This is a genomic window from Aliidiomarina quisquiliarum (assembly GCF_023922585.1).
Classification (GTDB): Bacteria; Pseudomonadota; Gammaproteobacteria; order Enterobacterales; family Alteromonadaceae; genus Aliidiomarina; species Aliidiomarina quisquiliarum.
Window position 1 is genome coordinate 115,343 of sequence record NZ_JAMFTN010000017.1, and the last position, 55,931, is coordinate 171,273.

Sequence of the window (55,931 nt, forward strand, 5' to 3'; positions counted from 1 at the left end):
AAAACTTAGCCGCCGTATGTGAAGCAGCAGGCGGCGAGCTACAAGATATGGTAAAGCTGCAAATTTACTTAACAAATTTGGGCCAGTTTACTCTAGTGAATGAAGTAATGAGTAGTTTCTTTGCGGCACCTTACCCAGCCCGTGCCGCTATTGAAGTAAGCGCCTTGCCGAAGGGCGCGCAAATTGAAATAGACGGTGTTATGGAGCTACCTTCCACCAACTAAGTTGGGCTAACCTGTTCTTGCTCGTTCGTTTGAATAGGGCCGAGCAAGAACATGCTTGCCACCGCTACTGCGCCTAAAATAAAGCAATAGAAGGTATTCATACTTACCGCTAGTGGCGAAATTCCAAAGCTAGCGCCTATCATAAGTGCTTGCGCGCCGTAAGGTAAAATACCTTGCACCACACAGGCAAAAATATCTAAATAGCTGGCACTTTGCCTTGGTGCAACCCCACCTTCGGCAGCTAAACGTTTACTTACTTCACCAGAAATTAATATGGTAACGGTATTATTTGCTACCGCTAAGTTGGTAACTGCGGTAAGCCCGGCAATGCCTAGGGCAGCGGCGCGCTCTTTACGTTTACTTAAACGGCGGGTAATGCGTTCTACTTGGTTAGCCAAAAATGCTAGGCCGCCTTGCTGGCGAATAAGCGCCGAAAGCCCACCAATTAACAGCGACAGTAAAAATATTTCCTGCATGCTGGTAAAGCCAATATAAATGTCTTGGCTAAAAGCCACCCAAGCATAGTCAACGGCTACCATGCCAAATAAAGCGGCCAAAACAATGCCAAGAGTAAGCACCACAAAAACGTTAAGCCCTGTAACGGCTAGTACTATTATGGCGAAGTAAGGTAAGGCCAGCCATTGATTAGCTTCAGGAATGGCGATAGCCGTTGCGCTGGTGTTATAAAAGCTTAATAAACCAATAGTGAGGAGAGCGGCGGGCACGGCAATACGCAAGTTAGTGCGAAATTTGTCTTTCATGGAACAGCCCTGAGTGCGAGTTGCCGCAATAGTAGTGTCGGAAATAAAACTTAAGTTGTCGCCAAACATTGCACCGCTTACTAACACACCCGCCATAAGAGCTGGTGAAATGCCCGCCGCTTGGCTTAACCCTAAAGCCACAGGAGCAAGAGCAGCTAAGGTTCCCATTGAAGTTCCCATAGCGGTTGAAACCACACCAGCAATAAGGAAAATGCCCGGTAAAATAAAGCTGGCAGGAATAATGCTTAAGCCTAACGACACCATGGCATCGACGCCGCCTGTTGCTGCGGCCACGGTGGAAAAGGCCCCAGCTAACAAATAGATCATACACATGGTGATAATATTCGAATCGCCGACACCTTCCACAAAGGTTTGAATGCGCTCATTCAATTCTTGTTTGCTTAACAGTATTGCTAAAATAATAGCTGGCATAATCGCTACGGGGCTGGCCAGCTGGTAAAACGCCATTTCCACCCCTGTGAATTGGAAATAAACTCCAACTCCTAAAAATAAAGCTAAGAAAACTAAAAGCGGTATAAGCGCTTGTGCGTGTGGTTGAATGGTTTGCGACATAATACTTCCGTTTTTATTTAGACGTCCAGAAGTATAAGCGTCTTATGCCGGGGTGTGCAACCCTCAAATCAATTTCCTTTCCTACCCTGAAGGGTAGTAAACTTATTACAGTTGGTAATTAACGAGGAATAGCCATGAGCTTGGATGACCTGCATTTGCAGCTACGTAATTTACGCGAGGATGATTACCCGCAACTGAAAAGCTTAATGGACAAGGTGTATGCCGATATTGGCGGGGCTTGGGAAGAGCATACGATACGCAAATTAAGCCGAGAATTTCCGGAAGGGCAAATTTGCCTAGAAGACAATGGGGTTATTGTAGGGGTGGCTTTAACGGTACGTGTGGTATACGACCGCTTTAGTAACCCACACCAATACGACGATTTGTTAGGCAAGCGCGACACAATTTTAAATGAGACAGAAGGCGATGCCTTGTACGGCCTAGATGTGCTTATTCATCCAGATTACCGCGGTTATAGGCTTGGCAGGCGATTATATGACGCCCGTAAAGAACTATGTATTCAATTGAACTTAAAGGCTATTTTGGCCGGTGGGCGGATTGTTAACTACCATAAGTATGCCGACGAGATTTCGGCCAGTCAGTATTTAGAGCGAGTACGTCGGCGAGAAATTTACGATCCTATTTTAACCTTCCAGTTGGCCAATGACTTTACCGTACGCCGCTTGCTGCATAAGTACTTGCCAGAAGACGAGAAGTCGCGTGGTTACGCTACTTTATTAGAATGGAGTAACTTTTTGTACGAGCCGGCCGACACTATTATTAGCGCTCGATCGCGTAATGTACGGGTAGGTGTGGTGCAGTGGCAAATGCGGGCGGTGGAGTCGGTTGAAGAACTGCTTCAACAAGTTGAGTACTTTGTTGACGCTCTGTCGAGCTATAAAAGTGACTTTGCGCTGTTTCCTGAGTTTTTTAACGCACCGTTAATGGGGCTGACCGATAAAGGCCAGCAAATGGATGCTATTCGTTTTTTGGCGAGTTTTACTGAACGTTTTCGTCGAGAAATGTCGCAAATGGCAGTGAGCTATAACATAAATATTATTACGGGCTCGATGCCGATTATGGACGATGGCATTTTATACAACGTGGCCTATTTATGTCGCCGCGACGGCTCGGTAGAAGAGCAGCGTAAGTTGCATATAACCCCGCATGAAAAGCGCGACTGGGTGATAGAGGGTGGCGACCAAGTGCAAGTTTTTGAAACCGATGCGGGGCGTGTAGGTATTCTTATTTGCTATGACGTGGAATTTCCTGAGTTGGGCCGCTTAATGGCCGAAGAAGGCTTGGAAATTTTGTTTGTACCGTTTTGGACCGATACCCATAACGCCTATTTACGCGTACGCCATTGTGCCCAAGCCCGAGCCATTGAAAATGAATGTTATGTGGCTATTTGCGGTAGTGTAGGTAACTTGCCGGAAGTGCCTAGTTTAGATGTGCAATATGCCCAATCGAGCGTGTTTTCACCGTCAGACTTTGCCTTTCCTCACGACGCTATCATGTCGGAAACCACGCCAAATACGGAAATGTTAATGTTTTCCGACTTGAATCTCGATGAGTTGCGTTATTTACATAACGAGGGCTCGGTAACCAACTTAAAAGATCGTCGCACCGATTTATATAGTGTGGTGAAGAAGTGGCGCAGCTAGCGCCCTTCTTTTAACTTTTACCTACGCCAACGACCAAGGCTAATAACGAACGCACCTGTAGCCAAGTAAAGTGCAATGGCCTGTGCGGTTGCTTGGCTACTATCAAGGGCAAGGTTAGGGTTGCCGACCAGTTCAGCTAACATACTGGCAGCGTTGTTTAAGCTAACTAAGGTAGTAACGCTAAGTAATACCAATAACCACACAGCAATAGCCGTATTCACGCGGCTAGTAAGGGTAACAGCCCATAAAATAATAACCAAACCAGCAATGGCACCAAACCAAAAAGGTTGCCACCAAAATTGGCCCGCAGCAGCTGGGGCAGAAAGAAAAAATGCCTGTGCATTCCAAAACGTGGTGTTGTTAACGAGCTCAAAAACAAGAATGGAATTGATTAAGTTAAGCGTGTTTTGATCCGGATAAATAGACACGGTTGTGATTAATGCATGGATAAAGAGCATAAGTACTAAAGCAGTAATAGCACCAAAAGTAACGGTGAACCGCCATTTACGCCGATGATGAAATAACTTTCTCATTCTTATCTTGTCCTTGAAGTTATTTATGATGCTGCATAGTAACAAATAACGCTAAATGAATATGCTTCTACCACTATAAAGCTGCTATTTAGTTGTTGTGGAGTCTAGCAGTGCATGAGTGTAATTACTGGCAGAAATAAAGCACTGGCCAATATCTAAATGGTTTAAATTCATTTTTGTAGCCATTATGTCGAGCAGAGGCCAATTACCCGCTTCATAGGTTTCAACCATACGTAATAAACGCCCCGCATGACCTTCGCGCTTAAGCACGGCATTATTAATACGTTCACTCAGTGGAAGCTGTTCAAGTATTTCAAGCATAGGCACCTGTAGTAATACGTCTAACAACGACAGTAGGCCGGTCATAAAACAAGTGTTGTCGTGATTATCTCTTGCCGATAAGCGGCCAAGCTCTGCCATAAAGTGTGCTCGGGTAAGTGACTTAATAACAAGCTCTTCCGGCTGGTTGTGCGCAACATTGGCAAGTGCTACTAAAGCAATATACTTTTTAATTTCCTGCTCACCTACAAATACCACCGCATGATGTATATCGGTGATTTGGCTAGGCTTGTGGAAGGCGGCGCTATTAACAAACTTTAGTAACGAATAGGTAAGTGACAGGTCATTGCGAATAATGTCTGCGATAGACGTGAAGTTTATATTGGGCTGATGAATATTGGCCAGTAACTGCATAAAAAATAACTGCTGAGGGGCCAGTGACTTGCTTCTAATTATTTCAGGGCGCTCAAAAAAGTAGCCTTGAAAGAAATCGAAGCCCAGTGCTAGGCAGGCCTCATATTCTTCCTGGGTTTCTACCCGCTCGGCTAAAAGCGCCACGTTCTGACCTTTAAATGCCTGTAAGCGCTCGGGTAAAGTAACCAACGATTGCTGCTGAATATCTACTTTAATTAGTGACACATAGGGTAATAACAGTTGCCATTTTTCATCAAAGTCGTGGTCGTCGAGGGCTATTTTGTAACCCAGTTCATAAGACTTCTGACAGGCTTTAACTAAGCTTTCAGTAATTTCTACGGTTTCTAATACTTCAATATAAACATTTTCTTTTGGTAAAAAACTGGGGAATCTGTCGAGTAGAGTATTAGTGTGGAAGTTAATGAAAGCAATTTTTCCTAAGCAAACGGTACTAATATCGCCCATTAAATGTTGCTGTAACAATAATTTAGAGGTGGCTTCATCTGGATCAATATTCGGAAATACGTTTTCTTCACTATTTCTAAACAATAATTCATAGCCATGAACTTTAAGCTCGCGGTCGAGTATGGGTTGGCGAGCAATATATGAATAAGCCATAAGCAATATATAAATTCCGAGTGATTAGCTAAAGACAATAACGTAAGCACAAGTTTTCAGCAACTTGCGCATGTACAGGCAGCTAGCAAGCCTAAGGCAGGCTCGTTATACTGCATGCAACAACAGTATAATAGTAGAGCTATTATGAACGCTACACCGCTGCACGCCATTCCGTTAACAACACTCAAGGGTATTGGTCCGAAAATGGCCGAAAAGCTTGAGCGCTTAGGCTTGCGTACCATTCAAGACATGTTGTTTCATTTACCAGCGCGATACCAAGACCGCACTCAGCTGTCAGTTATTGCGCGTTTGCGCCCAGGCGACTACGCCACATTAGTGGCCGATTCCTTAGATGCTCGTGTGCACATGGGGCGCCGACGGTCTTTGTTAGTAAGGGTAACCGACCGCAGCGGCGTGCTAACGTTACGTTTCTTTCGTTTTTCTGCGGCGCAGCAGCAACAAATGGCCGCTGGTCAACGGTTGCAAATTTATGGTGAGGTGAGGCCAGGGCCAACCGGGCCGGAAATGATTCATCCTGAATGTCGTGTGCTTGAAGCTGGTGCCGAGCCCGACTTGCCTAATACCTTAACACCCATTTACCCTGCCACAGAAGGAGTGCACCAGCTCACTCTTAGTAAGCTGGCAGAGCAAGTAATGACGTACCTAAATGCCAAAAGTTTACCCGAGTTGTTGCCAGAATCGCTTCGTGGGGGCATGCCCGAATTGCATAAAGCGCTGCGTACCTTGCACTTCCCCTCGGTAGACATTGATATGGCAGCGTTATTAGCAGGTAGTCACCCAGCCCAGCAGCGTTTGGCGATGGAAGAATTATTAGCCCACCAAATAAGCATGTTGCAGGCGCGTAGCTTAGCGCAGCAAGTACAAGCTCCGGCTATTCATCCAAGCGAACGGTTAAAAAAACAATTGTTGGCGTTGTTACCGTTTGAACCAACCAATGCTCAGCGGCGTGTAGTAAATGAAATAGAAGCTGACTTAGTACAGTCAATGCCAATGTTACGATTAGTACAAGGCGACGTAGGCTCAGGTAAAACGCTAGTGGCAGCGTTGGCCGCCTTGGGTACAATTGAAGCAGGTTACCAAGTGGCATTAATGGCGCCAACCGAGCTACTAGCAGAACAGCATGCTCGCAGCTTTAGTATGTGGCTTGAACCCTTAGGTGTCACGGTTGGTTGGCTAACAGGGCGTTTAAAAGGCAAAGCCCGTACAGCAACGTTAGCCCAACTAGAAGCGGGTAACATTCAGTTCGTAGTGGGCACTCACGCACTGTTTCAAGAGCACGTACACTTTTCGAACTTAGCTTTAGTTATTATTGACGAACAACATCGGTTTGGTGTGCACCAGCGGCTTGCACTAAAAGAAAAAGGTGAGCAACAGGGGTTGCATCCGCATCAACTAGTTATGACAGCAACACCCATTCCTCGCACTTTGGCCATGACAGCCTATGCAGATTTAGCTACGTCGATTATTGATGAATTACCGCCAGGACGCACACCGGTAACAACGGTAGCTATTCCCGATACGCGCCGCGACGATGTTATTGCCCGTGTGCAACACACGGTAGAAACTGAACAACGGCAAGTGTATTGGGTGTGTACTCTTATTGATGAGTCGGATGTATTGCAATGCCAAGCGGCAGAAGACACCGCCGTATTACTACAAGAAGCCTTAACTAGTTTGCGGGTTGGGCTAGTGCATGGTCGCCAAAAGCCTGCGGAAAAAGAACAGGTAATGAATGCTTTTAAAGCAGGCGAAATAGACTTGTTGGTAGCTACTACGGTAATAGAAGTTGGGGTAGACGTGCCGAATGCGAGTTTAATGATTATTGAAAACCCAGAGCGACTGGGCTTGGCACAGTTACACCAACTGCGAGGCCGCGTAGGGCGTGGCTCAGTTGCTTCGCATTGTGTGCTTTTATATAAAAGCCCACTATCGCCGCAAGCCAGTGAACGTTTAGCCGTGCTACGAGAAAGTAGCGATGGCTTCGTGATTGCTGAACGCGACCTAGAACTACGAGGCCCCGGTGAATTATTAGGAGCAAGGCAAACGGGCTTGGTGCAAATGAAAGTTGCCGATTTAGTACGCGACGCCCACCTTATTCCAACCATTCAAAGCTTGGCTCAGCGTATTTACAGCGGCTTTCCCAACCATTCGCAAGCCCTAATGGAGCGTTGGTTGCCCGATGGCGAACGATACGCACAAGTTTAATCCTGCTGAAAGTTTGTTGTGGTGTTGGGCAAATGGCCGCCATGCAGTAAACTAGAGGCAACTTTCCTAGGGAATTGAGTTATTAGCTATGAAAAAGCAAGAGAATACCACCCATTTTGGTTTCAAAACGGTAAATTCCGCCGACAAAGAGCGTTTAGTTGCCAGCGTGTTCGATTCGGTGGCTGCTAAATATGATGTGATGAACGACGTAATGTCGATGGGTATACATCGCCTTTGGAAGCGCCAAACCATTGATAGTAGTGGTGTACGTACAGGGCATCGGGTGTTGGACTTGGCCGGCGGCACTGGTGACTTAACCGCAAGGTTTTCACGCTTGGTAGGGCCCACAGGCGAAGTGGTATTAGCAGATATTAATGCAGCAATGTTGAATGTAGGCCGCACTAAGCTGCAAGACATGGGTATTGTTGGCAATGTGTCGTATGTACAAGCGAATGCTGAAAAACTACCTTTTCCCGACGACTACTTTGACTGCATAACGATAGCCTTCGGGCTGCGTAACGTAACCGACAAAGACGCCGCATTGCGTTCCATGTTGCGGGTGCTAAAGCCCGGTGGGCGCTTGCTAGTGTTAGAATTCTCAAAGCCACAAGCTGCATGGTTAAGCAAAGCCTACGACCTATATTCCTTTCACTTATTGCCGCGTATGGGCGAGCTTATTGCCCGCGATAAAGACAGCTACCAGTACCTTGCCGAATCGATTCGTATGCATCCTGATCAAGAAACCCTAAAAGCCATGATGGCGACCGCTGGGTTTTCGCAAGTGGACTATCAGAATATGACCGGTGGCATAGTGGCATTACACCGAGGTTATAAATTTTAATGTTAGCGCATGTGGTACGAAGCACATTAGAGCCAGCCTTAAATAAAGCACTTGGGGCAGATACCAATACGGCGCAACGTTTGCGTAGTGTGCGTGGTACGTGTGTGGCAATTCGTTTGCGCGAGCTACCAGAACCTTTCATTATACGTTTTAGTGAAGAGCAAATATTCTTACTTGGCCCTAGCTACGACGCCATTGACGCCGAAGTAACTTTGTCGCTGCTGCAATTGCCCCAGCTAACTGATGCAGCCCAGGCAACCCAAGCCATTCAACAAGGTAAGCTGCTGGTAGTGGGCGACCCGCTTTTATTGCAGCGCGCTGCGGCCGTGTTTGTTGAGCTAGATATGGACTGGGAAGAGTTACTGGCGAGCTACTTAGGAGACATTCCGGCGTACTTAATTAGCCAGCGTATGCAAGCCGCTATGAAGCGTATTAAACAAGCGCAGCTTGGCCAACGTATGCAAGAAATACTAAGCGACGAAACAGGGTTATTGGCTACGCCAGTAGAATTTAAAGTACTACAAGAACAATGTACACAGGCCAACCAACGGCTTGTGCAATTAGAGCAAAGAATAGCTGCAATAACGCCATTAGAAACATTGGCTAAGGGTGAGTAGTTTGTGCGAATGATGCGGTTTTACAAAATAATAAGCGTGTTGTTGCGATATGGTATCGACGACATGGTACCAACCGATAAATGGCCATGGTGGGCGAAAACAGTACGTTATAGCCTATTTTGGCTGCGTAATAAGCACCCAGAAAAACAGCTTGGAGAACGCTTACGGCTAGCGTTAGAAACCTTAGGGCCGGTGTTTGTGAAGCTAGGGCAAATGTTGTCAACGCGGCGCGATTTATTGCCACCTGAAATGGTAGAAGAGCTTTCCAAACTACAAGACCAGGTGCCGCCATTCCCGGGCGAACAAGCTCAACAGGTTATTGAGCGTAGCTTAGGTTTTAAGCTTAATACGGTTTTTCATTCCTTTACCCAAACGCCACTGGCTTCGGCGTCGATTGCACAAGTGCACGCGGCAGAATTAAAAGACCCTCATAGCGGCGACATTAAGCAAGTAGTTATTAAAGTGATTCGGCCCGACATTTTAATTACTATTAATGCCGACCTTGGTTTAATGGAATCGATGGCGTTGCTTGCGGCGAAATTATTGCCCGACGGTCGCCGGCTAAAACCTGTTGAGGTTATTCGCGAATATAGCAAAACCTTAATGGACGAATTGAATCTTGCGCGTGAAGCGGCCAATGCTATTCAATTACGCCGAAACTTTTCCGATTCAGAGCTGCTTTATATTCCTGAAGTTTATAGCGACTACAGTCGACAAAACATTATGGTGATGGAGCGTATTTACGGCATACCTATTAGCGATGTAAATGCCTTAGAAAATGCTGGTATTAATTTACAGCTATTAGCCGAGCGGGGGGTTGAAGTGTTCTTTACCCAAGTATTCCGCGACAGTTTTTTCCATGCGGATATGCACCCAGGAAATATTTTTGTTGATCCAGATCGGCAGCAGTCGCCGCGCTACTTAGCCGTAGACTTTGGCATTGTGGGCACGCTAAACCGAGAAGATAAACGTTACTTAGCTGAAAATTTTATTGCCTTCTTCAATCGTGACTATCGCCGTGTAGCCGAATTGCATATCGATTCGGGCTGGGTACCTTCGCATATTAATGTTGAAGAATTCGAGTCAGATATTCGTACCGTGTGCGAACCTATTTTCGAGAAGCCATTAGCCGAAATTTCTTTTGCTCACGTGCTATTGAACTTGTTTGTTACTGCCCGACGTTTTGAAATGGAAGTACAGCCGCAATTGGTGCTGCTACAAAAAACGTTGTTGTACGTAGAAGGTTTAGGGCGCAATCTATATCCGCAACTCGACTTGTGGAAAACAGCAAAACCATTTTTAGAGCGCTGGATGCAAGAGCAAATGGGCTGGCGCGCCATGTGGCGTAGCCTGAATGAACAAGCGCCGCGCTGGGCGGAAAAGCTGCCGGAAGTGCCCATGTTACTGTACGATACTTTAAAAGGCTTAAAGCAACAGCAACGCCATGAGGCAAACTTTCGCCAACAGCAGTTGGCATTGCAAAAAAAGCTTGCTGGTGGCCGTTGGTGGGCCATGTTGGCAGGTAGTTTAACAGTAACCAGTGCTTTATTAGCGGGTTTTAAATTATCCGGCTGGCTGGTGGCTACAACGGTAACCGTAGCTGTAGTAGCTTGGTGGCAGGCGTGGCGAACAAGGCCTGGTCGTAACAATTAATTGAAGGGGTTTATTATGGGTGGCATTGGTATTTGGCAATTGTTAATTGTTTTACTAATTATAATATTATTGTTTGGTGGCAAAAAATTACGCACTTTAGGCTCTGACTTAGGCTCGGCCTTACGTGGTTTTAAGAAGGAAATGAGCGACGGTGAAACGCCTAGCGTGGAAAAAAAAGATGCTGATTTCACCGACACTAAAACAGAACAAAAAGACAAGACGAACACCTAATTATGTTTGATATTGGGTTCTGGGAGTTAGTAGTAATTAGCGTTATCGGGCTATTAGTGGTTGGGCCCGAACGCTTGCCTGGTGCTATTCGGTCGTTGCAACGCACCTTGGGCCAGTTGCGCTCCTTCGGCAATAAAATACAAGCAGAATTAAACCATGAGCTGCGCGTTAAAGAATTACATGAAAATTTAAAAAAAATAGAGTCGGCAGACATTGACGACTTAAGCCCCGAGCTTAAACGTTCTTTAGCCGAACTAGAGGCTGCTGCTGAGCAGGTACGCGAGCCCTATGCAGAAGATAAAAAGCGCAACAAGGAAGAACATGAGTGATAACGAACCGGCTTCGCTTTTAGACCACTTAGTGGCATTACGCAGCACCGTGTTACATAGTGTGGCGGTTATTGTTGGCTTTTTTTTATGTTTGGTATATTTCGCTCGCGACCTATACAACTGGCTTTCTGCACCTCTAATGGCGGTATTGCCAGAAGGTAGCAGTATGATAGCCACCGACGTAGCGGCGCCTTTCTTTGCCCCCTTCAAACTTACTTTTGTAGTGGCCTTTTTTTTGGCCATTCCGTTTTTGTTGCATCAAATATGGCGCTTTATTGCTCCTGGTTTGTACCAACATGAACGGCGGCTTGTAGTGCCCCTATTGGTCAGTAGCAGCATACTTTTTTATGCAGGTATTGCTTTTGCTTACTTTGTTTTACTACCTATCGCGTTCGCATTTTTTACTAGCATGGCGCCTGCTGGTATTACCATTGCAACAGACATATCTAGTTATTTAGACTTTGTGCTAAAAATATTTTTTGCGTTTGGCTTTGCCTTCGAAATACCCATAGCAGTGGTATTGTTATGTTGGTCGGGTGTGGTTACGCCTGACCAATTAAGGGCTAAACGGCCCTATGTTATTGTTGGCGTGTTTGTGATTGGTATGTTGCTTACACCTCCCGATGTTATTTCACAAACCTTACTGGCTATTCCTATGTGGTTGTTATTTGAACTCGGGGTACTATTAAGCAGCTGGTATATTAAAAATAAAACAAGCAATATAAAAACAGAGCAACAGGAGTAATAAGACTATGACTAACAAACTTAGCGCTTTCAGCCTTATTTTGTTTGCTACAGTTATGGTACTGCCAAGCACAGCACAGGCGTCTTTGGCGCGTTTAATTGAGCAGCTACAACTTTGTGAACAACAAGCTGACACAGTGTATCGGTTACAGTGTTTTGACAATGTTGTGGCGGCGCTACCAGAGCCCGAAACCGTTGCTGAAACACCTGTTGCGGAAAAGGCTGTAGCCTTGAATGAAGCAAGTGAAGATTTTTTAAACATTACCGAAATGTGGGAATATAAGCGTGGTATGTGGAAATTTCGCTTAATTAACGGTGAAGTATGGCGACAAACGGAAGTGAGCTCGTCGTTTCCTTTTAGTACCGAGCGGAAATACTATTTTCAGCAAGGAATGTTCGATGCTTACTATTTACGTACGCCGGGCTTAAACACGCGTGTTCGAGTTAGATTGGAGCGTTAATGGGTTGGGTTGATTGCGGTATAAACTTATTAAGCAGCCAATTTCTAGAACCGAAGCTGGTGCTTAGCAATGCATTACCGCAGGTTAACCGATTTGTATTAATTAGCAGCGACGTGGCCGAGTCGGAACGTGTGGCCCGTTGGTGCGCTGAAACACCGGGTTGCATTGCTACAGCAGGAGTGCATCCACATCAGGCGGATCAAACGACGGCTTGCTTTGCGTCGCGCATACGGGAATTAGCTGAGCAAGAAGTGGTGAGGGCCATTGGTGAATGTGGCCTCGATTATAACCGCAACTTTTCTACGCCGAAGCGGCAACGGGAAGTTTTTGCCGAGCAGGTAGCACTAGCGGTTGAACTACAGTTACCGCTTTATTTGCATGAGCGAGACGCGTTAGCTGATCAACTCGCTATTTTAAATGAACATCAGGGGCAGTTACCGCCTTTATTTGTACATTGCTTTACCCAAGGGCAGGAAGCATTAGCGGCGTATCAAGCGCTTGACGCTTACATTGGTATAACCGGCTGGGTATGTGACGAACGCCGCGGTGAAGCGCTACAAAGCGCTGTGCCCCATATTAAAGCCGAACGCTTATTATTAGAAACCGACGCCCCTTATTTAACCCCTCGAACCTTACGCCCGAAACCAAAAGGTAGGGTGAACGAACCCCAGTGGTTACCGCATATTGCGGCAACAGTAGCTAATTTACGTAATACCACCCTAGACACCCTTGCCAGTGAAACCACGGCCAATGCTTTACGGTTGTTTGGTCACTGGGATTGTTTTCAACAGAGTTTACCGTGAAGCATTATATTAGCTATACGATACGGGTTGCTGTTTTGCTTAGCGCCACGTTCTGGGCTGTGTCGCATGCAGAAACAAACGAAATAACAGGTAAACCAGAAGCGGGTATTATTACTCATTACTTGGTCGACGCTAGTGGCAGTTTTAGTCTCAGCGAGGCTATTAATTTGCCCACTTACGGCTGGCATACCATTGCTAATGGCAACGTTTCCTTTGGCTATGATGACCGTACTTATTGGTTCAAAATGGACATTGAGGCCAGCGACAGTGAGCGTTTACTTCATGTTGCTTATCCGCTGTTAGACCAACTAGACATTTACTTTGTAGCAGCAGGGCAAACCCTTGCTTACTACGAACTTGGCGATACCTTGCATTTTAATACCCGGCCTATTGCTCATGAAGACTTTGTTGTACCTATTCCACCGCATCACAGCTTAACAACTTATTTCCGCGTTCATACCAGCAGTGCTATGAACATGCCGGTTAAAATTTGGCCAACCAATGCATTTCATGCGTCACAAGCGCTAGTGCAACTGGGCTTTGGTATATATTTTGGCGTGTTAATTTGTATGGTGCTGTATAACTTATTTGGTTTTGCAGTTATTCGTGAATCGAGTGTGTTTAGTTATTCTATTTACGTGATATTTGTTGGCCTGATGGCAGCGGGTTTAACTGGAGTTGGCTTCCGTTATATTTGGCCAGGCAATATTTGGCTGCAAGATCATGCGTTAGTGCTATTTGGTTGCCTAAGTTTTGGCTTTGCCGCTTTATTTATAGCGCAATTATTAAAAATAAAGCAACACAGTGCGCTGTTTGCTCGTGGCCTGTGGGTTATGGGCGGGCTTGCATTTATTATTGCCATAATTAGTGTGTTTTTAGAGTACAAAGTGGCAATTAAGCTATTGCTTATATTTGCTATTTTCAGTTGTTCATTTTTAGTGATTTTAGCTATAAGCATGTGGCGTAAAGGGTCTGTTTATGCCCGAATTTTTGCCGTCGCTTGGGCTGCCTTTATCGGGGCTATATTCTTGAACTCGCTCGCTTACCTTGGCGTGATCGACCCACATTTTATGCAGCGATATGCGATAATGATAGGCTCGGGCATTGAGGTACTGCTGCTGTCGTGGGTGTTAACCTTACGTTATTCTGACGAACGGTTACAAAAACTGGTGGCCCAAGAAGAAGCATTGCGTAGGTCGGCCGAAGCGCAAGAAGCCCAGCGCCAATTAAACGAAGAGCTAGAGCAGCGGGTAGACGAGCGCACTTTTGAACTTGAAATGGCGCTGCGTGAGTTGCAAGAAGTAAACAATGAGTTAGAACGTAAAAATAGCGAAGACGGTTTAACCGGCTTGTTTAACCGACGCCATTTCGACCACCAGCTAACTGTTGAATTTCGTCGGGCTTGGCGAAATAAACAGCCAGTGGCCTTAATTATGCTCGATATAGACTATTTCAAACCTATTAACGACACGCACGGCCACATGATAGGCGACCAAATTTTGGTTGCCTTAGCCGAACGTTTAAAACAAACCGTAAGGCGGCCAAGCGACGGTATATTTCGCTACGGTGGTGAAGAATTTGCTTTGCTACTTGGCAATACGAATGAGCATGAAGCAAGCCAAGTGGCAAGTATGATAAGCAGGGCTATTAGTGAAACACCATTTATTACCGACGCAGGGCCACTTTCTATTACTGTGAGTATCGGCGTAAGTATTGCCGAACATAACTTGTTTGAAGTGCCAGAGCAGCTATTGAAAGCCGCCGATGACGCCCTATATGCAGCGAAAGAGCGTGGCCGCAATCAGTTTGTTATTGCCCAACACTTTATTGAACCAGCTACGCCCGATAACGACTAAGTCGGCCGTAATATTTAACTATAGGACACAATAATGACCTTTCCTTATGCAGGGTTTCCGTACCGCCGTATGCGCAGAATGCGCCGGCATTCTTTTAGCCGCCAGCTAATGGCGGAACACACACTGACCGCCGCTGATTTAATTTACCCAGTATTTGTTTTACCGGGCAGCGGCCAGCGTGAAGCTGTGCCTTCTATGCCAGGGGTAGAACGGTTGTCTATCGACCTTCTAGTTGAACTGGCCAAAGAAGTTCATAGCCTGGGTATTCCTGTGTTGGCACTCTTTCCAGTTACTCCGCAAGCGGCCAAAAGTGAATTGGCTGAAGAAGCGTGGAACCCAGAAGGACTAGTACCGCAAGCTGTTAAAGCATTAAAAGCAGCAGTGCCAGAGCTTGGTATTATGACGGACGTGGCTCTCGACCCTTACACTATTCATGGCCAAGACGGAATTCTTGACGAAACGGGCTACGTGTTAAACGACGTAACAACAGAAGCCTTGGTTAAACAAGCCCTTTGCCATGCGGTAGCCGGTGTGGATATTGTTGCCCCTTCAGATATGATGGACGGGCGCATTGGTGCAATTCGTGAAGCCTTGGAAGAAATAGCTTACGTTGACGTACAAATTATGGCTTATTCAGCGAAATATGCTTCGGCGTTTTATGGTCCCTTCCGCGACGCGGTGGGTTCTGCAGGTAACTTAAAAGGTGCCGATAAAAAAACCTACCAAATGGATCCAGCCAATAGCGACGAAGCTTTGCATGAAGTTGCCCTTGATCTTGAAGAAGGTGCCGATATGGTTATGGTAAAGCCAGGTATGCCGTATTTAGACGTAGTGCGCCGAGTAAAAGACGAGTTTAAAGTACCAACCTTCGCCTACCAAGTAAGTGGCGAATACGCCATGTTAATGGCGGCAGTAGAAAATGGTTGGTTAAGTGAAGACGCCATTGAAGAAGCTTTACTTGGTTTTAAACGAGCAGGTGCCGACGGTATTCTTACGTATTTTGCCGTATGGATGGCAAAGCGTTTACAACAACGTAACGCTAAATAAACTTATTCAAGACTTACATTCTCACGTAACTGAAGGCCGCCGAAGCTCTGCTGAAAGCGGCTTTCTTCGTTGAGCAGATCGGCTAAATAAGGATTTGTAGCTAGGAAATTGGCAGGCAAATGTAAAATAAGCATATTGGTGTTGTTGTTATCAAAACTAAGGCTGCAGTTTGGCATGGCGTCGTTGCGGCGGCGTTGGCAGCAAATAATGCTTAACCTTAAAATGCGACTTAAAAGTGCCATTGGGGCAGTATCGGGTAGTTTTTTTGGTAGGTTATCGTCATCGATAATGCCGGTAACAGCTTCTAATAGCGACAATAAAGAAGATCTTTGTCGTAATGTGAAGCCAGGCAAGTCGGTGTGCTTTAATAAGTAACGGCTGTGCTTACCAGCGTGTTTGTAGCTTAGACTTTGGCCTATTTCATGCAAAAAAGCGACTGCTCTCGATAAGGCCTTTGACGACTTAGGAAGGGCTTCTGCCATGCCCACACCGCTACTAAGCTGAGTATAAAGCTTTATAACCCGTTCTGTTTGGGTTACGTCGGTTTGATAATGTTCAGCTAAACTTTTTAAGGTTCTTAGTTGTACGTCGTTATGCTGTAAAGACGTAAGCATGCTGTAAATAAGGCCTTCACGTAAGGCTGCCTCAGTGGCTTCTACATATTTTAAATTCAACTGCCGAAATAAGGCGATTAAAATACACAAGCCGGGTAGCAACACTAAGGCCCGGTCGGCTTTTAAACCTTCGATGCTTATATGGTTTAAATTTTCAAAGAGTAATATTTCGTCGAGTAAGCTTTCTAGCCAAGGCAAACGAAAACGTTGGCTTAATTGACGTTGCAAAGCGATGTCTTGTAATGCTTTAAAAGTACCCGAAGCGCCGACTACGCGGGTTTTCTGTGACCGAACAAACAAAGCTTGGTGGGGGGCAATCAGCTGCTCAGCATCACCAATAGCACGCTCGACATTTTGTTTGGTAATAACCCCTTGTGGGAAATAAGCTGTTTTCCAAGTAACGCAGCCCATGTCTAAGCTAAGCGTATGGTGCGACTGGAAACCACTACCAATAGCAATTTCAGTACTAGCGCCACCAATGTCGCACACCATTAATTGTGACCGGGCTGCCGAAGTATGGGCTACCCCTTGGTAAATAGTTTCGGCTTCATCTTCACCGGAAATAATTTGGATAGGGTGACCAAGGGTGTCTTGCATACGAGCAAGAAAAGGGTCTTGGGGATTAATTTTACGTAGTGTGGCAGTGCCAACGGCACGAATGTTTTCTGGAGCAATATCGCTAACCCGATCGGAGAATATAGCTAAGCAGTCAAGAGCTCGTTGGTGAACGTTGGGGTTTAAAGTACCGTCGCTGCGTATACCTTCAGCTAGCCTTATACGGCGCTTGATTTTAGCAATAATTCGAACTGAGCCAGCTACAACTCGAACGATAAGCATGTGAAAGCTATTGGAGCCAAGATCGATCGCTACATAATACTGGTTAGATCGCATTGGCTCCGAGCCTCTTCTTAATTACGCTTATGCTGCCTTGGACCGCTAGAGCGACGCTGAAAGCTTTGACCACTTTGCATTCGGCGCTTGTGCGGAATATGTGGCTTTTTCACGTCGTTTAGTAGGGCTTCAGCGTTGTATTTACTAACCGGAATTGCGTGACCAATATAGTCTTCAATACCAGGTAAGTTATAGACATATTCTTCGCAGGCTAAGCTTATAGACTTACCGCTTGCACCGGCACGGCCTGTACGACCAATACGGTGTACGTAGTCTTCGGAATCGTCGGGTAAGTCGTAGTTATACACATGGCTTACGGCGGGAATGTGCAACCCACGGGCGGCTACGTCGGTAGCTACTAAAATATCAATTTTGCCTTGGGTGAAGTCGTCGAGAATTTTCAAGCGCTTACGCTGTGGTACGTCGCCAGTAAGCAAGCCGACGCGGTGTTTATCGGCAGCTAGCCAATGGTATACCTCGGTACAGGCATGTTTTGTATTACAAAACACAATAGCTTTATCGGGCCAATCTTCTTCGATTAGCGTCAGTAAAAGCTTAATTTTGTCAGGCTTGCTTGGGTAAAAAAGCTCTTCTTCTATGCTTGCGCCAGTCATTTGTTCTGGCTCTATTTCAATCGCAGTGGGGTCGTTCATTTGCTCGTAAGCAAGTTCACGTACACGGAAAGACAATGTTGCTGAAAACAAGAGATTCAAACGGTCTTCGGCAGCAGGCATTTTACGCAACATATAGCGTACGTCGTCGATAAAGCCAAGGTCGTACATGCGGTCTGCTTCGTCGAGCACCACCACATCAATATTATCGAGTTGAAACACGCCTTGCTTATAATAGTCAATAAGGCGCCCACAGGTGCCCACAACAAGGTCAACGCCTTCTTGCAGTTCAGCGCGCTGGGCTTCATAGCCTTCGCCACCATAAACCACAACCGACTTAAGGCCACAGCTTTTAGCAATTGTTACTGCGTCGTTATGTATTTGCACGGCAAGTTCACGGGTAGGAGCCATAACCAGCGCACGTGGCTGTGTTGAACCTTCAATACGTTTGGGGTGAGTCATAAGGTGATTGAAAAGCGCAACAAGGAAAGCAATGGTTTTGCCCGTACCCGTTTGCGCCTGCCCTGCTACATCTTTGCCTTGTAACGCAACAGGAAGGCTCATCGCCTGAATAGGCGTGCACTGTGTGTAGCCGAGTTTATTCAAAGCATCCAACACATGTGGATGTAAACCGAGCTCGGCAAACTTAGTTTCTGTTAAGTGTTTATCTGTCATAGGTAAATCATATCAGGTTTGCTCTTGCATTAGAAAACAGAAATGCTTCTAATATAGCTAGTTGAGTATCATAAAGTGATATCATACCTGTGTAGCTAATTTATGCACAAGCAACGAATGCAATTAAGCGGAGATGTAACATGAGTGACAATATTGTTCAGCTGAGTGACGACAGCTTTGAAACCGAAGTAATCAATGCTGATCAACCCATATTAGTCGATTTTTGGGCTGAGTGGTGTGGTCCGTGCAAAATGATTGCACCTATCCTTGACGAAGTGGCTGCAGAGTTTGCCGGCAAATTAAAAATTGGCAAGCTAAACGTAGACCATAACAACCTAACGCCACCGAAATACAATATTCGCGGAATTCCAACGCTGCTAATGTTTAAAAATGGTGAGGTGGTAGGAACAAAGGTAGGCGCCTTATCTAAAACCCAGCTGGCTGAATTTATCAAAGAGCATATTTAAACCCGTTACCTTACTAGGGTTATAAAATCACACCGCAGCACCTAACTGCGGTGTTTTTTCATTGAAAGTGGTGAAAAACTGGACGCACCGCCAAATAGATGTTAATTTTAAGATTGTCAGCACTTCTCTGGCTTCTATAAACTTTCCCTGAAGCCATCTGAACAATAGATAATTCCGAATACAAACCGCCCTTGGGGCTATCGTACTAAACGAAACCCTGGGTATTTTATTAAAAACTACACAAGAACCCCTTAAATAACCAGCCTACCGCTTATGAATCTAACTGAACTGAAAAATAAATCTGTCAACGACCTCGTCGAACTTGCCGCAAGCATGGGGCAAGACAACATGGCCCGTCTGCGTAAGCAAGACATTATATTCGCTATTTTAAAAGCGCACGCGAAAAGCGGTGAAGACATTTTTGGCGACGGTGTGCTAGAAATTCTTCAGGACGGCTTTGGCTTCTTACGCTCTAGCGATTCTTCTTACCTTGCTGGGCCAGACGATATTTATGTCTCGCCAAGCCAAATACGACGCTTCAATTTGCGCACCGGCGACACGGTCGCAGGGAAAATTAGACCACCAAAAGACGGTGAACGTTATTTTGCCCTCCTCAAAATTAGCGAAGTAAACTACGACAAACCAGAAAACTCCCGTAATAAAATCCTCTTTGAAAACCTAACACCACTGCACGCCAACGAGCGTATGGTTATGGAACGTGGCAATGGTTCAACGGAAGACATTACAGCACGTATTCTTGATTTGGCCTCACCCATTGGTAAAGGCCAGCGTGGCTTAATAGTAGCGCCACCAAAAGCAGGTAAAACGCTTTTGCTACAGAATATTGCTCAGTCAATTGCGGCTAACCACCCCGACTGTAACTTAATGGTGTTGCTAATAGACGAGCGACCAGAAGAAGTAACGGAAATGCAACGCTTAGTGAAAGGTGAAGTCATTGCTTCAACCTTCGACGAGCCTGCTAGCCGTCACGTGCAAGTGGCAGAAATGGTGATTGAAAAAGCCAAGCGTTTAGTTGAGCACAAAAAAGACGTGGTTATTTTGCTCGACTCTATTACCCGTTTGGCACGTGCTTATAACACGGTTATTCCAAGCTCAGGTAAAGTACTTACCGGTGGTGTCGACGCCAACGCGTTGCACAAACCGAAGCGTTTCTTTGGTGCAGCTCGTAACGTGGAAGAAGGTGGTAGTTTAACCATTATCGCTACGGCGTTAATCGACACGGGTTCGAAAATGGACGAAGTTATTTACGAAGAGTTTAAGGGTACCGGTAACATGGAACTTCACCTAAACCGTAAAATTGCTGAGAAGCGCGTTTTCCCAGCCATCGACTTCAACCGTTCAGGTACACGTCGCGAAGAATTGCTTACCACTCAAGACGAATTACAGAAAATGTGGATATTGCGTAAAATTGTTCATCCTATGGGTGAAATTGAAGCAATGGAGTTTGTTATCGACAAATTACAGATGACAAAAACTAACGACGAGTTCTTTGAGTCGATGAAGCGTTAGAAGTAATTTGTGGATCAGTTATAATGCCGCCTCTACACACTAGTGGCGGCATTTTTTATGAAGTACCGAGATTTACGCGATTTTATTGCCTTGCTTGAACAGCGCGGTGAACTGAAGCGAATTCAGCACGAAATCGATCCTTACTTAGAAATGACAGAAATTGCCGACCGGACCCTTAAAGCCGGCGGGCCTGCGTTGCTGTTTGAAAACCCAAAAGGCCATTCTGTTCCCGTATTAGCCAACTTGTTTGGCACCCCCGAACGAGTAGCTTTGGGTATGGGCCAAACCGACGTTGCCGCTTTGCGCGAAGTGGGTAAATTACTAGCCTACTTAAAAGAGCCAGAGCCCCCTAGCGGCATTAAAGACGCCTTTAGTAAATTACCACTGCTGAAAAAAATACTCAGTATGTCGCCTAAAGTATTAAAAAAAGGGCCATGCCAAGAAGTGGTTATTGAGGGCGACGATGTGGACCTATATAAAATACCTATTCAAACTTGCTGGCCAGGCGATGTGGCGCCCTTACTTACTTGGGGTTTAACCATTACCCGCGGACCGCTTAAAAAGCGCCAAAACTTAGGAATTTATCGGCAGCAGCTGCTAGGCAAAAACAAGCTAATTATGCGCTGGCTGAGCCACCGTGGTGGTGCGCTAGATTTTCGTGAGTTCTGTAAACAACACCCGGGACAAAAATTTCCCATTGCGGTGGCACTAGGCGCAGACCCAGCCACTATTTTAGGTGCGGTTACACCGGTACCAGATACCCTTTCTGAATATGCCTTTGCCGGTTTACTTCGTGACAGTAAAACCGAAGTGGTGAAGTGTTTAAGTAATGACTTACAAGTACCTGCCTATGCGGAATATGTGTTGGAAGGTTACCTCGACCCTGAAGAAACGGCGGAAGAAGGGCCGTACGGCGATCATACCGGTTATTATAATGAAGTGGACACCTTTCCGGTGTTTACTGTAACTAAAATAACCCACCGGAAAAGCCCAATTTATCACAGTACTTATACGGGCCGGCCGCCAGACGAGCCAGCCATATTGGGCGTAGCACTGAATGAAGTGTTTGTACCAATATTACAAAAGCAGTTTCCTGAAATAGTCGACTTTTATTTGCCGCCTGAAGGGTGCTCGTATCGTATGGCAGTGGTTACTATTAAGAAAAGTTACCCTGGCCATGCCAAGCGTGTGATGATGGGAGTTTGGTCGTATTTACGGCAGTTTATGTACACTAAGTTTATTATTGTATGCGACGATGACGTAAATGCCCGCGACTGGAAAGACGTAATTTGGGCCATGACGACACGTATGGACCCAGTGCGAGATACTACTTTTGTTGAAAATACCCCAATTGATTATCTTGATTTTGCTTCGCCAGTTTCAGGTTTGGGCTCGAAAATGGGTATGGATGCAACCAATAAATGGCCAGGTGAAACCGAGCGGGAATGGGGTGTTCCCATTGTGATGGATGAAAACGTGGTGCAACGCGTCGACGATATTTGGCAGGAATTAGGAATTTTTAATGAGTAATCCGACATTAACATGTCAGGTCAGTTTAATTGAGCCACTGACACCTTTTGTTTTTAAGGTTCAACTAACGCCTCCTGAGCCAGTTAATTTTGTGGCTGGTCAATATATTACGGTGGTGATGGATAAGGACGACTTTCGTGCTTTTTCAATTGCCTCTACGCCGTCGCAAGGGCATGTTATTGAACTGCATATTGGTGCGACACCAGAAAACCCCTATGCTTGGGAAGTTATGCAACGCTTGCAAGCCGAAGGCGAAATTACTATTACAGTTCCCGCTGGAACGGCGGGCTTACGAGAAAGTGAGCGGCCACTTATTGTTTTGGCTGGAGGTACTGGTTTTTCTTATGCTTGGTCCATTGCGGCAGCACAGCTAGAAACCCAATCGCAACGAAATGTGTTGTTTTACTGGGGTGGCAAAACTTTAGCCGACTTATATAAACACGAAAAATTACTCGCTTTAGAACAATCAGATTCACGTTTTCATTATTTTCCGGTGTTAGAAAAAACCCCAGAAAATTGGCAAGGCCACCAGGGCTTGGTGCATTTAGCCGTATTGGCCGACCATGACAATTTATCGGGGTTTGATGTGTATGTGGCTGGCCGTTTTGAAATGGTGCGAGTAGTGCGAGATGACTTTTTTAAACATAAACTGCCGGAACAGCAATTGTTTGGCGACGCATTAAGCTATCTAGAGTAGTAAGTTAACATAGCGTATTAAGCTAAACTTGGCAGACACGCGGCGATTTAGGTATACTCCGCCGCGACGTTTCCATGAAGTGTCATTACCAAAGGGGTGCCGAAAGGCTGAGATGCAGTATTGCGAACTCTTTGAACCTGATCCGGTTAATACTGGCGTAGGGATTGGTAATTTAGATAAACCAATACGACGGATAACCGGATCTCATCTTTTTTCTCGGCATTTAAAAAGAAGAGATCCAAATGAAAAAATTAACTTCGAATAAAACCTTCACAAAAAAAATTCCAGTTGCGCTATTTGTTGCCACTAGCCTTTCTGTAGGCTTCATTAGCACGGTTGCCTTTACCGCTACGGCAGCCGAAGACGAGCAAGCAACAGCTATTGAACGCATAGTTATTACTGGCAACTTTCGCCCGCAGGGCATTGAAGACGTGCCTGCTAGTGTTAGCGTACTTAGCAGCAACGACATTCAACAGCGGAACGCTGAACACCTAGAGCATGCATTAGCCATGGCACCAAACGTGAATTTAGCCTCGGGTGCTTCCCGTGCCAGCTTTATTCAAATTCGTGGCGTAGGCGAGCGCAGCCAGTTTGTTGACCCTATTAATCCTTCGGTAGGTTTAGTTATCGACGGCATCAATTATAGCTCGCTAGGCACTGCCGGCACCTTGTTCGATATTGGCCAAGTGGAAGTGTTCCGCGGCCCACAAACTACCCGTTTCGGTGCCGACGGCATGGCAGGTATGATTTATTTAGGTAGTACACCAATTAGCGACTACAGAGATGGCTTAGCCGAGCTAACCCTAGCTAACTATAATAGCTATGCTGGCGGTGTGGCCGCTACGCATCGGTTTAATGAAGCATTTTCAGCACGGCTAAGCGTGTACCAGCATGTAAGCGACGGCTTTATGGAGAACGTTTTTCTAAATCGCAAAGACACACAAAACCAAGACGAACTTACTTTGCGTTTGAATAGCCATTGGCGCGTTAGTGATCACTGGGATGCGTTTTTAACTTACCATCGCTTCGATATTGATAACGGTTACGATGCATGGTCGTTGGATCAAGATCGCACCACCTTGTCTGACACGCCAGGCCGAGACACCCTCGACAGCCATGCGGGGCGTGTGAAGTTAGTGTACAGCGGCGCCGAAGCATATACGGCCGAGCTAAGTGTATCGATGCTAACGGCAGACTCTATTTATGAATATGATGAAGACTGGGCTTACGAAGGCATTCGCCCGGGTTGGGAATATAACTCCTTCGACCAATACCTACGGGCTCGGGATCAATGGGAAGTTGAAACCCGCTTGTTATCGGCTACACCAATTAACCTATTTGGCAACGATACGGACTGGATTGTTGGCGTTTACTGGCAGCAGCGTGAGCAAGATTTAGAGCGTAACTATGGTTCTAAAAACGGCCCGTTTACCAGTAGCTACGACACCCGCAACCAAGCCATTTACGGCGAGCTTGGCCAGCACCTTAGCCAACGTTTGAAAGCTTCCTTAGGGCTTCGCTACGAACGCTACAGCAACACTTACAGTGATAGCCGTAGTATTAATGCAACGCCTGAGAAAGCAGCTTGGGGTGGCCGAGCCAGTTTAGAATACGCGCTAGCAACTACAGGCTCGATATTTACCAGTGTGGCCCACGGTTTTAAAGCCGGTGGGGTAAACGGTGAAGCCTTAGGCCGTGTTGAAGAGAAAAAACTTGAGCAGTTCCGTGACTTTTTAGAATCAAAAGCGGTATTTGCTCCAGAACTGCTCACTACCTTTGAAGTAGGTTACCGTGCTTTTATACCAGCACAAAGCTTACGTTTTGAGGCCACTGCCTTTTACAGTTGGCGTGACGACATGCAAGTAAGCGCTTACGTGGAACAAGCAGGAGTGTTTGTGTCTTATTTAGATAATGCTTCTGCAGGGCGTAACTGGGGGCTAGAAGCGACACTCGACTATATGCCAACCGACCAATTACGTTGGTTCGCTAGTTTAGGTTGGTTAGGTTCAGAATATCGGCATTTAATGTTGCAAGACGGCACTAACTTAACTGGCCGGGAACAAGCCCATGCGCCCAATTACCAAGTGCATACTGGGGTTGAATGGCAGTTCAATGACGCCTTAAACCTACGTGTAGAAGTAGAGGCAAAAGATAGTTTTTTCTTTTCTAATAGCCACGACCAACGGGCAAAAGCGCAGCAACTAGTGCATTTGCGTTTAAACTACAACTGGCAAAATTGGCAGTTTAGCGTGTTTGCCCGTAATCTATTCGACCAAGATTACGCAACGCGAGGCTTTTATTTTGGTAACGATCCGCGCGACGAATATACAGCGAAAAACTATGTACAGTATGGCGAGCCTAGTCGTGTTGGTGTAACTGCACGGCTACGCTTCTAGGAGCCAAAAGTTTGGATATGTTTCTAAGTATTGAAACGGTCGCTGTTGTCCTTGGTGTGCTTTATGTAGTGCTTGCCATACGCCAAAACCCATGGTGTTGGCCGGCGTCGGCATTAGGTGCGGCTATTTATATGGTACTGTTTTTTGAAGGGCGGCTCCTTATGGAGTCGCTGCTTCAATTGTTCTATATATTTATGGCAGGCTATGGTTTGTGGGTTTGGCGTTATGGCGGGCAGAGCGCCACACCATTAAATATTACTCAGCGGTCGCTTAGGTGGCATGGGAAAATATTAATTTTTATTTTACTCGCCACAGCAGCGACTAGTTTATTTTTACAGCGCTACACCAGTGCTGACGCAGTAGTAATAGACAGCTTAACTACCATTGCCAGCTTAGTAACAACATGGATGGTTACTCGTAAAATTGCAGAGAATTGGCTTTATTGGGTTGTGATTAACGCCATATACGTTTATCTTTTTGTCAGCAAAGGATTTTACCTTACGGCGCTGCTGTATACGCTATTCTTAGGTATGGCAATTTACGGGTATATGTCTTGGAAAAATCAATCGACTCATACAGAAGGTGGATAACCTCATGCAAGGATTTCCCTGGTGGAGCCTAGAGCACTTACCAGTAAGCGGTAGCTGGAAGGTAGAAGATGTTGGCGCACACTTATCAAACCGAACTTGGCTGATAACCAATAAAAAAAATGGTGAACAAGGCGCTGCTACGAAGGCGCAGTACTTAGTGAAGCAGTTTCGCCATGGACAAGAATTTGGCCGCGACAGCCAACGAATGCTGGCTATAGACAATTATGTAGCAGAACAAGGCATGGGACCACGCATTGCATTTGTTAATGAAGAAAAGGGGGTCGTAATTTATGAGCATTTAACTAACCCTTTACAGCTTAGTATTGATGACAATGAAGAGCGCATTCAGCAAATGGCCCAAACGATTGCCCGAATTCATCAATTATCTCCGGCGCTAGAAAAAGTAACCCTGCGCTCGAAGCTGGAGCGATATTGCAACGCACTAGCCACTTACAAGCCAAACGATGCAGCTCGTATGCGTGAAGATATAGAGTCATACCAAGCACTTTTTGCAAAATGTGAGGAAGAACCACAACTGTTTTGTCACAATGACATGTCTATGGATCATGTTTTTGTTACACCTGAAATAAAAGTGATTGATTGGGAATATGCAGGCTATAACCACCCAGCTATGGACATAGCTATGGCGGTGGTAATGAACGATTTTCATGATGACGAAATAGACTGCTTTCTGAATGAATATAATTCACATTCGAGCTACAAACTTAACCGAGATGACTTGCCCGACTGGCTACGAATAGTGGCTTTGGTGAATCGTATATGGTTTAAAGTGCAAGAAGCTATTACAGCAGCCGCTACTGCGGCCGAAGAGGCTGACGAAAGTGAGGAAGTTGAAGAAAAGGTGATGAACTCTTAGTTCAACACCTTTTTTAATGAGGCTTTAGCCTAGTATGGACAGCACCAGCTCATTTTGTGCAGTTGCTTGACCTTGCATGGCTACAGCAGAGTTTTGCAATATTTGATTCCGAATACTGCTTGCTGTGCCCATGGCATAATCAAGATCTTGCATGCGCGAGCGGGATGCTTGGGTGTGAACGTCGGTTTGCGACAAGTTACGTGCGGTTGCAGAAAAGGCGTTTTGTTGAGCACCAAATTCAGCCCGTTGGGCCGCAATAGTTTCGCTTACTTGGTCTAGCTCGTTAAGAAAGTTATCGCGGGCATCGGGGTCGGTTAAGTTAACATTATCTAGCACACTTAAACCTTGTTGACGCACATCGCGTAGCTGCACACTCATAGTGTCGCCAGCGCCGCTGCCTACCTGAAAATTACGAGTTTCGTCTTTGGTTAGTAAAGACTGCCCAGCAAATTCAGTACGTTCAAGGGTTTGCCCAATATTAGCGCGCAGTTGTTCCACTTCGCCTTGTAAAGCTTGGCGATCACTGTCTGTTAATGCGCCATTGCCTGCTTGCACAGTAAGTTCACGAATGCGGCTTAGGTCGTCACTCACGTTTGCTAAGCCCCCCTCAGCAACACCGAGCATAGAAATGCCGTCGTAGGCATTACCTAATGAGCGTTGATATGCTTGGCTTTCTGCTGTTAAACGTTCAATTGTTTGCGAGGCTGCAGCATCGTCGGCGGCTGTTTCTACCCGTTTGCCAGAAGCCAATTTACGCAAGTTGTCGGTTTGTTCTTGCTGTATTTGTTGCAGCAAGCTTTGTGGTTTACTTGTGTTATCTATACGCATTCAATCACCCCCTACAGTGTTAATTGCTTTAATTAAGTATACGCCTAAATATTAAATATGTTCAAACTTTAGCCGTATAACTTATTTGGCATAAACTACAGCTGTTCTACACGGCCGTCGCGAATATGTTTCTCGCCCCGGGCCTTGGCTAGCTGTACTTGGCGCTCGCGCTCAGCAAAACGCTCTTTTTGCGTGGCTGTGGTTTTATCAAAGCAATGAGGGCAACTAACACCTTTCACATAATGCTCAGAGGCTTTTTCTTCTTCAGTAATAGGCATGCGGCAGGCGTAGCATTGGTCGTACGAGCCTTGTTCAAGACCATGCTTAACAGTAACGCGTTGGTCAAACACAAAACATTCGCCGCGCCACAAACTTTCTTCTTCTGGCACCTCTTCTAGGTATTTAAGAATACCGCCTTCTAAATGATAAACCTCGTCAAAACCAAGGCCTTTCAAATAAGCCGTAGACTTTTCACAACGAATACCGCCGGTACAAAACATAGCTACTTTTTTATGTTTTTTCGTATCTAGGTGTTGCTCTACATATTCTGGAAACTCACGAAAAGAAACGGTTTTAGGATCAACAGCACCTTCAAATGTACCTACCGCCACTTCGTAGTCGTTGCGAGTGTCAATTAATAATACTTCAGGGTCTTGAATAAGCTGATTCCATTCTTGTGCTGGAACATAGGTGCCAACAATGTTTTTTGGATCTACCCAGTCTACCCCTAAGGTAACAATTTCTTTTTTAAGTTTTACTTTCGTGCGATAAAACGCCTGTGTGTCGCTGATAGACTCTTTATGCTCGAGGGTAGCGAAGCGAGGATCGCTCTTTAAGTGGTTTAATACAGCGGTTACGCCTTCATGGCTACCACAAATAGTGCCATTTATGCCTTCGCGAGCTAACAGTAGCGTGCCTTTCACCTGGTGCTTAATCATAGTGTCGTACAGCGGCTGCTTTAATTTTTCATAGTTGTTCAGCTCGACAAATTTGTAGAGTGCTGCGCAAATATATTGCATGTTGCATTACCTTTTCTGCTGCCTGAAGCGTAAATTCAGTGCGGTTAAAATCGGTGGCAGTATATCGAATAATAGGGTTAGAAACAAAAAAGCCAGAGCATTAACTCTGGCTTGTTCGGTTGAATGCATGCTGCGTTCGAAGCATATTTAACCTAGGTATGCGGTAAGCATCCAAGCGGTTTTTTCTTGTTCTGAAATATAGTCACTCATAAGCGCTACAGTACCTTCGTCGCCAGCTTCAGCGGCTGCTTCGAGCAGGTCGCGTTGAAGTTGAATAAGAATTTGATAACCATTAAGTAGTTCAGTAACACATTCGCGACCGTTAGTGACGTTCGCTACTTCTTTAATTTGGCTGTTTTCCAGATACTTGCTGTAGGTGTGCTGTGGCTTTTGGCCTAAGGTTTGCACGCGCTCAGCTATTTCGTCTACTTTTACTAACAAGTCGTTATAGGTTTCTTCAAACTTATCGTGGAGTTCAAAGAAGCTTTCACCGCGTATATTCCAATGGAAGCCACGCACATTCATATACAAAATTTGGTAGTTAGCTAATAACGTATTCAATTTAGCGGCTAAAGTTTCTGCACTTGCTGTGTCGAGACCGATGACGTTTAATTGCTTCATATTGTCCTCTCTTATTGCTGTTGATTACGTATAAATAATAACAGATTAGGTGTTAGTATCCAGCGATTGAAACCAATCACATTAATCGATTTTGTCGTTCAAAAGTAATAGTTTACTGTCTATTTCAATAATAACTGGGTCGTGATCAGAACTACGATATGGCGTTGGAGCATACCAGTTGTGTTGTTGCTGTGGGGTTTTATGGCTCATGCCGTACTCGAAAGCCACTGGCTCGTCGGCATTAATATGCCAAAAATCAATGCCTGTTACGGCATCTATAATTGAACTATGGGCAAGAATATGATCCAAACTACCCATTTCGCCACGAAATACATAGCTATAACCTTCTGGTGCTAAGCGGTTGGCAATATTTCTATAGCCATGTTGACGCAACTCCATTAACGGGTCTTCCATGGCATAGGCATTAAAGTCGCCTAGCACAATATAGTTACGATGTTCACGCCCAGTTGGAAACGTGCGAAGCCAGCGTGCAAGGGCGGTAGCTGACTCAGTGCGAAGCTGGTTCCAACAGCCTTGGCCGTCGTTGCGGTTACGGTTTGGATTGTTTATGTCGCTAGGGCAACTTCCTTTCGACTTAAAATGGTTCGCTACTACGGTGAATTCAGCACCAGAGCTAAGGCTACGGAAGCTTTGTGCTAGCGGGGGGCGGCTGCCGGTGTCGAAAGGAGCTAAGGTGGTAAAGGCCGCTTGGCCGGCTTCAGCTACTTTGTCGGCGCGATAAATAATAGCTTGGGTAATCACGTCGCTGCCCACCTTGTCGGCAGCTACATGTACATAGTTGTAGCGGGCACCAGCGGGCGCTGCTGCTTGTAAACCACGGGTAAGGTCAGCAATAGCACTGTCGTTAGCAAAACCGTTATTGGCCATTTCCATCAGCGCAAATACGTCGGCATTTATAGCTGTCATGGCGCTAATAATGCGAGCACGTTGGCGCTCAAATTCTTCGGCGGTGGTAGCGCCACGTGGAGTTGGAAAGCCATCTTTCCCATTAAAATAGTTAAGCACGTTAAAGGCCGCTACTTTTAAGTCGCCGGTTCCTGGCAATGAAACAGCATGGGGGCGTGGGTTGGTGGCTTCGAAGTGCGGCGTATGTACAGGATGAATATGATACGCATCGCCAACTTTCACTAACACTCCTTCAATGTTTTTTACTAAGTCGCCAGAACGTATCGGGTTATTTATATGTAACCCCGGAGCTGGGTATGGCACTAGTGCGGGATTTTGTAGTTCAGAGCCATCGTCGAGCACAATGCTGCGCAAAAAATTATGACTGGAATGATCCCGTGCACTTGGCCCTGGCATAGTAATTTGGGTTGGTACCCACAACCGTTCTGTGGCCAAATCGAGCGTGCCGTAACGAGCCAGTTGGTAATGGCCAACGACGGTCATAGGGTGCGTAATGCGTACCCGCTGGTGCAATAAACGGTCGAGCTGCGCTACATATTCAATGGGTAGTTGTAACGACTCGGTAATAACCGGTTGATTTTGAGCACAACGGGTTAGGGCGGTGATATTTGCTAGTGCCAGAGCCCCGCCATATTGGTCTGGTTCGCCTTGTATGCGTACACGGTCGCCTACCTGTACTGCGGGACCAAAACTATCGTTACGTACAAACAAGGCTGGTTGTGGCTCATTTACGTTCGTATTACGCTGGCTGCGTGGGCTAGGGGCGTGAATAAAGAAGCCCCGCAATTTGTTTTCGCCTTGGAAGCTGGCGCTAACAACACCTTCTACAATAACCGTATTGTCTTCGGACAGCGTTAGTACAGGCTCAATGCGGTCTATGGCGACCGACTCGGCACCACAGTGCTCAGCTATTGGTATAACAACTGGTTCAACAGGTGTTGGCGTGCAGGCACTAATCAGTAGTAATACTAAGAAAGACGTTAACACACGGTAAAAGCTAAGCATATAAAGGCCTTTGTACGGTTATGTGAGTCGGCAACTATAGTATAAAACTAAGGCGCCTGCTCACTGTTTTGTATCGAGTCGGTTAAAGGATACGGTGCATGGGTTGCTTTTATTCGTTCATCTGGGTAACAACCCAAAACCTTCACAAAGCGTGTCATAGCGGCAAGCTCCTTTTCTGCAGCTTGCCATTCAGTGGTACTGGTATTCACCATTAGGTCGACATAAAACAGTTCTTCCCATGGATTGCCAGGCATAGGCCGCGATTCTAGCTTAGTCATGCTAATGCCATGAGCGCGTAACACCATAAGTGCGTCCACTAGCGAGCCAGCCTGGTTATGAGTCGCCATAATTAAGCTGGTTTTTGCCGGCAGCTGGGCAGGTACTCGCAGTGGGTCGCGGCTGACAACAATAAAGCGAGTATGGTTTTCTTTTTGGTTGGCCATATTGTGGGCAAGGGCTAATAGTTCGTATAAAGCGCCACCACTTTGCGGCCCAATGGCAGCGGAGTGCTTATCGTTGTCGTCGGCAATTTTACGCATAGCATGAGCCGAAGACGCAGCAGGTATAAGTTGAACCCCAGTTAAACGACTTAAAAAACCAGAGCACTGGGTAAGCGCTTGGGGGTGCGCATAAATAACTTGAATGTCGTCAAGCACGGTACCTGGTTTAACTAATAAGTGATGATCTACAGATAAATAGGATTCGCCGATAATATTTAAGTGGGTATGACGCAATAAGTCGTACACATCGTTGATTGAGCCCGACGAGGTGTTTTCTATGGGCAACACGCCTAAGGTGGTGCGACCGTCTTCAACAGCGGCAATTACTTCTTGAAAGGTGTCGCATGAATGGCCCTGCAAACCGCAGTTACGGCGGTTGGCATAACTTTGGGCCGTTAAGTGAGAATAGGAGCCCGGCATACCTAAGTGTGCGATGGCTAAGTTACCTTGGTCGTCGCCCTGTTGTAGCCAAGCATGCTGCGTGAGTACCGAGTCTTCAATAATAATGTGGTACAGGCGAGTAAGGTAGCCTGGGTCAAGACCAATATTTTGGCCCATATCCATAAGCCGCATTAACAATTCGGCTTCACGGCCCGTGTCGCGAACATTACCGCCGCGCTTGGCCTTGTCTTTGGCCACATCTAGTGCAAGTGCTCGGCGTTTGGCCAAACACTGCAGTAGTTGTTGGTCTAATGTTTCAATTTGTTTACGTAAGGAAGCTAGATCCACAGAGTCCTCTGAGTGTTTACCGCTAGTGCGCTAAGAATGCCTCGACAAGATTTTGATCGCAAGCATATTGCAAGTGAATCAAGGGCAGGCTAGGTTGTTTACAAGGTTTTACAGGTAAGGTGAACAAAATGCAGAGTTGGAAACATGTAGTGGTTGTTTTATTCGGGGTGGTAAGCCTAGCGGCTTGTACGGAGTCTACAGATCAGTCTGCTAGTAAGCCAAGTTATGACTTAACCGAACCTCATGTACAGTTTTTTCATGCCTTGCGCCAATTGTGTGGCAACGCTTATTCCGGCCAGCGTATTGTGGCACGAAATGATGAGCGGGAAATGCTTAGTGGCAATGAAAAGCTGGTTGTGCATTTCCGCGAATGTAGCGACGCACAATTGCTGGTGCCTTTTCATATAGAGCAGCCGGAAGAAAATAGCTGGGATCGCTCCCGCACTTGGGTGTACACACTTTTTAGCGATCATTTAAGTTTGTCCCATGACCATCGGCTAGAATCGGGAGAGCATGATCCTAACACCGGTTATGGTGGGCTTACGGTGGCGCCGGGCAGCGCTAAACAGCAACTGTTTATTTTTACCGAGCGCACCGGTGAAAAAGGGGAAATACTGGGCTGGCGCGTTGAAATTGTACCGGGCAAACGTTATAGCTACGGCACTATGGCAGACGGCCACTGGACTTGGCGAGTTGACTTCGACTTAAGCCAAAAAATTGCTCCGCCACCGGCTCCGTGGGGGCATGAATAAGAGCTGTAACAGCGGAAAAAAACTTTAAGTGTTTATAAATTCCCGAAAATTGGTGATAATGCCGCGTTATTGTGCTGAATTAAAACTGTGGTAGAAGGGTTCTAGTGGGAAATACAACCGTAATTGCTATTGCTGGGCCGTCGGCTTCGGGAAAAAGTTTGTTTGCGTCAACAGTCTACCAAGAGCTGGTGGCTGAATTGGGTGGTGAGCGTATTTCGGTTCTATCTGAAGACGCGTACTATCGCGACCAAAGCCATTTGGCTCTAGACCAACGTATTCTAACAAATTACGACCACCCAAGTGCATTTGAACATGAATTGCTGGTGCAACACCTAAAGCAGCTGCGGGCTGGTGAAACAATTCACATGCCCCAGTATAGTTATCGCGAGCATACTCGCTTAGAGGAAACCATCGAGGTAACCCCTGCTCGCGTTATATTAGTAGAAGGAATTTTGCTATTGAACGACGCCGCCTTGCGTGAACAGTTCGATATTTCAGTATTTATGGACACACCGCTAGACATTTGTTTATTGCGTCGTATTAATCGAGACATTGAAGAGCGTGGTCGTAGCTTAAGTTCAATTACTGATCAATACGAAAACTACGTTCGTCCCGCATTTTTCAATTTCATTGCGCCATCGAAAAATTATGCAGATCTTGTAGTAACGCGTGGTGGCCAAAATGAAATTGCCATCGATATTATTAAAACCAAAATTCGTCAGTTGCTTGCTGAATAAGCGTTGAAGATAAACATTAGGAATCAATTATGATTGGCCTCTTAGGTATGTTGTTTTTATTAGCTGTTGCGTTTGGGTTTTCTAGCAACCGCTCGAAAATAAACTTGCGTACCGTAGGTGGTGCATTCGCTTTACAGCTTGGTTTAGCTGCGTTTGTGCTGTACTTGCCATTTGGCCAAGACGTGCTTGCAAGTATGTCGAATGGGGTGGCCTCGGTCATTGGCTTTGCTAATGCAGGATTTGAGTTTTTATTTGGTGACATTGGAGCTTATTCGCAGGGCTTTATTTTTGCCATTCACGTGCTTGGCGTTATTATTTTCTTCTCGTCGCTCATTTCTGTTTTGTATCATATTGGGGTAATGGCGTGGGTCATTAAAATTATTGGCGGCGGCTTACAGAAGTTACTTGGTACTAGTAAACCAGAGTCAATGTCGGCAGCAGCCAATATATTCGTAGGGCAAACCGAAGCACCGCTCATTGTTCGCCCCTTTATTCCAACCATGACTCGTTCAGAACTGTTTGCCGTTATGGTGGGTGGTTTAAGCTCGGTGTCTGGTTCGGTGCTGGCCGGCTATGCTGGTATTGGTATTGAACTAAAATACTTATTAGCTGCCTGTTTTATGGCGGCACCGGGCGCATTGCTCATGGCAAAAATTATGATGCCAGAAGTAGACGAACCAGTAACAAACTTAGGCCATGTACCTACCGAAGAGCGTCGTGCTAACGTTATTGATGCCGCAGCATCAGGGGCCTCTAGTGGCTTAGAGCTGGCGTTAAACGTTGGTGCTATGTTGCTTGCCTTTGTTTCGTTAATTGCCTTAGTGAACGGTGTTTTGGGCTGGGCCGGTGGTTTTTTTGATTACGGCGACCTTACCTTGCAAGCTATTTTTGGCTTTATTTTCAAACCGTTAGCCTGGCTGTTGGGTGTGCCATGGGAAGACGCTCAATACGCCGGTAGTTTTATTGGCCAAAAGTTAGCAATTAATGAGTTTGTTGCCTACCTAGACTTTGTGAAATATATCACCACTGAGAATGCCATGGGTGTTGTAGAAGTGGGTGCCAATGTTCACATTCATGAAATAAGCCCGCGTGGGCAGGTTATAATTACGTTCATGTTATGTGGTTTTGCAAATATTTCGTCAATTGCAATTTTACTTGGTGGTCTTGGTGGCATGGCGCCCAGCCGCCGTAAAGACATTGCTCAGTTAGGCGTGAAAGCCTTGCTGGCAGCAACCTTAGCTAACTTTATGAGTGCGGCTATTGCAGGCCTGTTTTTTACCTTAGCTGGTTAAAACCGAACGCTGTTATCGAATTTATGCACTGGACGCCTGACCATAACTGAACCAAAATGCCTTATAGAAAACCCTCTATAAGACTTTTTGTTGCTCTGGAGAAAAGAAATGAAACAAATATCGGTGATATTTACGTTTATAGCTGTGCTATTCGTATGCTCTACACCGTTACCTGTCAATGCCAGCGAAGTGCAGAACCCATACGTAATGCTAGAAGAAGTAGCCGACCGTATGATCGCTAGAATTAGTAATGAGCGCAGTAAAATTCAAGCAAATCCGAATTATTTGCGCACTATTATGACAGAAGAACTATTACCCCATTCTGACTATGAGTTTGCGGCGCGTATGGTGTTAGGCCGTAATTGGCAGCGTTTAGACGACACTCAAAAAGACGCTTTTGTAGCAGCCTTCCGCGATTACTTGGTAACTACTTATGCACGGGTTTTTACTCAGTACGATGAAACCAAACACTCTTTAGAATTTGGCCGCGAAGAGCCTTATGCAAATGAACGCCGTGTGGTGGTTCGAGGGCAGCTGATAGAAGCTGGTGGTAGGCCACCTATTCGTCTTGATTTCCATTTGCAACGTAGAACTCCCACGTCGCCGTGGTTAGCGTTCGACTTAGTGGCTGAAGGTATTAGTATGCTGAATGCCCAACAGTCGGAAATGCAGGCGTCGTTACGCCAGCGTGGAATCGACGGCACTATTCAGCTATTAAGAGAACGAGCAGCGGTAGAAATAGACTTGAATGAAAAAATAGAGCTAGACAACTTTAAAGGCTAATTGAAGGCAGAGTGAGTGGCATTGTGTGGCGACTTGGTGCTTTAATGTTCTAGTCGCCATACCACATGGCAAATTCTACCCCGAACATCCAGCGGCGTTGGCGATCCTCAATGCGCTCTTCGCGAGGCCAGTGTAAACCGCCCCAAACCTCTAAGAATAGCCATTCACGAAACCATTCACGACGATGAATAAAGCGAATACCCACGTCGTGCACACCCACGTCGTGGTCGGTTTCACCGCGAACAAATAATTCTGTAGCGATGGCTTTTTCTTCTGCATACAAATGATAAAGAGCGGCCTTATGGTGCCAACGCACACCTTCGGTGCGCTCAGCGTAAGTATTATCTAAGCTAATACGGGCTAGCCATGTTTCAAGCATGCTTGCTTCCCAGTCAACCCGTTCGTTAATACCGAAGCCGTCGCTGTCGCGCCAAAAAAGGGTTGAACGAACACGCAGCTGCGACATTTCGTTAATACGCCGCTGCCACATATGGCGACCTTGAACGTATAGGTCGGCCTTTAAGCCGCCGCGAATGCCCGCGCTAAAGTATAAGCGGTCGGTTTCACCATGGTTTGGGTTAAAGCCAAGCCCGATGATCCATTCTTCATCGTCTTTTGTAGATTGAATAACCGAGGAACGGTACGAGCTTTGTTTATCGTTTACGATATCGTCGAAGTTACCCCGGCCGATAATGGCTGAAAACTTTTGTTTAGCTTGGGGCAGGCGAAACTGGGCGCGGAAGCTCGAGTCTACTTTCCAGCCTTCGTAGGCGCTCCAACGTGGCCCTACAATAAGGCGACCTTGAATGTCATAGTCGTCGGTAGAGGTACTGTCGTCACCGAAAAAGCGATCAAACCAACGGGCGGTTTTGTCGACAGTGCCTTCAACACCGTCTTGAAAGTCGTCTATCCATGCTTTTTCTTCTTGTTCGGTGGGTTCTTTTTGTTTTTGTTTGCCAGTGTCTGTAAGTGCTTGAGCGATTGATGAAAAACAAGCAAGTATGATAAGGGCACAATAAAGAAGGTTTTTGTTTAGCATTATGTGCCGTCTCCCTTGTACTAAGCCCAACACCAAGGTAAGTATTGTCAGTTAAATGTTAAATGAATACCTATAACATTGCCGTAAAGGATGCGTAAATACCAGTTTTAAACTGTATTTGCAGGCGCGCTGTTTGAGTGCGATCATAGTGGCATAATGCTAATCATAGGAATTGTAGTATGACTGTAAGACATTTTGATTATTTAAGTATTGGTGCCGGTAGTGGCGGCATTGCCTCGGCCAACCGTGCCGCCATGCGTGGTGCTAAAGCAGCGGTTATTGAAGCTAAAACCGTTGGCGGTACCTGCGTAAACGTAGGTTGCGTACCGAAAAAAGTAATGTGGTACGGGGCTCATGTGGCTGAAGCCATAAAGTATTCTGAAGCCTACGGTTTCGATTTAAAGCAAGCTGGTTTCGACTGGGGCCGTTTAGTTAAAAACCGTGAAGCTTACATAGAGCGCATACATGGAGGCTACCACCGCGGTTTTGAAAGCAATGGTGTAACCTTTATTGAAGGTTTTGCCAAGTTTGTTGGCCCGAATGAAGTTGAAGTAAACGGCGAGCGCATTACCGCCGACCATATTACTATTGCCGTTGGTGGCCGCGCCACCATTCCAAACGTACCTGGGGCAGAGCACGGAATTGATTCGGACGGTTTCTTTGCTCTTTCCGAGCAGCCTAAAAAAGCAGTTGTAGTAGGCGCTGGTTATATTGCCGTAGAGCTTGCTCAAGTTATGGGTGCCTTAGGCACCGACTCACATTTACTGGTGCGCCACGACCGGCCACTGCGTTATTTTGAGCCGGTTATTATTGAGCAGTTATTAGAGCGCATGAAACAAGACGGCACCGTACAGCTACACACCCAGTCGGAAGTAGCAAAAGTTGAAAAGCGAGCCGACGGTAACCTGCATGTGCATACGGTAAGCGGTGAAATTATCGAAGGCGTGGACTGCTTAGTGTGGGCCATTGGTCGCGAGCCAGCCACCGACACCATTAACTTGGAAGCAGCTGGCGTAGAGGCTGACGAGTGGGGCTATATTCGCACGGATAAATACCAGAACACTAACGTGAAGGGTATTTATGCTGTGGGTGATATTACAGGCGAAGCAGAGTTAACACCTGTGGCCATTAAAGCAGGTCGCCAATTAGCCGAGCGCTTATTTAATAAAGACCTACCCGACGCGCACATGGACTACAGCCTTATTCCAACTATCGTATTTAGCCACCCACCTATTGGCACTATTGGCTTAACCGAACAAGAAGCCAAAGAACGCTATGGTGAAGCTGAAGTGAAAGTATATAACTCAAGCTTCGCCGCTATGTACAACGCCATTACCCCGCACCGTGCACTTAGTACCTTTAAATTGGTGTGTGTAGGCAGCGATGAGAAAGTGGTGGGCATGCATGGCATTGGTGAAGGTATGGACGAAGTACTACAAGGTTTTGCCGTAGCCATTAAAATGGGCGCCACCAAAGCCGACTTCGACGAAACTGTGGCATTACACCCAACTAGCGCAGAAGAATTTGTAACCATGCGTTAATTGGTTTTAATTAAGTTTTGAATAGAAGCCCGCTGCCATTTGGTAGCGGGCTTTTTTGTGCTTGTGTTTAATATCAGGTGGTTAATGAGCCACTGGCTCAAGCTGAATGGAAAAAATTATCGTCCTTACAGCGTGTAAATCCAGAACAGTACGACCCATCTATGGTGAATGATTTACCCGAACCAGCGCAACGATTCTTCAACTTTGCCATTGCGCCAGGAACACCGTTATATACAGTTGCAGAAATTGATATGGAAGGACAGTTCAGTCTTGGTTCTCAAGAAAAGCCTAACTACCATCTATGCAAGCACACCAGATTCTTGCAGTACCGCATGGTTTTGTCTGGAGCCTGAACTTACCTGGTATTATCTCGGTATCTGGTTCCGGTGCTGGACGGTGGACACGATTCCGTATAATGGGTTTTATGCCCGTGGCACGGACGGTATGTAGCTGAAGCAGTGTTTTGGACACCCGCCGCAATATTACCTGGGACAGGTGTAACCTGGGAAGGAATTAATGAAAACACTGCACGTGTAACAGTCACCCACGGAGTGCTTTCACAGGCAGTCGATGTAACAGTGAATACCGATGGGCAGCCGGTTGAGGTTTCTTTTATGCGTTGGAGCAATGCCAACTCGGAAAAATTATTTCAGTTACAGCCGTTCGGTGGTGTGCTCTCGGACTTCCGTGTTGTACAGGGTTTCAAATTACCATTTAGAGTTGAAGCTGGAAATATGTTTGGCACAAAAGAGTATTTTCCATTCTATAAGGTTGAAGTTAAAGAGATTCGCTTTACCCTAGGGTAAACAAAAAATAAGCTTATAAATTCAGTGAGATAGTTATGGTTTTAAACTCATCAGGCACAGTCAGACGTCAGATCCCCATCATCTCTCTGGTGGTATTTCTGTTAATTGCTTTTGGGTTGGCCGACGTAAATAGGAGTGCATATGAATCTAGAGAAACTAACGATATCGAAAAGAAGCACTTATACGGTGTTAGTTATAACGGGCATTGTTTTACTTATCCCTTTAACAGCTATGTTTTTTAGTAATGAAGTGAACTGGGGCTTCGGTGACTTTGCCGTGGCTGGCGGGTTACTTTTTTTCTTTGGTTATGTGTATCAAGTACTCACTCAAGGTTCTGAGCATATTATTAAAAACATTATCATTGGCTTGGTTGTTATTGCGGGGCTAGCTTTTATTTGGGTGAAGCTTATTTAAGTAAGAGGCTGAACCAGTGCTAGTAATTTCAAGGCTCCTGTGGAAAGCTGAACAAGACATAGTATTTTTACAACACGGAGCGTATGCATGAACCCGATAGTGGCAAATAACAAACCTATTAAAGTTGAACTCAACGAAGCTGAAGAATACTACTTTTGTACCTGTGGTCGTTCTAAAAACCAGCCCTTTTGCGACGGCTCCCATGTAGGAACCGAATTTAAACCGCAGTCATTTGTTGCAGAAAAGTCTGGTGATGCCTATTTATGTCAGTGCAAACACTCGGCAAACCTACCCTTTTGTGACGGCACCCATAAGAAATTTGATGCCAGCATGGTAGGAAAAGAAGGTCCTGGAATTGAAGTTGGTGCGGATGAAATGCCAGCTGCTATTGCCACAGTAGAAGAGCCCACGGTGGAGTTTATTCATCAACTAGCCAGAGATGGGTTAACGAAAATGGGTCACCACGGGCCAATGGTTGCTATGGGCGTGCCGCGCCATTTACTGCCCCATTGGGACGATATTCAAGTAATGACCTCACAAATGGCCACCCAGCCGTTGCTGGAAGACGTGGCCGTAAGCACTGAGCTAGTGATTGGGCCACGCGCTAAGAAACCACTAAAGTTAAATATTCCGCTGTTTGTTTCTGACATGAGTTTTGGAGCACTTTCTGAAGAAGCAAAACTGGCACTGGCCAAAGGTGCTGAACTTGCCGGCACTGGTATTTGTTCAGGCGAAGGCGGCATGTTACCCGAAGAGCAACAAGCGAATTCACGCTATTTTTATGAGCTAGCAAGTGCTCAATTTGGTTACGACGAAGCCAAGCTAAAAAACGTACAGGCCTTTCATTTCAAAGGTGGGCAGGGTGCTAAAACGGGTACCGGTGGCCACTTACCGGGTAACAAAAACGTTGGTAAAATTTCCCAAGTGCGGGGTATTCCTGAAGGCGAACCTGCTGTTTCACCACCTACCTTTTCAAACTTACATACGGCGGAAGACTTTAAAAAGTTTGCTGATCGGGTGCGTGAAGTTACCGGCGGTATTCCTATCGGTTTTAAATTAAGCGCAAACCATATTGAAGAAGACATTCAATTTGCGCTAGATGCCAGTGCCGACTACATCATTTTAGACGGCCGTGGTGGTGGTACGGGCGCGGCACCGAAAATATTCCGTGACCATATTAGTGTGCCCACCATACCTGCCTTAGCACGGGCTCGGCGCTATCTCGATAAGCAAGGCGTAAGTGGCGACGTAACCCTTATTATTACCGGCGGTTTGCGCACACCCATGGACTTTGTGAAAGCCTTAGCACTAGGTGCCGACGGTGTTGCAATTGCCAACAGTGCGATGCAATCAATAGGCTGTGTTGCGGCGCGAATTTGTAATACTAATAACTGCCCAGCCGGCATTGCCACGCAAAAAGCAGATTTACGCCAGCGGCTCAATGTTGAAAAATCAGCTACGCAATTGAAGAACTTTTTCGAAGCTTCGGTCGAACTGATGCAGGTAATGGCAAGGGCATGTGGGCATGATTCATTAAGTGCATTTAATAAGAACGATTTAGCTACCTGGCAGCGAGAAATGGCGTTATTATCAGGCATTAAATTTTCAGGCTTTATGGACCCATAATGGAACCAGAATAAAGCCTAAACAAAATAAATTAAGGAAACTTCGCATGCGGCACATACTTATTATTGGCTTGCTTATTTCATTAGTTGGATGTTCAGCAGCATTGGTGCCATATACAAGTGATCCAAAGCAAATGATAGCTAATGCGTATTGGCTTTTTGATGATCAGGTAAGGCCTTTACCCGCGGAACGAATGATTCTAGAAGCAATCGATATTTATAAAGAAGGTGAAGACCAAGCTGGGCTTGCTCAAGCCTATATTGCTTATGGTGTGTTTCTGAGATCATATGCGGTAGGCAAATATAGCAAACACTACTCAGAACACGGTTTTTTGCAGCCTAATATAACTTTTGAAGATCGCTATAACAGCTCGATAGAGTACTTGGATAAGGCGGGGGCTATTTACCAGAATCAGCACCAATATGACCTACTCACCAACGTATACTTACATATGGGCTTTACCTACTGGGCAAGCCAAAGAATAACTGAAGCTTGTAGTATGTTTGTCATAAGCTTAGAAAAGCATAAGAAATTTACCGCAGAGCACCCAGATGTTGTCGTTTATTTAGGAGGTTATGGAACGTATCAAGAGTATCTAAGCAGTCGTACGAAAGAGATAAACTGTGAAATTTAATCGCTGCGGTTTAAGTGCACGGATATGTTAAAATAAGTTTTCCCAGTAATCCTGTTGATTGCTGGGCATACCTAAGACTAGGGATTATGCTTTGACCAACAATGACATTTTACGCCGTATTCGTTATACCTTCGATTTTAAAGACAGCACCATGGTGGAGATTTTCGCTTTGGCTGAAGTTGAAATGAACCAAGAGCAAGTAGTGGCTTGGCTTCGAAAGGATGACGATGAAAGCTTTGTCGAACTAACTGACACTGAGCTCGCGGTATTTTTAAATGGCTTTATTAATTATAAGCGCGGTAAACGTGAAGGCGCGCAACCGGCTCCTGAACAACGGTTAACCCATAATATTGTGTTTCAAAAGCTACGCATAGCCCTCAATTTAAAAGCAGAAGACATTCTAGATATTTTCAAGCTGGTTGATTTCCGTATTAGCAGCCATGAACTTAGTGCTTTTTTCCGCAAGCCAGGGCATAAAAACTACCGCGAGTGCAAAGACCAAATTTTGCGCAACTTCCTGAAAGGTGTGCAACAGCAAGTCCGGCCAAGTGATACGGGCCAGGGTTAAGCTGCTAGCCCAAAATTAAATATCTACCTTCCGCCGTAATGACTTGGTTCTGCCCCGCTGCGTTTTCTGATCGGTGCGCCTGCGCCGAGCGCTGCGGCTAGGCTTCGTAGGCGTGCGCGGCTTGTTCACATGCGTAGCTGCTACTATGAATTGCTGTAAGCGCTCAAAGGCATCTAATCTATTTTGCTCTTGAGTGCGAAAGCTTTGTGCTTTAATAATCAGCACACCGTCTTTATTAATTCGCCTGTCTTTGCTTTCCAGTAATAGCTGTTTTTGCAAGTCGCTAAGACTCGAGGCGTTAATGTCAAACCGCAGGTGAATAGCTGACGAAACTTTATTCACGTTTTGCCCGCCCGAACCCTGCGAGCGTATGGCGCTTATTTCTACCTCGTGGTCTTCAAGGCTGATAGTATCACTTATAAAAATCATGGCTCTGTTATGTTTTAGTCTAAATGGGCTACCCATCATAGACCATTCTAAATCAGACCGTTAGTTTGTAGCCTGACGTTTAGACTGCTGAATTATGGAACAACGAATTGAATATATTTAAATCGTTTCGCCATTGGCGAGAAAACAGACGAATTAATAAAATGGGCTTCACCACCGAGCAATGGGAACGTGCTATTGCCGACTGGCCAGTAATGCTGCGTTACCAAGCTGCTGAACGTGAAAAATTGCGTAGCATGGCGTTTCGCTTTATTGCGCGAAAAAACTTTGCTGGTGGTAGCGGTTTTCAGTTCACCGACGCCATGCTGTTAAAAATAGCCACCATGGCCTGCGTGCCTATTTTGCATCTTGGCCTGCATTGGTACGACCGCTGGCAAACGGTAATTATTTATGAAGGTGGCTTTGTACCTAACCGGCCGTATCGAACCAACGATGGTATTGTGCATTCGGAAAGCCCACATTTAAGTGGTGAAGCCTGGTACCGAGGACCGGTTATTTTGTCGTGGCAAGCGGTCACTGAAAGTGGGCCTCATGCCTATAACGGCAAAGCCAGCAATGTAGTTATTCATGAATTAGCCCATAAGCTTGATATGTTGCGCGATGGTGCGAACGGGGCACCACCTATGCACCCAGATATGCAGCCAGGAGAATGGCACGCTATTTTCACTAAGGCTTGGAACCGCTTGCAACACGACTTTGAAAGTTATCGTGAACTGCCAATTAATGACTATGGCCTTACCAGCCCCGCCGAGTTCTTTGCCGTGTGCAGCGAAACCTTTTTTGAGTCGCCGAAATATATGCAAGAACACATGCCAGCAGTGTATCGGCTGCTTTGTCAGTTCTATCGGCAGCATCCAGCGAGTGCAACTGCTACTATTAAGGAACACTGAATACTAAAGCAAGCGTAGTAGGAGACACACCATGAGTAATAACGTCGACACTAACCTTCGCCCAGCTTATGACCAAGTCATTCAAGATATTGCTGATTATGTATTAAATTTTAAAATGAGTGAGGGCGTTGCGCAAGACACGGCCCGCTACTGTTTAATCGATTCCTTAGGTTGTGGTTTACTTGCCTTACGTTTTCCCGAATGCACTAAATTACTTGGCCCTGTTGTACCAGGCACGGTGGTACCCAATGGTGCGCGTGTGCCGGGCACTTCCTTTACGCTCGACCCAATAACAGCGGCCTGGGACATTGGCTGTACCATCAAACCAACAGTGCCAAAAAATAATAATGCTGTGCAACGATCAAACCATGTTAGCGGCCACTCCGGTGAATCGCTTTATGGACTTGTTTGTTAGCGCATATAATGGAGGTTAATATGACAATGAAAAACGAACGAGGCATAGCTAATTTCTCAGCCTTGAAAACGTCGATAGCCAATGGTGAAGAGCAGTCGGTGAAGGAATTGCTCGGTAATAAACCGTTGCTTGATATTGAAAAAAGCTACCTTATCGACTTAGCAAAACTAAATAATAACAACGCAATTATAAAGTTACTGGAAGCAATGCCAGTAAAAAAATAGCTATAGAGTTACAGGGTAATTAACGCAGGTTTAACTAGAAAAAAGAGATGAGCATGAAATCTATTAGTGTGTTCGAAATTATTAAAGTAGGTATTGGTCCGTCGAGCTCGCATACCATGGGGCCATGGAACGCGGCAGAAATGTTTTTGGACCTTATTCGTAAACAACACAACTTAACAGACGTAAAAGAAGTGTTTGTTGAGTTTTTTGGGTCGCTGGCAAAAACAGGTATTGGCCATGGTACCGACATTGCCGGCATGTTGGGCCTTTCTGGTGAAGATTTTGAAGTTATTGATACCACAAAAATAAACTCTAAAGTTGCAGCAATTAAGTCAGCCCTGTCGTTAAAATTGGGTGGCGAAGTTGATATTCCCTTTGTGTATGGCCATCACCTTATTTTGAACATGGCTAAAAACCTAGACTTCCACCCTAATGGCATGATTTTTAAAGCGGTGTTTAACGACGGCACGGAGCTAGAGCAAGACTATTACTCCATTGGCGGTGGCTTTGTGACCACCAAAGAGGAAACTTCCGTAGATGAAGTAGCCACAACTACAAAGTACCCGTGTCATTCGGGTGAAGATGTTGAAAAGTATTGTAAGCAGTTAGGTTTATCGTTTTCTGACTTAATTTATGTGAACGAAGAAGCTTGGCGAACACGCGAACAAACCGAAGCGCAGGCCTTAAGCATTTGGGAAAATATTAAAGACTGTGTTTATAAAGGCATTAGCCAAGAAGGTATTTTACCTGGTGGTTTAAGAGTGGTTCGCCGGGCCGCGGCATTAAACCGTAAACTGTTGGGCGGCAAAATTTACCCTAATCGTGACGAATGGTTCGAGGCGGTCGTTAAAACCGAAGCAAGTTTTGACAACATCAACAAGTGGATTTCGTGCTTTGCTTTAGCCGTAAATGAAGAAAATGCTAGCTTTGGCCGAATTATTACCGCACCTACTAATGGTGCCAGCGGCATTATTCCCGCGGTATTAATGTATTCACAAACCTTTACTCAGTTTACGGGTAACGAAAATATTATTCGCTTCTTATTAGTGGCGGGTGAAATTGGCACTTTATTCAAAAAGAACGCGACTATTTCGGCTGCAATGGGCGGCTGCCAAGCTGAAACAGGTGTGTCGTCGGCTATGGCGGCGGCGGGTTTAACTGAAATTATGGGTGGCTCAACGGGGCAAGTGCTTATGGCCGCTGAAATAGCCATGGAGCACCACTTAGGCCTTACCTGCGACCCAGTTGGCGGGTTAGTGCAAATACCTTGTATTGAACGCAACTCAATGGGTGCCATTAAAGCCATTACCGCTGCCAACATTGCTATTGAAAGCGACCCAGCCAATGCTCGAGTAACTTTAGACGAAGTAATTCAAACCATGTGGGAAACTGCGCAAAGCATGAATGAACGCTTTAAAGAAACCTCGGAAGGTGGCTTGGCCATTGCGGTGAATATTGCCGAGTGCTAATAATTTTAGGGAAGCTTTTAAAATGTGGAACGAACGCTATAGTGAACAAGACTTCGTTTATGGTACAGTACCGAATGACTTTTTGAAGTCGGCATACTCGCATATACCTAAAGGTGGGCAAGTTCTATGTTTGGCTGAAGGTGAAGGTCGTAATGCGGTGTTTTTAGCCAAGCAAGGCTATGTTGTTACGGCAGTTGATCAGTCGTCGATTGGCTTAGGCAAGGCGCAAAAGCTTGCCGGTGAACATGGTGTGGAAATATCAACAATTGTTACCGACCTAGCTAACTATAATTTAGGTACCGAGCAGTGGGACGGCATAGTGTCAATTTCTGCTCACCTGCCGCCTGAACTGCGTAAAAGTGTTCATGCTCAAGCGGTAAAGGCTTTAACTAAAGGGGGTGTGTTTATTTTAGAAGCCTACACCGAACGACATATAAAGCTTGCAGGAATTGGCGGTCCGCCAGCTTCGAAAAAAGAGATGTTTATGTCGCTTGAGGCATTAAAGGTTGAGCTTAAAGGGCTTGATTTTATTGTTGGTGCTGAAATTGAGCGCCATATATCTGAAGGTAAGCTGCATCAAGGTGAAAGTGCCGTGGTGCAAGTTATTGCCGAGAAACAATAGGAATAAATAATGAAACTATTACAAGTAGACTTTGCTTTTAACGGCCCTTTTGGTGCGGAAATGGCAGCAGCGTTAACCGACCTTGCAGCTTCGATTACCCAAGAGCCAGGCTTTATTTGGAAAATTTGGACCGAGAATGAAAGCGCACAAGAAGCGGGCGGCATCTATTTATTTGAAAGCGAAGCAACCGCCAAAGCTTATTTAGCCATGCACTCGGCACGCTTGAAAAATCTAGGTGTAACAGAAGTAAATGGTAAGGTTTTTGATGTGAATACGCCCTTGTCTCAAATCACCAAGGGGCCGTTGCGCTAGCGGTTGTGAAAGCAATATGTACAACCGGCCGCTTGGTAATCCGGTGCTTCAACCTGAGTGACACTGACTTTATTATTCGGCTATTAAACGAAGAGTCGTTTATTCGTTGCATTGGCGATAAGAAAGTACGCACACAGGAAGACGCCCTAAACTACCTTACCAAGGGGCCGCTAGCCAGCTATGAGGCCCATGGCTTTGGGTTGAATATGGTGCAGCTAAAAAAGCTTGGTTTTAGTTTAACAGCAACCATAGAGCTTTATGGCTCGGTAAATTATTTATATGAGTACGGGGCCTTAGTTCCGTACATAACAAGCAGCAGTACTAATGGCTGACAACCCGAGGGTGTGTCAGCCAGCATGAAAGCTCTGTAAGCTTACTTGATAAGAGAGTTGCTTGGACTTTTCTTAGCTGCCTTGGCAGCTTTTTTCTCTTTTGCAGTTAAAAGAGGCTTCTTCTTGGTGTCTTTTCTGCGGTCATTGCTTTTACTCATGGTGTTATCCTCTTAACCTAAAGCCGAATTGAGTCAGCTCAATGGCCGTGGTTAAACTTCAGTATGGCCTTACAGGCGAGCAATAGATAGGAATAGCGTACATTGTTAATAAGTGGCTTGAAATTATAACAGGCGCGTTAAAACCACAAACAGAAGGAAAAGATATGCTTACTGAGTTGTTGGGTAAAAAAGTTAAAGTATTCCTTAATTGTACGCAGTGGAACGAATACGCTGTATCGGGTACTGCGATTAAAATAGATGGCAATTGGCTTTATTTAAAAACTAAAAAAGCGACAGAAATAATTTCAATGCCGGAAATCAAAAGGGTGACGGTGTTTGATTGAAAAACTAAGCAAAAGGATTCGCTATGATGGTTAGCCAGCAAAAACTAAATGAAGCGGTGCAAGAAAATATAATTACGCCCGAGCAAGCTAAATTACTGGCCGAATTTTTACAGATACAAGCGCAACACGTACCCAGGCTTAGCTTTATTCATGTGCTTTATTATTTAGGTGGGTGTATTGCCATTGCGGCCATGACTCTTTTTATGGGCTTAGGCTGGGAGTCGTTTGGCGGTGCAGCTATTGTTTTAATGGCGGCTTTATACGCAGTGGTTGGCTTGAGGGTGACGCAGTTTTTAGCGGTAAAAGAACTCCACATTCCAGCAGGAATTTGCGCCACTTTTGTAGTGTGTTTAACTCCATTAGCCATTTTTGGTGGTATGCAATGGTTCGGTGTTTGGCCTGCGCAAATTGAAAACGCTAACGGTAGCTGGCATATACTGGCGCTGGCAGCAGGTACTTTAACAAGTGGTGCGGTGGTGATTCGGAAGTACAGTTACTCGTTTGTGGGGCTTCCTATTGTCGTGGCGTTTTGGGTTTTAATAATGAATGCCATAGAGCTTGCTCTTGGGCATTTGCCAGTGGCCTTTGTTTATTCACCTGAAATAACAGTACCGTTGGTTGCTTATATTATCTTAGGCAATGCTGGATTTGGGCTAATCGGCGGTTATCTCTACTGGAAATATGGTTTAGAGTGCGCTATCGGTGCGCACATGATGGCTCATGTAACAATGATTTTAGCTGCAAACTTTATCTACAAAGGATTCTAATGACCCAATTGCTCTCTGTAAGTAACACCCTATTGTCGATGCGTGGGCGAATGCCAATTACAGACGAAAGGGGCAAACTAATATGGCAGAAAACAAAACTAAGCCAACAGCGGTACCGGTAGAGAGCTTTATTGCTAGCATCGAGAACGCTCGTCGTAAAGCAGATACGTTACTAGCGCTTAAACTCTATCAAGACATAACTGGATTACCGGCGGTAATGTGGGGGCCTTCGATTATAGGTTTTGGTGCCTATGATTATGAATACAAAAGTGGCCGCAAGGGCACAGCACCCGCCGCAGGTTTTTCACCCGGTAAAACGCATATGACATTTTATGTAGGCGACAATTTTGACGGCGCAGCTGAACTTTACGCTAGGCTAGGTAAGCATAAGAGATCGGTTGCATGCCTTTATATTAATAAATTAGGCGATATTGATTTACAGGTTTTAAGCGAAATTATTACCCGCGACTATACAAAAACAATAACGAATCAGAATTGAAATAAGCGTGCTAATGCGGGCGCAGAGCAAGCGCCTTATTTATGGTGGTTTCGTAAAGCTGTTGGAAGTGTAATTGAGTTAACAAGTAATAATAGAGGTAGTGATTATGGCTGGTGGTTGGGCTCGAGATGGGGCCGTTCAAGACCAAATAGACGCCAGTGTTGAAGACGCTGTGCTAGAAGCCCGTAGCAATATTCAAACTGGGGAAAGCGCCGAGTTTTGTGAAGAATGTGGTGAAGCTATTCCTGAAGCAAGGCGTTTGGCAATTGCAGGTGTACAGTTTTGTATTGCTTGCCAGTCGAAGCTGGAGGCAACAGAAGTGAGCCGAGGTGGCATTAACCGCCGTGGTAGTAAAGACAGCCAGCTAAGATAAACGTACTATGCACTCACCTATTTTAGACCAAGAGACAGTACATGAAAAATGTAGAGCCCACATCGGCGCAACCTAAAAACCCATTACACAACATAACGCTGGAAACCGTGGTAACAAAGTTAGCGAAACACTACGGTTGGGAAGCGCTTGGTAAGAAAATAAATATTAAATGCTTTCAAAGTGACCCTTCAGTGAAGTCGTCGTTGAAATTCCTGCGTAAAACGCAATGGGCGCGCGATAAAGTTGAAAGTTTGTATGTGGCCACTTTTAAAAGTGACGCCTAGCCGCAGTTTGGGCGGCTAGGCTGATACGTTAAATAGACCAACGCAGGCCGAACATAACAACGGTAGGGTCGATTGTTACCTTCACTTGTTGCACGCTATTGCCATTTACTCGCACTTGGGCATCGGTGTCTAATTGCATTTTACTCACCATAAAGTGGAAGCCTAAGCTGTCAGAAATGGCATAGTTGAAACCAGCTTGTGCGGCTAAGCCCCATGAATCTTTAAGTTTTATTGAAACTTTATCAGCCCCAGTTGTTGTCAAACTTATAGTCAAAGGTTAAACCAAGCTGAGTATTACTGTTTACCCCAACGGCAGTACTATTGGCAGGAAGGCCGGCAACTTGTTCGATTACATTTAAAGAGCCGCTACTGTCACTTGGCATCACTGTAATGGCGCCGACATTTACAGCAAAGTTAGCGAGAGCAGGAGCAGAAGCAAGGCCTAAACCAACAATGATACCGAGATTAACGAGTGACTTTTTCAGAGGTGTTCTCCGATTAGAAAATATGTGGGTATTTTGCAGGAGAAATGGGGTAGGTTTTTGTATTAGATCAAGTAACAGACGGGGAATTGCCAGCTTCCAAGCAAAGCTTGTTATAGATCAAGGAAGCAAGCATGTTGATTAACGTGCGTCGAGGGTAAACGACAAAATTCGAGATAAGTGGCTGTAAGGAAGCCCTGTTTCTTCATGCCATTGATTAAATACGGCTTGGGCTTGGTCGAGGCCCTTTTTGCTGGTTGGGCTGGCGTCCATAAGGTTATGGTTCGTTAATGCAGTAACCACATCGAAAGAAAGAATAAAGCCGTCCCAGCCTTGCATACGCAAGAAATACTGCGACGTTGCACCTCCTAGGCGTTCACCATTCTTTTTCAACCAAAGTAATAACCCTACCTGATCATTTGACGGCCAATCGGCTAAAAATTTGCCAAAACTGCCGTGGCTTTCGCTAGCTTCAACAATCATGCGGGCGTTACGGGGTACAGTGCTTATTTTCTGCATATTGCGCACCACGCGCGCATCACTCGCTAAAGCTTCTAGGCGCTCCGGTGGGGCTTGTTGCCAATATCTAGGTATAAAACCACTGAAGGCTTCTTCAAAGCCTGTCCACTTATTGTCAATAATGCGCCACACAAAGCCGGCGCGGAATACACAGCGGGTTAAGTCTGACAAATAGCGGTCGTCGGCACGCGACTTCAGTTCGCTGGCGCTAGCTACGTGGGGTAAGTGGTCGGCAATAGCCGAGTCGCCACCTTTACGCTCTCTTGCCCGTTGATAAAAGTCTGAAAACTGAATCATAGTAGCTACCTTACTGTGCTTGAAAACCGCTTGTCATTGCTTTCGCCCGTTCGTCATATAGTTTACACAAGGGACTGTTAGTTATCTAAACTGAATACAAATTAAGATAGCTAAGTATAACTTCATTACCACCAATGTAATTTTTTCATAAAAGGAAACTAATTATGAGTATTTACAAGAGCACCATTGCGACACTTGCACTTGTAAGTAGCCTGCTACTTACACCGATAGGAGAAGTGCTAGCCAACAACGACTTAGACGGTGTTTGGCGGGGCGAGCTAGAAATACAAAGCGGTATTAGTTTAACCATAGGCTTAACCATTCAAAATGGTGAGCTGACGTTAGATAGCCCAAACCAAGGCATGTTTGGTAAGGTGCCGACAGAATACGAAGTTACTGCTGATAGCGTCACTTTTACAGACACTGACTTGTCGGCCACTTTTACTGCGATGGTGAAAAATGGTGCGCTAGACGGTACCTTTACCCAAGGTAAGGCAAGGCCTTTGGTATTGAGAAAATTGACTGAAAACGATTTAGCCCGCATGGCTTTTGAAGGCACTTATACGGGCGACTTATTGATTAATCGCCGCAATTCATTACCCTTACGCTTGAATATTGCCGTACTTCAGGGGGGCTTTTTGGCTACTTTAGACAGCCCTGCGCAAGAGTCTTATGGTATTCCAATTAGCGAAGTAAGCGTTACTGCTGAAGCTCTTAGTTTTAGTTCGCCAATGATAGGAGCAACATTCTCGGGTGAAGTTTCAGCTGAGAGCGAAGGCGGCTACGGGGGACAGTTTATTCAAGGTCAGGCACGCCCACTTACATTAAAAAAACTACAGCAAGGGGAGGCACCGAAGGAGTCCCCAAAGCCTAAGCTGGGGGATAACGGTGGTGCCGCTGCTGTTATTACCCCAGCGGGTGTAGAAACAACCTACTTTAAGGGCCAAAACAATCAAACCCAGTATGAAATAGGCTCGGTGAGTAAAACCTTTGTTGCTTACTTACTCGCCAAACAAGTCGTGGCAGGCAAAGTGGCGCTTAATGAAGCTGCCAACAATGTTTGGTCGGCCGTACCGAGCGGCATTACTTTTGCCCAGCTGGCAACCCACCATAGTGGGTTACCACGCTTGCCCGACGGCATGCTTGAGCAAGCAGACCCCCACGACCCTTATGTGCATTATGACACTGAAGACCTGCAGCAAACCCTTGAGACCGTGGTAGTGGGCCCACCTGATTATGAATATTCAAATTTAGGTTACGGCCTGCTAGGTGAACTGCTTGGTAAAGTAAATAATCAATCGTTTACTGCGGCGATAGAAGAGTCAATTTTAGTACCTTTTGAAATGGCGCACAGCTATGTGGCCTTACCAAATACGGAGCGAGGCTTAACTATTGGCCATGACATTCTAGGGGAGCCTAATTCACGTTGGCATTTTCAAGCGTTAGCTGGCGCTGGAGCAATAGTTTCAACCCTTGATGATATGGTGCGCTACACCCAAGCGATAGTGGCATTAAACAAAGACAATGATGCCGCGGTGCAACTTATGTTAACGCCAATACAAGACATTGGTGGCAAAACCCAGCAAGTCTTGGCATGGATTATAAGTGAAGATCAGCAAGGTAAGAAGTTTGCTTGGCATAATGGCCAAACAGCAGGTTTCACCAGCTTTGTGGGCTTCTACTTAGACGGTTCTCGAGCTGTAGTTGCGCTAAATAGTCAGTCGGTAAGCGTGAACCAAGAAGCTTTAGCGTTATTAGCAGGCGCTTCGCTTAGCAGCTTAACAGGGGCTGAATAACAACCATGGATAAACGCTACTACCTTCTCTATCAATTACTGGGCTGGCTACTTGTTTGGTCATTATTGATAGTAATTATTTACTTACGCCCATTTTTCGACTGGACTGAAGTAGTGTTTGCAAGCGTTTTAGTAGGTTCGGCAGGGGTGTTTTCTCATATCGCACGCAAGCTTTTTAGCAAAGGCGCGCAGAGCCATAGTGTGGCTTTGCAGTTTTTGTATTTTGCTTTCATGTCGCTGGTTGGCGCTTTGGTGGCAAGTGGTATGTTAGTGCTGGTGTTTTATGTATTTGCTCAAGGGGGCGTAATAGATCCAGTTCCGCCAGGCAAGTGGGGTTTTATAATACGGCATATTACTGTGGGGAACTCCTTTAACATGTTCGGGGCGTTGTTACTGTGGAGCGCGTTTTATATCACCATTATAAAAGTTCGCCAATTACGAGATACCAGTGAAGCGCTAGCGTCGAGCCAGCTAGAAGCTTTATCGCAACAACTGAACCCGCACTTTTTATTTAATATGTTGAATAACATTCGTGCACTGATATTAGAAGATCCAGCGCGCGCACGAGAAGCATTGGCCCGTTTAGCCGATATGTTGCGGTACTCGTTGCAACAAGGGAACCATTCGCAGCAGCATGCAAAGGTAACCTTGGCTGAGGAACTTTTAATCGCTGAAGAGTACGTGGCCTTGTGCAAAATTCAATTCGAGCAGCGGCTTAGTTATCATGTGGAAGTGACAGAAGAAGCGAAAGCTGCATTGGTGCCACGGTTGTTAATACAGCTTTGTATTGAAAATGCCATTAAACATGGTATTGGGCTGTTACGTGAAGGCGGCACCATACAGTTAACAGCCGAAATAAAAGCAGGCCGGTTACATATTAGCTTAACCAACCCGTGTCCATTAATAGAAAAGGTTAACGTGCAAGAGCAGAGCACAGGAATAGGATTAAGAAATATTCGTGACCGACTTAAGTTACTGTACGGTGACAAGTCAGCACAATTGGATTTTAGTAAAGCGAAACAAATAGACTTCGGGCAAGCAACGATTACCCTAGTGTTACCATTTGAGATGGAACAAGAATAATGATTCGAGTGGCAATTGTGGATGACAGCCGCCTAGCACGGCTGGAGTTAAAAGAGCAGTTACAAAGCCAAACCCAGTTTGAAGTGGTGGGTGAAGCGGCAAGTGTTGAAGAAGCGGTACAACTATTAGAAAGTGTCGCAATTGATTTACTGTTGCTTGATATAGACCTGCCCGACGGCGACGGCTTCGATGTGCTAACCCAAGCAGACTCTGTACCCCAGGTTATTTTTGTTACCGCGTTTGATGAATTTGCTATTAAGTCGTTTGAATTTAATGCGCTAGACTATTTATTAAAACCGGTGCGTAGCGAGCGTTTACAACAAGCACTAGAAAAAGTGGTGCCCCATAGTGCTGTACCAGACAAACTAAAGGCGGATCAACGAATTTTTATCAAAGACGGCGAGCAATGCTTTTTTGTGAACTTAAGCGATGTTTACGCCTTTGAGGCTATGGGAAACTACACGCGGGTGCATTTAGCCAAAGACATTCCAGCCATTTACCGGCCACTAAGTGCCGTAGCGGAACGTTTGGAGCAGCAATTTTTTCGCGCCAGTCGCAGCTGGATCGTCAATACGGACTACATAGACAGTATTGACGCTGCCTTAAGCGGCGGTTTTGAAGTAAAGCTTAGAAACAAGTTGAAAATTAACATTTCCAAGCGCCAAGCCAGCGAGTTTAGGCGTTTATGGTCACTGTAACTACTCATTTAAAGGTTCAGTAGTAAAAAGCCTATGCCAATACGCGTTTGTCGATGATTGTAGTCAAGCAAAGTTTCGCCGTAGCCACTAAATATTTGTAGCTGAATACGCACACCTTCAGGCTGTCTTTTGGTAAGTGGGTAAGTAACGTCGAGCTGCCAGCTACCTCGTTCCATTGAAAAATATTGCCCAGATCGTTCTAAGCTAATACTTGTTCGGCCTACAAGGCTAGTTAGCCGAGTTTCCAAATTACCTTTAAAATATATTAGGTCGGGGTTGTCGTCTTTTTCGAGGGGCTCATTGACCCTATTTTTATAGGTGCTTTCCAATAACAATGGGCCTAGACTCATGGCGGCACTCACATGCCAGTAATTCCAGCTGCGAGATTCAGGCTTACTTTGGCCGTTTGAATGGTGAGCTAAACCCACCCGAACCATTTCAATACCTAATTCACCAGGGATAAGGTCGTATTTTTGGCTGACGGGTATAACATAAAATATATCTGGGTTATGGTCGGTACTGCGGAAAGGGCGCGATAAGTCGTTATTCCATGCTTGCCACAAGGATGTTTGCGTGTAAGAAACCCATAAATCGGCATTTGGTAGTAGAAAATTTTCTAAAACCTTGGTGCGGAATGAAAATTGTAGTTTAACCTCCTCGTTTTTATATTGGGTTTGCTCTTCAACAGGCCCACGCGTTGGACTATGGGGTTGCATATTAATATTATTACTATAGTTATAGAGTAGTACGTAATTCGAACGATAAGTGCGCAGGGTGTATAAACCACGTTTGTCGTCTTCATTTAGCTCCCAAAACTGATTAAGAAGGGCGCTTGGTGGGTTTAGTGCTGGGCTTTCCGAGTCGTTAGTCTCAGCTTCAGAGGCTAGCGCTGCAGGGGCGCTGTGGCTAGTTAATAGCATTAAAAAGACCAGTGTAAATAAAGTGTAGCGTGGCACGAGTCGCTCCTTTTTGTATTTATATTCAGAAACCTGACCAAGAATAGTGTAACAGCCCACATGGAAAACATTGCTGTTTTTTTATCTTACCTAGTGTGCTTTACTTAACGTCAACAACTAAGCTTATTAGCAGAATTAACGCAAGGGTTTTCCTTAGTGCAACACAGTGATAAAGAAAAGTTATTTTGGCTCGAAGCTATTATCAGCGGCGCGCAATTGGGCACCTGGATTTGGAATGTGCAAACCGATGAAACGCGGATGAAGCACAAAGATGGCCATTGGATGTGGGTGCGTGATAGTGCCAAGGTTGTTACTTATACAGACGCTGGCCAACCAGAGTGGATAGCGGCTACCCATATTGATATTACCGAAGAGAAAAACGCGCAACAAAA

The 55,931-nt window shown here is 45.6% G+C and carries 60 protein-coding genes, 2 pseudogenes and 1 riboswitch (2 of these 63 running past the window's edge); of the genes and pseudogenes, 47 read left to right on the forward strand and 15 right to left on the reverse strand.

Annotated features, from left to right (window positions below; translation table 11 throughout):
• Positions 1–224, forward strand: the 3' portion of a protein-coding gene (locus tag M1L23_RS06195; protein WP_252626351.1) for a Rid family detoxifying hydrolase. It extends 169 nt beyond the left edge of the window; 224 of the gene's 393 nt are visible here — the last part of the coding sequence; the start codon falls outside the window, past its left edge; its stop codon occupies positions 222–224.
• On the opposite strand, the gene M1L23_RS06200 is transcribed toward M1L23_RS06195, so the two are convergent.
• Positions 221–1,558, reverse strand: a complete 1,338-nt coding sequence (locus M1L23_RS06200) for a Na+/H+ antiporter NhaC family protein (RefSeq protein WP_252626353.1) — start codon at positions 1,556–1,558, stop codon at positions 221–223. The two genes, M1L23_RS06195 and M1L23_RS06200, sit on opposite strands and share 4 nt — an antisense overlap.
• Positions 1,559–1,692: 134 nt before the next feature.
• Between M1L23_RS06200 and M1L23_RS06205 the strand changes: the two genes are divergently transcribed.
• Positions 1,693–3,222 carry a carbon-nitrogen hydrolase family protein gene (locus M1L23_RS06205; RefSeq protein ID WP_252626355.1) on the forward strand — a complete coding sequence of 510 codons (1,530 nt, stop codon included), beginning with the start codon at positions 1,693–1,695 and terminating at the stop codon, positions 3,220–3,222.
• A gap of 17 nt (positions 3,223–3,239) precedes the next feature.
• Here the strand turns inward: M1L23_RS06205 and M1L23_RS06210 are convergent, their stop codons facing one another.
• Both M1L23_RS06210 and M1L23_RS06215 read right to left on the reverse strand, forming a co-directional pair.
• Positions 3,240–3,755, reverse strand: coding sequence for a hypothetical protein (locus tag M1L23_RS06210; RefSeq protein WP_252626357.1), 516 nt, complete (start codon positions 3,753–3,755; stop codon positions 3,240–3,242).
• Positions 3,756–3,839: 84 nt separating this feature from the next.
• Entirely contained in the window at positions 3,840–5,066 is a 1,227-nt protein-coding gene (locus M1L23_RS06215; RefSeq protein WP_252626358.1) for an EAL and HDOD domain-containing protein, read from the reverse strand.
• A gap of 114 nt (positions 5,067–5,180) precedes the next feature.
• Here M1L23_RS06215 and recG point away from each other — a divergent pair, with 114 nt between their 5' ends.
• The 11 genes from recG (at position 5,181) to hemB (ending at position 15,874) form a co-directional block, all read left to right on the forward strand.
• Positions 5,181–7,292: an ATP-dependent DNA helicase RecG gene (gene recG / locus M1L23_RS06220; protein WP_256473619.1), complete on the forward strand. Its 2,112-nt coding sequence runs from the start codon at positions 5,181–5,183 to the stop codon at positions 7,290–7,292.
• 88 nt (positions 7,293–7,380) lie between these two features.
• Positions 7,381–8,133, forward strand: a complete 753-nt coding sequence (gene ubiE / locus M1L23_RS06225; protein WP_252626361.1) for a bifunctional demethylmenaquinone methyltransferase/2-methoxy-6-polyprenyl-1,4-benzoquinol methylase UbiE — start codon at positions 7,381–7,383, stop codon at positions 8,131–8,133.
• Positions 8,133–8,750, forward strand: coding sequence for a ubiquinone biosynthesis accessory factor UbiJ (locus M1L23_RS06230; RefSeq protein ID WP_252626363.1), 618 nt, complete (start codon positions 8,133–8,135; stop codon positions 8,748–8,750). Before ubiE ends, M1L23_RS06230 begins: the two co-directional genes overlap by 1 nt.
• Positions 8,751–8,753: 3 nt before the next feature.
• Positions 8,754–10,403: a ubiquinone biosynthesis regulatory protein kinase UbiB gene (ubiB, locus tag M1L23_RS06235; RefSeq protein ID WP_252626365.1), complete on the forward strand. Its 1,650-nt coding sequence runs from the start codon at positions 8,754–8,756 to the stop codon at positions 10,401–10,403.
• A gap of 15 nt (positions 10,404–10,418) precedes the next feature.
• Complete coding sequence (gene tatA / locus M1L23_RS06240; RefSeq protein WP_252626367.1) at positions 10,419–10,634, forward strand: twin-arginine translocase TatA/TatE family subunit; 216 nt, start codon at positions 10,419–10,421, stop codon at positions 10,632–10,634.
• A 2-nt stretch (positions 10,635–10,636) separates the two neighbouring features.
• A complete protein-coding gene (gene tatB, locus M1L23_RS06245) occupies positions 10,637–10,963 on the forward strand; it encodes a Sec-independent protein translocase protein TatB (RefSeq protein WP_252626368.1) in 327 nt (108 codons plus the stop codon).
• Positions 10,956–11,708 carry a twin-arginine translocase subunit TatC gene (gene tatC / locus M1L23_RS06250; protein ID WP_252626369.1) on the forward strand — a complete coding sequence of 251 codons (753 nt, stop codon included), beginning with the start codon at positions 10,956–10,958 and terminating at the stop codon, positions 11,706–11,708. The genes tatB and tatC overlap by 8 nt, the downstream gene beginning before the upstream one ends.
• Before the next feature lie 7 nt (positions 11,709–11,715).
• A complete protein-coding gene (locus M1L23_RS06255) occupies positions 11,716–12,168 on the forward strand; it encodes a hypothetical protein (RefSeq protein WP_252626370.1) in 453 nt (150 codons plus the stop codon).
• The gene (locus tag M1L23_RS06260; protein WP_252626371.1) at positions 12,168–12,971 is read left to right on the forward strand and encodes a TatD family hydrolase; all 804 of its coding nucleotides are present in this window, start codon (positions 12,168–12,170) and stop codon (positions 12,969–12,971) included. Before M1L23_RS06255 ends, M1L23_RS06260 begins: the two co-directional genes overlap by 1 nt.
• Positions 12,968–14,827 (forward strand): sensor domain-containing diguanylate cyclase, encoded by a 1,860-nt coding sequence (locus M1L23_RS06265; RefSeq protein WP_252626372.1) that lies wholly within the window; start codon positions 12,968–12,970, stop codon positions 14,825–14,827. The genes M1L23_RS06260 and M1L23_RS06265 overlap by 4 nt, the downstream gene beginning before the upstream one ends.
• Positions 14,828–14,860: 33 nt before the next feature.
• Positions 14,861–15,874: a porphobilinogen synthase gene (gene hemB, locus M1L23_RS06270; protein WP_252626373.1), complete on the forward strand. Its 1,014-nt coding sequence runs from the start codon at positions 14,861–14,863 to the stop codon at positions 15,872–15,874.
• A gap of 2 nt (positions 15,875–15,876) precedes the next feature.
• Here the strand turns inward: hemB and M1L23_RS06275 are convergent, their stop codons facing one another.
• Both M1L23_RS06275 and rhlB read right to left on the reverse strand, forming a co-directional pair.
• Positions 15,877–17,379 carry a Ppx/GppA phosphatase family protein gene (locus M1L23_RS06275; RefSeq protein ID WP_252626374.1) on the reverse strand — a complete coding sequence of 501 codons (1,503 nt, stop codon included), beginning with the start codon at positions 17,377–17,379 and terminating at the stop codon, positions 15,877–15,879.
• A 17-nt stretch (positions 17,380–17,396) separates the two neighbouring features.
• Positions 17,397–18,665 carry an ATP-dependent RNA helicase RhlB gene (gene rhlB, locus M1L23_RS06280; RefSeq protein WP_252626376.1) on the reverse strand — a complete coding sequence of 423 codons (1,269 nt, stop codon included), beginning with the start codon at positions 18,663–18,665 and terminating at the stop codon, positions 17,397–17,399.
• Between the two features lie 140 nt (positions 18,666–18,805).
• Here rhlB and trxA point away from each other — a divergent pair, with 140 nt between their 5' ends.
• The 7 genes from trxA to M1L23_RS06315 all read left to right on the forward strand — a co-directional run bounded on the left by trxA (position 18,806) and on the right by M1L23_RS06315 (position 26,752).
• A complete protein-coding gene (gene trxA / locus M1L23_RS06285) occupies positions 18,806–19,132 on the forward strand; it encodes a thioredoxin TrxA (protein ID WP_252626378.1) in 327 nt (108 codons plus the stop codon).
• A gap of 273 nt (positions 19,133–19,405) precedes the next feature.
• The gene (gene rho / locus M1L23_RS06290) at positions 19,406–20,662 is read left to right on the forward strand and encodes a transcription termination factor Rho (RefSeq protein WP_252626380.1); all 1,257 of its coding nucleotides are present in this window, start codon (positions 19,406–19,408) and stop codon (positions 20,660–20,662) included.
• 57 nt (positions 20,663–20,719) lie between these two features.
• On the forward strand, positions 20,720–22,192 hold the full coding sequence (ubiD, locus tag M1L23_RS06295) for a 4-hydroxy-3-polyprenylbenzoate decarboxylase (RefSeq protein WP_252626382.1): 1,473 nt from the start codon (positions 20,720–20,722) through the stop codon (positions 22,190–22,192).
• Positions 22,185–22,889, forward strand: coding sequence for an NAD(P)H-flavin reductase (fre, locus tag M1L23_RS06300; protein ID WP_252626384.1), 705 nt, complete (start codon positions 22,185–22,187; stop codon positions 22,887–22,889). Before ubiD ends, fre begins: the two co-directional genes overlap by 8 nt.
• 82 nt (positions 22,890–22,971) lie before the next feature.
• Positions 22,972–23,070: riboswitch (TPP riboswitch) on the forward strand.
• 61 nt (positions 23,071–23,131) lie between these two features.
• A complete protein-coding gene (locus M1L23_RS06305) occupies positions 23,132–25,285 on the forward strand; it encodes a TonB-dependent receptor (protein WP_252626386.1) in 2,154 nt (717 codons plus the stop codon).
• A gap of 17 nt (positions 25,286–25,302) precedes the next feature.
• On the forward strand, positions 25,303–25,875 hold the full coding sequence (gene pnuC, locus M1L23_RS06310; protein WP_252626560.1) for a nicotinamide riboside transporter PnuC: 573 nt from the start codon (positions 25,303–25,305) through the stop codon (positions 25,873–25,875).
• Positions 25,876–25,879: 4 nt separating this feature from the next.
• Positions 25,880–26,752 (forward strand): phosphotransferase, encoded by an 873-nt coding sequence (locus M1L23_RS06315; protein WP_252626388.1) that lies wholly within the window; start codon positions 25,880–25,882, stop codon positions 26,750–26,752.
• Between the two features lie 24 nt (positions 26,753–26,776).
• Here M1L23_RS06315 and M1L23_RS06320 read toward each other — a convergent pair whose 3' ends face one another.
• The 5 genes from M1L23_RS06320 to M1L23_RS06340 form a co-directional block, all read right to left on the reverse strand.
• Positions 26,777–27,580, reverse strand: a complete 804-nt coding sequence (locus M1L23_RS06320; protein WP_252626389.1) for a flagellin — start codon at positions 27,578–27,580, stop codon at positions 26,777–26,779.
• 95 nt (positions 27,581–27,675) lie between these two features.
• Positions 27,676–28,599, reverse strand: a complete 924-nt coding sequence (gene trhO, locus M1L23_RS06325; RefSeq protein WP_252626390.1) for an oxygen-dependent tRNA uridine(34) hydroxylase TrhO — start codon at positions 28,597–28,599, stop codon at positions 27,676–27,678.
• A gap of 147 nt (positions 28,600–28,746) precedes the next feature.
• Positions 28,747–29,220 (reverse strand): Dps family protein, encoded by a 474-nt coding sequence (locus tag M1L23_RS06330; RefSeq protein WP_252626391.1) that lies wholly within the window; start codon positions 29,218–29,220, stop codon positions 28,747–28,749.
• A gap of 81 nt (positions 29,221–29,301) precedes the next feature.
• Positions 29,302–31,152, reverse strand: coding sequence for an ExeM/NucH family extracellular endonuclease (locus M1L23_RS06335; RefSeq protein WP_252626397.1), 1,851 nt, complete (start codon positions 31,150–31,152; stop codon positions 29,302–29,304).
• 47 nt (positions 31,153–31,199) lie between these two features.
• Complete coding sequence (locus M1L23_RS06340) at positions 31,200–32,381, reverse strand: chorismate mutase (protein WP_252626402.1); 1,182 nt, start codon at positions 32,379–32,381, stop codon at positions 31,200–31,202.
• Positions 32,382–32,509: 128 nt separating this feature from the next.
• Between M1L23_RS06340 and M1L23_RS06345 the strand changes: the two genes are divergently transcribed.
• From M1L23_RS06345 to M1L23_RS06360, 4 genes are all read left to right on the forward strand, one after another.
• Positions 32,510–33,133, forward strand: coding sequence for a hypothetical protein (locus M1L23_RS06345; protein ID WP_252626404.1), 624 nt, complete (start codon positions 32,510–32,512; stop codon positions 33,131–33,133).
• Between the two features lie 104 nt (positions 33,134–33,237).
• On the forward strand, positions 33,238–33,870 hold the full coding sequence (gene udk / locus M1L23_RS06350) for a uridine kinase (RefSeq protein ID WP_252626405.1): 633 nt from the start codon (positions 33,238–33,240) through the stop codon (positions 33,868–33,870).
• 29 nt (positions 33,871–33,899) lie between these two features.
• Entirely contained in the window at positions 33,900–35,162 is a 1,263-nt protein-coding gene (locus M1L23_RS06355) for a NupC/NupG family nucleoside CNT transporter (protein ID WP_252626406.1), read from the forward strand.
• Between the two features lie 108 nt (positions 35,163–35,270).
• Positions 35,271–35,945, forward strand: a complete 675-nt coding sequence (locus M1L23_RS06360) for an MlaC/ttg2D family ABC transporter substrate-binding protein (RefSeq protein WP_252626410.1) — start codon at positions 35,271–35,273, stop codon at positions 35,943–35,945.
• Between the two features lie 49 nt (positions 35,946–35,994).
• Here the strand turns inward: M1L23_RS06360 and M1L23_RS06365 are convergent, their stop codons facing one another.
• Positions 35,995–36,984, reverse strand: coding sequence for a hypothetical protein (locus tag M1L23_RS06365; RefSeq protein WP_252626412.1), 990 nt, complete (start codon positions 36,982–36,984; stop codon positions 35,995–35,997).
• A 179-nt stretch (positions 36,985–37,163) separates the two neighbouring features.
• Between M1L23_RS06365 and gorA the strand changes: the two genes are divergently transcribed.
• The 7 genes and pseudogenes from gorA to M1L23_RS06400 all read left to right on the forward strand — a co-directional run bounded on the left by gorA (position 37,164) and on the right by M1L23_RS06400 (position 42,573).
• Positions 37,164–38,525: a glutathione-disulfide reductase gene (gorA, locus tag M1L23_RS06370; RefSeq protein WP_252626414.1), complete on the forward strand. Its 1,362-nt coding sequence runs from the start codon at positions 37,164–37,166 to the stop codon at positions 38,523–38,525.
• Between the two features lie 161 nt (positions 38,526–38,686).
• Complete coding sequence (locus M1L23_RS06375; protein WP_252626416.1) at positions 38,687–38,878, forward strand: DUF6544 family protein; 192 nt, start codon at positions 38,687–38,689, stop codon at positions 38,876–38,878.
• A gap of 99 nt (positions 38,879–38,977) precedes the next feature.
• Positions 38,978–39,331 (forward strand): annotated as a pseudogene (locus M1L23_RS06380) (DUF6544 family protein); the annotation flags it as partial.
• 141 nt (positions 39,332–39,472) lie between these two features.
• The gene (locus M1L23_RS06385) at positions 39,473–39,745 is read left to right on the forward strand and encodes a hypothetical protein (RefSeq protein ID WP_252626419.1); all 273 of its coding nucleotides are present in this window, start codon (positions 39,473–39,475) and stop codon (positions 39,743–39,745) included.
• 87 nt (positions 39,746–39,832) lie between these two features.
• Complete coding sequence (locus tag M1L23_RS06390; RefSeq protein ID WP_252626421.1) at positions 39,833–41,371, forward strand: glutamate synthase-related protein; 1,539 nt, start codon at positions 39,833–39,835, stop codon at positions 41,369–41,371.
• Between the two features lie 46 nt (positions 41,372–41,417).
• Positions 41,418–42,005 carry a hypothetical protein gene (locus M1L23_RS06395; RefSeq protein WP_252626423.1) on the forward strand — a complete coding sequence of 196 codons (588 nt, stop codon included), beginning with the start codon at positions 41,418–41,420 and terminating at the stop codon, positions 42,003–42,005.
• Positions 42,006–42,096: 91 nt separating this feature from the next.
• A complete protein-coding gene (locus tag M1L23_RS06400; protein WP_252626424.1) occupies positions 42,097–42,573 on the forward strand; it encodes a YehS family protein in 477 nt (158 codons plus the stop codon).
• A gap of 15 nt (positions 42,574–42,588) precedes the next feature.
• On the opposite strand, the gene arfB is transcribed toward M1L23_RS06400, so the two are convergent.
• Positions 42,589–43,002, reverse strand: a complete 414-nt coding sequence (gene arfB / locus M1L23_RS06405) for an alternative ribosome rescue aminoacyl-tRNA hydrolase ArfB (protein ID WP_252626426.1) — start codon at positions 43,000–43,002, stop codon at positions 42,589–42,591.
• A gap of 107 nt (positions 43,003–43,109) precedes the next feature.
• Between arfB and M1L23_RS06410 the strand changes: the two genes are divergently transcribed.
• From M1L23_RS06410 to M1L23_RS06465, 12 genes and pseudogenes are all read left to right on the forward strand, one after another.
• On the forward strand, positions 43,110–43,910 hold the full coding sequence (locus M1L23_RS06410; protein WP_252626427.1) for a M90 family metallopeptidase: 801 nt from the start codon (positions 43,110–43,112) through the stop codon (positions 43,908–43,910).
• A 31-nt stretch (positions 43,911–43,941) separates the two neighbouring features.
• Positions 43,942–44,235: pseudogene (locus M1L23_RS06415) on the forward strand (MmgE/PrpD family protein); the annotation flags it as partial.
• Positions 44,236–44,345: 110 nt separating this feature from the next.
• The gene (locus M1L23_RS06420) at positions 44,346–44,549 is read left to right on the forward strand and encodes a hypothetical protein (RefSeq protein ID WP_252626429.1); all 204 of its coding nucleotides are present in this window, start codon (positions 44,346–44,348) and stop codon (positions 44,547–44,549) included.
• 53 nt (positions 44,550–44,602) lie between these two features.
• Positions 44,603–46,018, forward strand: a complete 1,416-nt coding sequence (locus M1L23_RS06425) for an L-serine ammonia-lyase (protein WP_252626431.1) — start codon at positions 44,603–44,605, stop codon at positions 46,016–46,018.
• Between the two features lie 22 nt (positions 46,019–46,040).
• Positions 46,041–46,640 (forward strand): class I SAM-dependent methyltransferase, encoded by a 600-nt coding sequence (locus M1L23_RS06430; RefSeq protein ID WP_252626433.1) that lies wholly within the window; start codon positions 46,041–46,043, stop codon positions 46,638–46,640.
• A gap of 9 nt (positions 46,641–46,649) precedes the next feature.
• Positions 46,650–46,952 (forward strand): monooxygenase, encoded by a 303-nt coding sequence (locus M1L23_RS06435; protein WP_256473621.1) that lies wholly within the window; start codon positions 46,650–46,652, stop codon positions 46,950–46,952.
• A gap of 5 nt (positions 46,953–46,957) precedes the next feature.
• The gene (locus tag M1L23_RS06440; protein ID WP_252626435.1) at positions 46,958–47,284 is read left to right on the forward strand and encodes a hypothetical protein; all 327 of its coding nucleotides are present in this window, start codon (positions 46,958–46,960) and stop codon (positions 47,282–47,284) included.
• Positions 47,285–47,606: 322 nt separating this feature from the next.
• Positions 47,607–47,786, forward strand: a complete 180-nt coding sequence (locus tag M1L23_RS06445) for a hypothetical protein (RefSeq protein WP_252626436.1) — start codon at positions 47,607–47,609, stop codon at positions 47,784–47,786.
• A 23-nt stretch (positions 47,787–47,809) separates the two neighbouring features.
• Positions 47,810–48,553, forward strand: a complete 744-nt coding sequence (locus M1L23_RS06450; RefSeq protein WP_252626438.1) for a hypothetical protein — start codon at positions 47,810–47,812, stop codon at positions 48,551–48,553.
• Positions 48,554–48,635: 82 nt separating this feature from the next.
• Positions 48,636–49,052: a DUF1801 domain-containing protein gene (locus M1L23_RS06455; protein ID WP_252626439.1), complete on the forward strand. Its 417-nt coding sequence runs from the start codon at positions 48,636–48,638 to the stop codon at positions 49,050–49,052.
• A gap of 106 nt (positions 49,053–49,158) precedes the next feature.
• Positions 49,159–49,425: a DksA/TraR family C4-type zinc finger protein gene (locus M1L23_RS06460; RefSeq protein WP_252626440.1), complete on the forward strand. Its 267-nt coding sequence runs from the start codon at positions 49,159–49,161 to the stop codon at positions 49,423–49,425.
• Between the two features lie 41 nt (positions 49,426–49,466).
• On the forward strand, positions 49,467–49,709 hold the full coding sequence (locus M1L23_RS06465) for a VF530 family protein (RefSeq protein ID WP_252626442.1): 243 nt from the start codon (positions 49,467–49,469) through the stop codon (positions 49,707–49,709).
• Between the two features lie 28 nt (positions 49,710–49,737).
• Here M1L23_RS06465 and M1L23_RS06470 read toward each other — a convergent pair whose 3' ends face one another.
• Both M1L23_RS06470 and M1L23_RS06475 read right to left on the reverse strand, forming a co-directional pair.
• Positions 49,738–49,983 (reverse strand): OmpW family outer membrane protein, encoded by a 246-nt coding sequence (locus M1L23_RS06470; protein WP_252626444.1) that lies wholly within the window; start codon positions 49,981–49,983, stop codon positions 49,738–49,740.
• A gap of 349 nt (positions 49,984–50,332) precedes the next feature.
• On the reverse strand, positions 50,333–51,007 hold the full coding sequence (locus tag M1L23_RS06475; protein ID WP_252626446.1) for a DNA-3-methyladenine glycosylase I: 675 nt from the start codon (positions 51,005–51,007) through the stop codon (positions 50,333–50,335).
• 164 nt (positions 51,008–51,171) lie between these two features.
• Here M1L23_RS06475 and M1L23_RS06480 point away from each other — a divergent pair, with 164 nt between their 5' ends.
• From M1L23_RS06480 to M1L23_RS06490, 3 genes are read left to right on the forward strand one after another with little or no spacing between them, the layout of a single operon-like run.
• Positions 51,172–52,803, forward strand: a complete 1,632-nt coding sequence (locus tag M1L23_RS06480) for a serine hydrolase domain-containing protein (RefSeq protein ID WP_252626447.1) — start codon at positions 51,172–51,174, stop codon at positions 52,801–52,803.
• Between the two features lie 5 nt (positions 52,804–52,808).
• Complete coding sequence (locus M1L23_RS06485; protein ID WP_252626449.1) at positions 52,809–53,885, forward strand: sensor histidine kinase; 1,077 nt, start codon at positions 52,809–52,811, stop codon at positions 53,883–53,885.
• The gene (locus M1L23_RS06490) at positions 53,885–54,583 is read left to right on the forward strand and encodes a LytR/AlgR family response regulator transcription factor (protein WP_252626451.1); all 699 of its coding nucleotides are present in this window, start codon (positions 53,885–53,887) and stop codon (positions 54,581–54,583) included. Before M1L23_RS06485 ends, M1L23_RS06490 begins: the two co-directional genes overlap by 1 nt.
• An 8-nt stretch (positions 54,584–54,591) precedes the next feature.
• Here M1L23_RS06490 and M1L23_RS06495 read toward each other — a convergent pair whose 3' ends face one another.
• Complete coding sequence (locus tag M1L23_RS06495) at positions 54,592–55,539, reverse strand: phospholipase A (RefSeq protein WP_252626453.1); 948 nt, start codon at positions 55,537–55,539, stop codon at positions 54,592–54,594.
• Positions 55,540–55,695: 156 nt separating this feature from the next.
• Here M1L23_RS06495 and M1L23_RS06500 point away from each other — a divergent pair, with 156 nt between their 5' ends.
• Positions 55,696–55,931: the 5' portion of a PAS domain-containing protein gene (locus tag M1L23_RS06500; RefSeq protein WP_252626455.1), read on the forward strand. Its footprint extends 382 nt past the window's final position; only the first 236 of its 618 coding nucleotides appear in the window; it begins with the start codon at positions 55,696–55,698; its stop codon lies beyond the right edge, outside the window.

What these genes read in the sequence shown, in the direction of transcription:
- M1L23_RS06200 (WP_252626353.1), bottom strand. Translation starts at nt 1,558, where the DNA reads ATGTCGCAAACCATTCAACCACACGCACAAGCGCTTATACCGCTTTTA.
- M1L23_RS06205 (WP_252626355.1), top strand. Translation starts at nt 1,693, where the DNA reads ATGAGCTTGGATGACCTGCATTTGCAGCTACGTAATTTACGCGAGGAT.
- M1L23_RS06210 (WP_252626357.1), bottom strand. Translation starts at nt 3,755, where the DNA reads ATGAGAAAGTTATTTCATCATCGGCGTAAATGGCGGTTCACCGTTACT.
- M1L23_RS06215 (WP_252626358.1), bottom strand. Translation starts at nt 5,066, where the DNA reads ATGGCTTATTCATATATTGCTCGCCAACCCATACTCGACCGCGAGCTT.
- recG (WP_256473619.1), top strand. Translation starts at nt 5,181, where the DNA reads ATGCAACAACAGTATAATAGTAGAGCTATTATGAACGCTACACCGCTG.
- ubiE (WP_252626361.1), top strand. Translation starts at nt 7,381, where the DNA reads ATGAAAAAGCAAGAGAATACCACCCATTTTGGTTTCAAAACGGTAAAT.
- M1L23_RS06230 (WP_252626363.1), top strand. Translation starts at nt 8,133, where the DNA reads ATGTTAGCGCATGTGGTACGAAGCACATTAGAGCCAGCCTTAAATAAA.
- tatA (WP_252626367.1), top strand. Translation starts at nt 10,419, where the DNA reads ATGGGTGGCATTGGTATTTGGCAATTGTTAATTGTTTTACTAATTATA.
- tatB (WP_252626368.1), top strand. Translation starts at nt 10,637, where the DNA reads ATGTTTGATATTGGGTTCTGGGAGTTAGTAGTAATTAGCGTTATCGGG.
- tatC (WP_252626369.1), top strand. Translation starts at nt 10,956, where the DNA reads ATGAGTGATAACGAACCGGCTTCGCTTTTAGACCACTTAGTGGCATTA.
- M1L23_RS06255 (WP_252626370.1), top strand. Translation starts at nt 11,716, where the DNA reads ATGACTAACAAACTTAGCGCTTTCAGCCTTATTTTGTTTGCTACAGTT.
- M1L23_RS06260 (WP_252626371.1), top strand. Translation starts at nt 12,168, where the DNA reads ATGGGTTGGGTTGATTGCGGTATAAACTTATTAAGCAGCCAATTTCTA.
- hemB (WP_252626373.1), top strand. Translation starts at nt 14,861, where the DNA reads ATGACCTTTCCTTATGCAGGGTTTCCGTACCGCCGTATGCGCAGAATG.
- M1L23_RS06275 (WP_252626374.1), bottom strand. Translation starts at nt 17,379, where the DNA reads ATGCGATCTAACCAGTATTATGTAGCGATCGATCTTGGCTCCAATAGC.
- rhlB (WP_252626376.1), bottom strand. Translation starts at nt 18,665, where the DNA reads ATGACAGATAAACACTTAACAGAAACTAAGTTTGCCGAGCTCGGTTTA.
- trxA (WP_252626378.1), top strand. Translation starts at nt 18,806, where the DNA reads ATGAGTGACAATATTGTTCAGCTGAGTGACGACAGCTTTGAAACCGAA.
- rho (WP_252626380.1), top strand. Translation starts at nt 19,406, where the DNA reads ATGAATCTAACTGAACTGAAAAATAAATCTGTCAACGACCTCGTCGAA.
- ubiD (WP_252626382.1), top strand. Translation starts at nt 20,720, where the DNA reads ATGAAGTACCGAGATTTACGCGATTTTATTGCCTTGCTTGAACAGCGC.
- fre (WP_252626384.1), top strand. Translation starts at nt 22,185, where the DNA reads ATGAGTAATCCGACATTAACATGTCAGGTCAGTTTAATTGAGCCACTG.
- M1L23_RS06305 (WP_252626386.1), top strand. Translation starts at nt 23,132, where the DNA reads ATGAAAAAATTAACTTCGAATAAAACCTTCACAAAAAAAATTCCAGTT.
- pnuC (WP_252626560.1), top strand. Translation starts at nt 25,303, where the DNA reads ATGTTTCTAAGTATTGAAACGGTCGCTGTTGTCCTTGGTGTGCTTTAT.
- M1L23_RS06315 (WP_252626388.1), top strand. Translation starts at nt 25,880, where the DNA reads ATGCAAGGATTTCCCTGGTGGAGCCTAGAGCACTTACCAGTAAGCGGT.
- M1L23_RS06320 (WP_252626389.1), bottom strand. Translation starts at nt 27,580, where the DNA reads ATGCGTATAGATAACACAAGTAAACCACAAAGCTTGCTGCAACAAATA.
- trhO (WP_252626390.1), bottom strand. Translation starts at nt 28,599, where the DNA reads ATGCAATATATTTGCGCAGCACTCTACAAATTTGTCGAGCTGAACAAC.
- M1L23_RS06330 (WP_252626391.1), bottom strand. Translation starts at nt 29,220, where the DNA reads ATGAAGCAATTAAACGTCATCGGTCTCGACACAGCAAGTGCAGAAACT.
- M1L23_RS06335 (WP_252626397.1), bottom strand. Translation starts at nt 31,152, where the DNA reads ATGCTTAGCTTTTACCGTGTGTTAACGTCTTTCTTAGTATTACTACTG.
- M1L23_RS06345 (WP_252626404.1), top strand. Translation starts at nt 32,510, where the DNA reads ATGCAGAGTTGGAAACATGTAGTGGTTGTTTTATTCGGGGTGGTAAGC.
- M1L23_RS06355 (WP_252626406.1), top strand. Translation starts at nt 33,900, where the DNA reads ATGATTGGCCTCTTAGGTATGTTGTTTTTATTAGCTGTTGCGTTTGGG.
- M1L23_RS06360 (WP_252626410.1), top strand. Translation starts at nt 35,271, where the DNA reads ATGAAACAAATATCGGTGATATTTACGTTTATAGCTGTGCTATTCGTA.
- M1L23_RS06365 (WP_252626412.1), bottom strand. Translation starts at nt 36,984, where the DNA reads ATGCTAAACAAAAACCTTCTTTATTGTGCCCTTATCATACTTGCTTGT.
- gorA (WP_252626414.1), top strand. Translation starts at nt 37,164, where the DNA reads ATGACTGTAAGACATTTTGATTATTTAAGTATTGGTGCCGGTAGTGGC.
- M1L23_RS06375 (WP_252626416.1), top strand. Translation starts at nt 38,687, where the DNA reads ATGGTGAATGATTTACCCGAACCAGCGCAACGATTCTTCAACTTTGCC.
- M1L23_RS06385 (WP_252626419.1), top strand. Translation starts at nt 39,473, where the DNA reads ATGAATCTAGAGAAACTAACGATATCGAAAAGAAGCACTTATACGGTG.
- M1L23_RS06390 (WP_252626421.1), top strand. Translation starts at nt 39,833, where the DNA reads ATGAACCCGATAGTGGCAAATAACAAACCTATTAAAGTTGAACTCAAC.
- M1L23_RS06395 (WP_252626423.1), top strand. Translation starts at nt 41,418, where the DNA reads ATGCGGCACATACTTATTATTGGCTTGCTTATTTCATTAGTTGGATGT.
- arfB (WP_252626426.1), bottom strand. Translation starts at nt 43,002, where the DNA reads ATGATTTTTATAAGTGATACTATCAGCCTTGAAGACCACGAGGTAGAA.
- M1L23_RS06420 (WP_252626429.1), top strand. Translation starts at nt 44,346, where the DNA reads ATGACAATGAAAAACGAACGAGGCATAGCTAATTTCTCAGCCTTGAAA.
- M1L23_RS06425 (WP_252626431.1), top strand. Translation starts at nt 44,603, where the DNA reads ATGAAATCTATTAGTGTGTTCGAAATTATTAAAGTAGGTATTGGTCCG.
- M1L23_RS06430 (WP_252626433.1), top strand. Translation starts at nt 46,041, where the DNA reads ATGTGGAACGAACGCTATAGTGAACAAGACTTCGTTTATGGTACAGTA.
- M1L23_RS06435 (WP_256473621.1), top strand. Translation starts at nt 46,650, where the DNA reads ATGAAACTATTACAAGTAGACTTTGCTTTTAACGGCCCTTTTGGTGCG.
- M1L23_RS06445 (WP_252626436.1), top strand. Translation starts at nt 47,607, where the DNA reads ATGCTTACTGAGTTGTTGGGTAAAAAAGTTAAAGTATTCCTTAATTGT.
- M1L23_RS06450 (WP_252626438.1), top strand. Translation starts at nt 47,810, where the DNA reads ATGATGGTTAGCCAGCAAAAACTAAATGAAGCGGTGCAAGAAAATATA.
- M1L23_RS06455 (WP_252626439.1), top strand. Translation starts at nt 48,636, where the DNA reads ATGGCAGAAAACAAAACTAAGCCAACAGCGGTACCGGTAGAGAGCTTT.
- M1L23_RS06460 (WP_252626440.1), top strand. Translation starts at nt 49,159, where the DNA reads ATGGCTGGTGGTTGGGCTCGAGATGGGGCCGTTCAAGACCAAATAGAC.
- M1L23_RS06465 (WP_252626442.1), top strand. Translation starts at nt 49,467, where the DNA reads ATGAAAAATGTAGAGCCCACATCGGCGCAACCTAAAAACCCATTACAC.
- M1L23_RS06475 (WP_252626446.1), bottom strand. Translation starts at nt 51,007, where the DNA reads ATGATTCAGTTTTCAGACTTTTATCAACGGGCAAGAGAGCGTAAAGGT.
- M1L23_RS06480 (WP_252626447.1), top strand. Translation starts at nt 51,172, where the DNA reads ATGAGTATTTACAAGAGCACCATTGCGACACTTGCACTTGTAAGTAGC.
- M1L23_RS06485 (WP_252626449.1), top strand. Translation starts at nt 52,809, where the DNA reads ATGGATAAACGCTACTACCTTCTCTATCAATTACTGGGCTGGCTACTT.
- M1L23_RS06490 (WP_252626451.1), top strand. Translation starts at nt 53,885, where the DNA reads ATGATTCGAGTGGCAATTGTGGATGACAGCCGCCTAGCACGGCTGGAG.